Raw genomic sequence first — 56,597 nt, 5'->3', positions numbered from 1 at the left:
TGGACTGGTGCGTGCGGATGCGTTCTGCGGGCTGGCGCATCGTCTACGACGGCCGGGTGTCCGCGACGCACGTCAAGGGAGGCTCGTCCGGCAGCGCGCGACCGCTCCGCCTCAACTTCCACTTCCATCGCAGCATGGCGCTCTTCTACCTCAAGCACCAGAGGGGGAACCCGCTGGTCGACGCGTGCGTCGTGGCGGGGATCTGGCTGCGCTTCGCGCTGTCCAGCGCAGCGAGCGCCCTCACGCGCGCGCTCGCCAGGTGGGGTGTCGCCGGCTCCCGAGCGACGGCGCAGGGCGCATGAGCGCGGCGACGCAGGCCACGACCGGCCGGATCAGCGTCGTCCTGCCGACCTACGACCGCGCAGAGTCCCTCCCGGCGGCCATCGCCAGCGTGCTCGAGCAGACGGTCCCGGTCCACGAGGTGATCGTCGTCGACGACGGATCGACGGACGCCTCCGCCGAGGTCGTGGCCGGGGCGGCCGAACGAGACCCCCGCGTGCGTCTGGTGCACCAGCCCCACCTCGGCGCGACCGCGGCACGAAACCGGGGCATCTCCGAGGCCGAGGGCGAGCTCGTCGCGTTCCAGGACAGCGACGACCTGTGGGTGCCCACCCTCGTCGAGCGGCTGAAGCCGTGGGCCGGACCTGGCGTCGTCGTGTTCGGGACATGCCGGGCGTGGTCCGGGTCGAACCCGAGCCCGAGCCTCGAGCCGCCTCGCCGGATCGCCGACCCCCGTCGCTCCCTCCGCCTGACGAACCGGTTCTCCACCCAGTCGGCGATCCTCGACGCGGCGCTGCTGCAGGACGTGCGGTTCGACGGGGGCCTCCGCCGGTTCCAGGACTGGGACCTGTGGCTGTCGCTCATCGAGAAGACCAACGCCCGGCTCGTGCACGTTCCGGTCGTCGTGGCTGACAAGTTCCTGTCCGAGGACAGCATCACCCGTGGCGATCCGCGGGTCCGGGACGCGAGCATCCGTCGCATCATGAGGCGCCACTGGCGGCTGTTCGCGCGCGACCCCGTCGCGCTCGCGCGGACGACGGTGCGCGGCGTGGTCCGCCCCGCCCTGCAGTCCGCCCGCACCACGGTCGACCGCGGGCGTCCGCGACGCGCGGGAGAACTCGCATGACGGCCCTCGCGGCACCGACGCGGACCACCAGCCCCCGCGAGATCGATCGCGCGGCACGACTCGTCACGGCCTCGACGGTCGTCGTGGTGGTCGGGATGCTCTTCGCGACGAAGATCGCCGACCGTCTCGCCGTCTCCAACGTCGCGCAGGTCATCGGGATCGTCCTTCTGCTCGCGGCCTATCCCCGGCTGGTCCGGACGCGCGACACGGTGCTGATCCTGGTCGGCGTCGCTTCCGTGGCGGTCGCGTCGCTGTCCGTGTCGTTGCAGTACGGCACTCGCATCCTGTTCACCCACTCGATCTACTTCCTGATCGCGACGATCTACCTCGTCGCCGTCTACCGGGCGTGCCGCGACCACGGAGCCACGGACGCCGTATCGGAGGGCGTGCGTCGCGCGATCCCGGTGACCGCGGTGGTGCTCGTGTCCATGCTCGGCTGGGACCTCGTCTCGGGCGCCGAGATCCCAAGCCTCGGGTTCGACGACAACTCGCACGCGGCGATGGCGGCGTGCTTCCTCGCGTTCGCCTCGCTGCGCTTCCTCCGCACTCCGCTCCGGCTGCTCGTCGCCCTCGGGTTCTTCGCCCTCGCGCTCATCACCTACTCGAGGATGCCCTTCTTCTTCGCACCGTTCCTCGTGCTCGCCTTCTGGACCGAGTACCGCCGGGTCCGTGCCCGTGCCGCCGAGGTGTGGCAGGTGTTCGGCGCGCATCTCATCCTGCTCGCTGCCGTCACCATCCCTGCGCTCCTCGCCGCTCGCGCGGCCGACCGCTTCACCGTCTTCGAGAGAGTGCTGGCACCGGGCGAGGCGACCTCGGCCTCGACGACGGCCCACCTCGAGCTGCTCTCCCTCGGTGCAGAGCTCAAGATGGACAGCCTGTGGAACGTGGTACTCGGCGTGACGCCCGGGGGCTTCTCCAACGCGGTGGCCGCGAGCGAGATCGACCTCACGGGCATCGCTGCCAAGGACCCCGCGACCTACCAGCTGATCCTGGAGGGCTCCGCGCCGCTCCACTCGACGCTGGGCTCGATCGTCCTGGAGTTCCCCCTGTGGGTGGCCGTCCTGTACCTCGTCGTCCTGGCGCGCACCACCGTCGCACTCTTGCGCAGGAGGGAGTGGGTGATGGCCATGTTCGTGATCGCCCTGGTCGTCGCCACGTCGCTGTACTCGAGCCACAACGAGCTCTACTTCGTCGTAAGCCTCGCCGTCCCCCTCGCCCTCGCCTACCGCAGCCCGCCCGCAACGCCACGAGCCACCTCGACCGCATGACGGGCGACCCGACCGACGGCGCACGTCGCCTCGGCAGGATCGCCGCGCGAGGCAGCGCCTCGACGCTCGCGGGACAGCTCGCGCGCGCGGGGGTGCAGGCGGTCTCCCTGGTTGTCCTGGCCCGGCTTCTCCTGCCCGAGGACTTCGGGCTCGTGGCGATGGTCGCCGCCGTGGTGCGTATCGGCGACGTCGTGCGGGAGAGCGGCATGGCGAACGCCGCGATCCAGGCCACGACGCTGTCCGACAAGCAGCGCGACAACCTCTTCTGGCTCAACACGGCGCTCGGCTGCGTGACGGGCGCGACGCTGTTCCTCCTCGCACCGCTGGTCGCCGCCTTCTACGGCGAACCCGCGCTGGTGGAGATCACCCGGTGGCTCGCCCTGACGTTCGTCCTGGGCGGCATCACCACGCAGTACGGCGCGAGCCTCGTGCGGGACATGCGGTTCACGGCCGCGGCGACGATCGAGGTCGTCGGCCAGATCGCCGGCCTCGGGACCGCGGTCGTCGTCGCACTGCTCGGTGGCGCCTACTGGGCCCTGGTCGGCCAGAACCTCGCGATCGCCCTGGTCATCTGCGTCGGCTCGGCCGCCGTCGCGGGATGGCTCCCCGGCCTCCCCCACCGACGCGTGAGCATCCGCCCGCTCGTGGGATACGGCCTCCACCTACTCGCGAGCCAGCTCGTCGAGCAGACGTGTCGGGCCGCCGACACGATCGTCGTGGGATTCCGGTTCGGTGCGGTGTCGGCAGGGCTCTACAACCGGGCGTTCCAGCTGATGGCGCTCCCCATGCGGCAGCTCACCTACCCCGCGCAGCGCGTCGCCCTGACGGTCCTGGCGCGGCTGCAGAACGACAAGGACGAGTTCTGGCCGTTCGTCCTGCGGGGTCAGACGATCCTGCTCCACGCGCTCACCCCCGTCTGCGCGTTCGCCGCCGCACTGGCCGCACCCCTCGTCGACATCGTGCTCGGTCCGACCTGGGCGTCGGCCGCACCCGTCCTGTCCCTGCTGCTGGTCGCCGCGATCTTCGAGACCGCGAGCCAACCGACGACCTGGGTCCTGCTGGCGACCGGGCGCACGCGGGCGCTGTTCGTCTTCACCCTCGTGACCCGGCCGCTGCTCCTCGTCGCCATCGTGGCAGGGTCGTTCCTGGGGATGGCGGGGGTGGCAGGCGGAGTGGCAGTGTCCGCTGTCGTCATCTGGCTCGTGGGCCTCGTCTGGATCCGTCGCACGAACGACGCGCCCGCCGGCCGGCTGTTCGGCGCCGCCCTCCGGGCCGTCGTCGCTCACGGGGTCGCCGCGGCGGCGGGAGGAGTCGCCGCGTCGTGGCTCGACCTCCCCGGACCGTGGGCCGAGGTCGGCGTCGGTCTCGGCATCGCCCTCGTGGCCCTCGGTGTCGTGACGTCGGTCTGGCCCGGGCTCCGTCACGACCTCGCGGCAGTCCTTCGCAGCGCACGGCTCCTGCGGCCCCCCGCCGGCTACTGACGAGGCCCGAGCACTCGTCGTCAGTAGGCTCCGCTGCCTCCGACCACGGTTCGGGCGGTCCGGAACAGGATCGCGATGTCCCCCAGGAGCGTCCAGTTCTCCACGTAGTACAAATCGAGCCGGACGCTCTGGTCGAGCGGGAGGTCGTTGCGCCCGCTCACCTGCCACAGCCCGGTGAGGCCGGGCTTGACGAGCAGGCGGCGCCGCAGCGCGTCGTCGTACTGCGCCACCTCGAGCGCCACCTGCGGGCGAGGCCCGACGAGGCTCATGTCGCCGCGCAGCACGTTGAAGAGCTGCGGGAACTCGTCGATCGAGTAGCGGCGCAGGAACCGCCCCAGCGACGTGATGCGGGGGTCAGCCTTGGGCTTGTAGAACACCCCCGCTTCTCCGCCGAGGGCGTGGGAGAGCTGATCCTCGGCGCCGGCCTTCATCGTGCGCAGCTTGTAGAGCGTGAACGGTTCGCCGTTCAACCCGATCCGCTCCTGGCGGAAGAGCGCCGGCCCTCGACTGGTGAGGCACACGAGAGCGGCCGTCAACAGCAGGGGGACGGCGATGACCGCGAGGCCGAGGCCCGCGGCGACCACGTCGAACGCGCGCTTCAGCGCGTGCTGGGCTCCGGTGTAGCCGGGCGGGGTGACCTGGACGACGGGCACGCCGTCGATGGGCGTCATGAGGAGGCGCGGGCTCGCGACGTCGGCCAGTCCGGGCATGACCAGGAGGTCGGCTCCCGTGGGCTCCAGGTCCCAGGCGATCTGCTTGATGCTCTGGGTCGTGGCCGTGTCCGACGCCGTGACGGCGACGGCGTCGACGCACGCCCGCCGCGCGACGTCGGCGGCCTCGCTGACGTCACCGAGCACGGGCACCTCGGGGAGCGGGGACGGCGCAGCGGTACCGCCGGGCAGGCACACGCCGATCACGTCGAACCCGGCCGCGTGCGCCCGGCGCATGCGGATACCGAGGTCCTGGACGGTGTCGAACGCCCCGACGAGCAGGGTACGCCGGCGACACTCGCCCCGTTCCCGGTCGGCGCGCAGCCGCCGCGCGACCCAGCTGCGTCCGGCGAGGATCAGCACCAGCCCGAGGGGCAGCGCGACCGCCACGTAGGAACGCGCGAGGTCGAACTTCAGCAGGTAGCACACCACGGCGGCGAGGCCGAAGAGGGCGAGCGACGAGCGCAGCACCCGCACGGTCTCCTCGCGCCCGGAGCCGAGGACGCGATGGCTCCGCGCCCCGCCGAACCCGAGCGCGAGAACCCACGCCTCGACCAGCACCACCGAGATCAGCAGGTACTGCCCGCCTCTCGGCTCCAGCAGGCCGACGTCGACCTCGAGGTCGAAGCGCAGGACGTACGCGCCCACCACCGCGAGCACGATCGCCACGAGGTCCACGACGAGCACCCGCCCGGTGAGCGAGGCCTGCCAGGCCTCCCCCGACCTGGTGGCCCCCACCGGTCGGGTGGGGGCCACCAGGGACGCGGGCGCCGCCCGCGCCTGGGCATTCGCGCCGATCTCGTCCGGGTGTCGACCTGGAGCGCCAAAACCCTCAGCGACGGACGGGGCGTCCTTCTCGACGGTCATGGAGGTCGTTGCTCCGGTTCACCGGGCGCCGCGCGTCACGGCGTCCCGTCCCCCGGCACGGCACGGTGGCTGCGCCCGCGTACTCGTGCGACCACCAGGGCCGCGCCGCCGAGCAGCAGCAGCGCACCCGCGGTCAGCAGGTACGGCATGCTGGTCGCGCCGGTCACGGGGAGGCCCCCGCCGCCGGAGGTCGTGGACTGGCTGTCGACGACCCCGGCACTCGTGCCGTCGCCATCGCCGGTGCCGGTGCCGGTGCCGGTGCCGTCGCCCGCGGCCACGGCGGTCACGCTCGCGGTGCCGACGACCTGCCCGTCGTCGTTGGTCGCGGTCAGCGGGTACGTGCCCTCCTCGGGCAGCGTCACGGAGAAGTTGGAGACCCCGTCGGTCGTGGCGGCGGTCTGCGCACCTGCGACCTCGATCCCGGAGTCGTCGACGCCCGGGATCTCGAGGGTGAACGAGCTGTTGTCGACGGGGCCGGTCACGGTGGCCGTGAACGGCACTCCCACGGTGGCCGTGGTGACGCTGACCGTCAGCGTGTACTCGTCCGGTGTGTAGGTGTCGTCGGTGTCAGCACTGGCCATGGTTGCCGGAATTGCGACCATGGCGGCCAATGCGGTGGCAAGGGATACAAGACGTCGAAGCATACTCTTTGTCCCTGGTCTCGCGGATTCATGAGGAAAGTGCCGACCGGCACCTGTCTGGCGCCCCCAAGGGCGCACCTCAGCTCTCTCGCTTCCGAGGTCGTGGCCTCAACGCTGAGCGTGAGCGCCCGGCGTCGATCGAATGGCTACGTCGCCGGATTGGTGCTTCCCAGTGATCATCACATAGGTCAGGGTGCTTGTCGCCCCGGGTTCCAGCTCGAGAGTTCGGGCTCCGACAATGAGGCGATGATGCATCTGCGGGAAAAGACCGACATTCCCCTCCGTGTCGTGTGCTGACACAATTCGACCCCCCGCCGGCGCATAGGCCAGCGAGTTCATCCGGAGTTCACCTGGCTTTTCCTCGTCCATACCTGTGACATATGGGGGTAGACCTCGCACCTCGTCCGGTGTCGCGGTATTCGTGTACGACACAGTCACCTCCAGCTCGTGCGAGCCGTCCGGGCGGTCGTCGACCACCTCGACGTCGACGTCCGAGTCCAGGTACCAGCCCATCTTCGCGGCGCTGGTCAGCTGGGTGTACACGCCCACCACGGGGGTGTCGTCGCCCTGCACCCCCCGCAGCGCGCCGTCGAGCACGGTGCCGTCCAGCACCGACTGCTCGTCCTCGTCCGCGGACCAGAGCATCACCCGGCCCTCCCGCGTGCTCTGGGCGAGCGCCTCGACCAGCCGGGACGTGTCCGAGGACCCGCTCATCACGCGCTGGAACGCCGACTGAGCCACCTCCGCAAAGACGTCGTCCTGCTTGCTCGGTCCCGAGTACTTCAGGTAGACGCCGTGCAGCAGGAACTGCGAGAGCTCCTCCCCCTCGAGCTCCCGGCCGTCGGGCACCTCCAAGGGCCCGTCGACGGCGAGGATGTCGGCGAGCGCCACGGGGTCGAGCGAGAGCACGCCGTCGACGGTGACGCCGGTGCGCTCCCGCCACATCTCCCGCGCGAGCTCCGCCGCGCGAGGGAAGTCCGGCGTCATCGTGACGTTCTGGCCGTAGCGCGCGAGCTTGTCGCCGAACAGCGCGGTCTCGGGCTCGTCGAGCGGCAGGACCGGCTCGTCGAACACCCCGAGCGATGACGCCGCGCGCTGGTCCTCGATCGTCACCTCGCCGTCCTCGGCCCGCAGCTGGATCAGGGAACCCGGGATCCCGCCCAGCGCGCGGGGCTCGGCGTTGGTCTGCACCAGCACCAGGTACCGCCGCGCGTCCTGCCCGCCCAGCATGGCGGGGAGCAGCTGGACCGCCCGGGAGGCCGTGGCGGTGGTGGCGCGCACCTCGGTGAGCTGGTCCCCGACCGCGGCGACGGCGTCGTCCACCTGGGGCACCAGCGTCTCCCCGATGCCCGCCACCGTCTGCTGGGCGATCTCGATGTCGCGGTCGGCGTCGACCACGGCCGGCTCGACCTCCTGGAGCGGCCCCAGCGCCACCCTGCCGTCCTGTGGCGCCACCGTGGCAGGGTTGACCACCTGGGCCACGCTGACGAGGTCCTCGAGCGGGCCGTGGGCGAGGGCGTCGCTCACCTCGGCGAGCGTGGCCACCGCGTCCGCGGTGCTCCCGACGAACGGGAGCCGTTCGGTCAGCGTCCAGTGCACACCCGTCGTCGCCCGGACCGCGTCGGAGGTGTCCTCCTGGAGCGCCGTGAGGGTCGTGTCCACCTCGTCGGAGCGACCCGCGGTCGCCGCAGGGGTCAGCGCGGAGATCTGGGCCGCGGCCCGCTCGAGCGAATCACGCGCGCGCATGGCGTCGGTCACGACCCGTGCGAGCAGCAGGGCGAGGACCAGCACGAGGATCACGAGCACCCAGATCGCGATGCGCCACCGGCGGCGGCGGACCGCGCGGCTCGTCGCGGAGAGCCGCGGCCGCTGCGGGCGCGGCGTGTCCGGCGGTCGAGCCGTCGTCGTCCCGACCTTCGGGATCGGGGTGTTCGCCCACTTCTCGCCCCATCCGGGATGCGTCACGGGCTCTCCCGTCGTGTGATGGCGTCGGGTGACGGTGCGGCTGTCACGCTACCCAGGGTTGCGCGTCACGGCATCGCGAGCGGAGGAGGAGCCGGGTTGAGCTATGACGTCCTGCTCGTGTGCACGGGGAACATTTGCCGCTCGCCCGCGGCCCAGCATCTGCTCGCTGCCGCCCTGGACGGGTCGGTCACGCTCACCAGCGCGGGCACGCAGGGCCTGACGGACTGGCCGGTCGACGACCGGATGGCGGCGCTGCTCGCGGCCGACGGCATCGTCGCCTCCGGTTTCCGGTCCAGGCCCCTCACGGGACCGATGATGGCGGACGCGGACCTGGTGCTCACGCTCACGGCAGCCCACCGGGCAGAGGCGCTCGCGCTGCACCCGTCGGCCGTGCGGCGCACGGTCACGCTCGGCGAGCTGTCGCGGCTCGCGGCGGAGCTCCCGCGAGGCACCATGCAGGGCGACACCGACGGCGAGCGCCTCGCCACCCTGGTGCCCGCCGCGCTCGCGCTGCGGCCCCGTTTCCTCGGCCAGGACGGCGACGACGACGTCCCCGACCCGTACGGGCGCCCCGACGACGAGTACTGGCGGGCCTACGCCTGGATCCGCCGGCACGTGGGGCGGCTGGTGACGTCGTTGCGCGGCGAGGCGGGGTCGGTCAGTACGCCCCGCGCCCGGTGACCACGGCCTTGGCCGTGCGGGCGAGGATCAGCAGGTCGCCGAAGACGGTCCAGTTCTCGGCGTAGAAGACGTCGAGCCGCACGCCCTCCTCCCAGGACAGGTCGGACCGCCCGCCCACCTGCCACAGCCCGGTGAGGCCCGGCTTGACGCGCAGCCGACGGCGCACGCGCGCCTCGTACTGCGACACCTCCGCCGGCAGCGGCGGCCGCGGCCCCACCAGGGACATCTGGCCGCCGAGCACGTTGAACAGCTGCGGCAGCTCGTCCAGCGACAGGCGCCGCAGCACGCGTCCGACCGGCGTGACCCGCGGGTCGTCGCGCAGCTTGAACAGCACGCCCGCGCCGTCGCTCGGCCCGGCGAGCACGGCCCGCTCCCGGTCCGCCCCGTGCCGCATGCTGCGGAACTTCAGCATCCGGAACGTGCGCCCGTCCCGGCCCACCCGGTCCTGGCGGAACAGCACCGGGCCCCGGCTGGTCACCTTCACCGCCAGCGCCACGACGCCCAGCAGGGGCAGCAGCAGCAGGGTGATGAGCGCGGCCCCGGTCCAGTCGACCACGGACTTGAGCACGTACCGCGGCCCGCTGAACCGCGGCGCGTCCACGTGCAGCAGGGACACCGACTGCTCAGGGGTGATCGTGATGCGCGGGCCGGCGACGTCGGCGAGCTCCGCGGTGAGCATGAGGTCCACGCCCGCGGGCTCGAGCTCCCACCCGAGCCGGCGCACGACGTCCGCCGTGATCGCGTCGGAGCCGCTCACCGCGACGCAATCGGCGCCCACCTGCGCCGCCATCGCGCCCGCGGTGCGCAGGTCGCCGAGGATCGGCACGCCGAGGATCTCCGCGCCGGGCCGCACGTCGTCCACGGCGGGCACGCACACGCCGATCACCCGGTAGCCCGACGTGCGGTCGTTCAGCTCGTGGACGAGCCGCTCCACCTGGTCGCGCAGCCCGACGGCGAGGACGAGGGTCACGCACCCGCCCACCTCCCGCTGCCGGTGCAGCCAGGTCCGCGACGCCCACCGGCCGGCCAGCAGCGCGACGATGCCGGACGGCACCGCCACGAGCAGGAACGCGCCCGCCCCGGGCCAGGCGACGAGCAGCGCGCTCAGGGCGAGCGGGGCGACGAGCTTCCAGGACGCGTCGAACACCCGCTGGTACTCGGCCGGGCCGGAGGCGAACACCCGCACGTCGTAGGCACGGGCGAGGGCGAGGCTGCCAAGCCACGTCGCCACCAGGACGGCGGCGAGCAGCACCTGGTCGCCGAGCACGGACGGCGTCACGCTGTCGGTCACGGTCGCGCCGCGCACGAGGGCGGCGGCGGTCGCGGCGACCAGGACGACGGCGGCGTCCGTGCGCATCAGCCGGTGACGGTAGGCCGCCTGCCAGGACTCGGCGCGGAACGAGTCGCGCACCTCGCGCAGCCGCACCGCGCGGACGGCGGCGAGGCGCGACCGGGAAGGCCTGCGGGTTTCCGGGACGGTGATCACGACGGGGCCTCCTCTCCGGGTCGGTGCTCTCGCGTACGACGCTTCGGTGCCATCACGTTAAGAGCGTCACCACCGCTTCGGAGAGACCTTTGAGGCCCTTTCACCCCGGCTTTCACCCAGCCAGAAGCGCCCTCCTGACCTGCACTTTCACCCGCGTTTCAGCCACGAGGCCCCGTCATGGGGAAGATGCCTGGAGCGCCTAGACTGAGCGCGTGCCCTCGCTCGTCCGACTTCTGACCCACCCCGAGGAACGCCGGCCCAGCCCGCCGCCCCCGCGCGTGGACCTGCGCCGCGTGCTGCTCGGCGGCATCGCCGCGTGGACGATCGCGCTGATCGTGACGCTGGTGCTGCTCATGTCGGGGCGCGCGACGTCGGAGGTCGTCGTGACCTGCGTCGCCGGCATCCTGCTCGGCGGGGCCGGGCTGCTCTGGGAGCGCAAGCACCGCGGCGAGTACCGCGGCGAGGACTGACCGGTCAGCCCCAGGCGGTCGTGACCCACAGCTCGGCGGCCCGCTCGGGCGCGGCGAGCACGGTGGCCAGCAGTGCGGCGCGGTCGGGGCGACCCAGCAGGTCCGCGAGCGCAGCGGCGAGCCCGGCGCGGTCGGTAGCGTGTGCCCGGCCCTCGGCGTCGACCCACCACGGCACCGGGCTGCCGGCCACGGACAGCCGCCCGTGCTCGAACCAGACGTCGGGCAGCAGCGGGTCGAGGGCCGTGACCCGCTCGTCGAGCGGTCGCTCGCGGCCGGGGCCGTCCGGGGAGGGCAGCCCGTCCTCGCCGACGACGGGCAGGTCGAGCAGGTCGGCCACGGCTCCCACCTCGCCCTGCGGCACGGGCAGCACCGGGCGCAGCACGGCCCAGCGGGCGGTGCCGGACACCTCGACGTCGTCGGCCCGGCGCACGACGACGTCGCTCGCGTCGAGGGCGGGCAGCCGGTCGGGCAGCGGGTCGAGGGCGTCCGCGCGCGCCGCGGGGGCGAGCCGGACCGCGAGGCCCGCCAGGCCCCGCCACACGCCGAGCGCGACGGGCAGCGGCAGCGGCGTGCCGACGTCGGGCAGCCGGTCCAGCGCGGCGGGCCAGTCGGCCGGGTCGAGCCGGCCGAGGCCGTCCACGACGCCGAGCGCGCGCTGTGCCTCGTCGTCCAGCGCGGCGACGGCCGGCGGCGCGGCGGGCAGCAGCGGGACGCCGTCGTGCGCGGCGAACGGGGCGCCGAGGCGGTCCCGCAGCCACCAGGCCGTGTACGACGGACCGCCGGCGACGGGGGTCAGCAGGGCGCGACGGGCGGCGGGGTCGGCCACGATCCGGGCGAGCACTGCGGCCCACGGCCCGGCGCCCCCCGCGCCGTCGCCGTCGTCCTCGTTCCCGTTCTCGCCGTCCTCCACCGCGTCGAGGTCCGCCACCGCGTCGACGTCCCCGACGTCGGTCCCGGGGCCGAACCGGCCGGCCAGGAAGTGCAGGTAGTCCTGCCAGCCGGAGAGCCACCCGGCGGGGTCGTCGGGGCCGTGCTCGGGCTCGGGGTCCTCGGGGTCGGGCGTGAGCACGTCCGCCACCCGGTACACGCCGACGTCGGCGCGCACGCCCAACGCGGCCAGCAGCGGCGCGCCGTAGTAGGCGAGCGCCGCGCGCGTGACGGGCACCAGCGCGGGCATCGCCCCGGCCGCCCACGACCCCGGCAGCACGGCCTCGCGCGCAGGCCGCATCCCGCCCTCGGTCGGCACCGGGAGCTCGCCCAGCCAGAACGGGAACCCGTCGCCCCCGGTCGCCTGCGCGAGCCGGGCCAGCGCGAGAACGTTCTGCACCACCTCGCGCGGGCTCACCTCCACCGGGCCCACGAGCGTCGACGCGCCGGGGGTGCCCGGCATGTCCGGCAGCTCGGCCGCGCCCTCGAGCAGCGCCTCCGACGCGGCCAGCGCCAGCCCGCGCACGCCGGCGTCGTCCAGGAGGGCGCGCGGGCTGGTGGACGTGGCGCCCGCGCGGACCAGCAGCGGGTGCGCCGCGTCCGGGTGCACCACCCGCACGCCGAGCGTGCGCGCGACCGCCGCCAGCGCGGGGTCGTCGTCGTCCTCGGGGAGCACCACCGTGCCGCGCACGCCCGACGCGGTGCGCCCGTCGGCGAGCGGCACGCGCGCGCCGGCCAGCGCCTCGAGCACCCCCGGGTCCGACGCGTACGAGGCGAGCGCCTCGCACAGCGCCCGCCAGCGCGCGGGCGGCAGCCCGCCGGGCAGGTCGGCGACGACGTCGGCGAGGGTGGTCGGCGTGGCCCCGAGCCGGCGGGCCACCCCCTGCTGCGCGGTGGTCAGCGTCACCAGGCCCGGGACGACGCCGGAGAGCACCGCGACGAGCTGCGGATCGTCGCCCGCTGCGCCCACCAGCACCGTCGCGTCGGCGGGCGCGACGGCGCCGCCTACGGGGTCGTCCTCGGTGCCGTCGTCAAGCCCGCGCGGGGCGGGCAGCAGCGGGGCGGAGCGCAGGGCGTCCAGCGCGACGTCGCGGAGGGCGGCGTCGAGGTCCCCGGCGGGCATCCCGCCCGGCACGAGGTCGAGCACGTCGGCGGCATGCTCGTTGGAGCGGTCGGCGGCCAGGTCGGTGAGCAGCTCCGCGAACGCGCGCCCGGCCTCGGCCACGAGCCGGTCGGTCAGCGGGCCCGGCAGCACCCGGCGGCGCCCCGGGTCCACCGGGAACGACGCCATCAGGAGGCCCGGGAACGTCAGGGGCACGTCCGTGGGCGTCGGCGCGTGCAGCACGCCGGCGGTTTCCCCGGACTCGCCCAGGCGATCGTCCGGGCCACCTGCCGGCCCGCGCTCCGCGCGCGGCAGCGCCCAGGTCACGGACCACCGGGCGCGGCGCTGCTCGTGCGGCAGGTCGGCCACGTCGGCGGCGTCGACGTCGCCCGTGCGCCGCAGCACCACCCACCGCTCGCTGAGGTCCGTGAGCACGCGGGACCGCTCCCCGGCGGACACCTCCACCCGCTCGAGGGCGGGCAGGGCCAGCAGCAACGCGTCGTCCACGGCATCGAGCTGCGCGCGCACGGACGCCGCCGCGTCCTCGTCGCGCAGGAACAGCTCCACCACGGTGTCGTAGCCCGCAGGTACCTCGTCGCCGTCGACTACCTCGTCGCCGTCGACATCACCGTCGCCGTCGCCCAGCGCCGGGGCGGGGAACGGCAACCGCAGCACGGGCAGGTCGTCGCCCCGCTCGGCGACGTCGGCGCGCAGCCGGGAACCGTCGGGGGCGACGTCGTCCAACAGCGCGCGCGTCGCGTCGAGCGAGAACCGCACCCCGCCCGTCGTGGACCGCACCGTGATCTCGTCCGCCACGCCGCGCACGGCCGCGAAGCCCACGCCGAAGCGGCCGACCTGCGCCTCCGCTGGTTGAGCCTGTCGGAACCCGGCTGGCTCCCCCGCAGGTTGAGCTTGTCGAAACCCCGTGGTCTCGACAAGCTCGACCGACGAGACGGACTCGACCGAAGAGGCGGACTCGACCGAAGAGGCGGACTCGACCGAAGAGGCGGACTCGACCGAAGAGGGCGTCTTCGCCGAGGCCCGGAGCGACGCGAGGGACGCCACGCCGTCCGCGGTCAGGGGCGCGCCGGTGTTGGCGGCGACCAGCCGCGCGACGCCGCGCGGGTCGTCGCCGAGGTCCTCCAGGCGGAGCTGCAGCCGGCCCGGCTCACTGGCGCGGGCGGCCGCGTCCGCGGCGTTCTGCGCGAGCTCCACCACCACGCGGTCCCGGTAGTAGCCCCGGGCGTGGTCCTCCTCGGCGTTCGCATCCTCACGGAAGCGCGTGCCCGAGCCGAGCCACGCCTCCGTGACCGCGTGCCGCAGCGCCGCGGTCCCGAAGACGTCCCCCGTCACTCGGCGTCGGGGCGCTCGGGAGCGGCGTCCGCCTCCGTCGTCGGCTCCGGGCCGTCCGGCCGGTCGTCCGGCTGGTCGTCCGGCTGGTCATCCGAGGAAGGAGTGCGCTGCACGACGACCGGCTCCACCTTGAGGTCGTCGATGAACGGCGCGTCCGCCGGCCAGTCGTTCGGCGCCTGGGCCGCGTCGGTCTCCGAGTGCGCGCCGCACCCGTGGTCCAGTGACACGACCTTGCCGTCGTCGGGAGACCACGCGTTGGCGCAGACGCCGAAGACCTGGCCGAGCGGGCCCTGCAGCGGCACCAGGAAGCCGCAGGTCATGCACTCCGACGGCGACGCGACCGCGCCGGGTGCCGTCGGCCCGCGCGACCCGCGGTACCAGCGCTCGGCGGCCTCGTCGCGGCCCTGCGGGGACAACACGCGTGCGCGGGCGAGGGCGAGCTCGTCGATCGCGACGGAGTCGAGCTCCTCGTCGCCGGTCGGCGTCCAGCCGGGCTCGAGGCGCGGGTCGTCGGCGCGGAAGGGCAGCGTGTCGCCGGGGCCGACGTCGCCGGGGCGCAGGCGCTCCGACCAGGGCAGCCAGGCCGGGGCGAGCAGCGCGTCCTCGCCGGGCAGCAGCTCCACCTCGCACACGGTGGCGACCCGCCCGCGCGGCACGCGGGCGAGCGTCACCGTCCAGTGCCAGCCGCGGTAGCCGGGCATCGTCGCGGCGAACCGGTGGGACATGAGGCGCTCGCCCTCGGCGACCGTCCCCAGGTGCTCGCCCACGTCCGACGGCGACGACGCGCCCTCCTCCGCGGCGGCGCGCGCCTGGTCGACGGCGCCCAGCAGCACGGCGTCCTTCCGCGCGCGGGAGCTGACCCGCGTCGTACGGGCGGGTGCGTCTGCGGCAGCGGTCACCATGTCCTCGTCGTCCTCTTCGTGCTCGTCATTTGTCTCGGGGTTGCCCTCGTCCCGGCTGCTAGCGCCGGGGTCTGCGGCCCGCGCCGGTCAGGAGTCGAGGTCGTCGGCCACCGCGCGCAGCAGCGTCGCGACGCGCTTGCCCGACGCGGAGTCCGGGTACTTGCCCCGCTTGAGCTGGTCGCCCACGTGGTCGAGCACCTTGATGAGGTCCTCGACGATGCCTCCCAGCTCGGACGGCGCCTTGCGCTTCGCCTTCGCCGTCGTCGGCACCGGGTCGAGCACCTTCACCGAGAGCGCGGACGGACCACGACGGCCGTCGGCGACACCGAACTCCACGCGCGAACCGGGCTTGACGCCCGTCACGTCCGTGGGCAGCGCAGACGCGTGCAGGAAGATCTCGCTGCCGTCCTCGCTGGCGATGAAGCCGAACCCGCGCTCCTCGTCGTACCACTTGACCTTGCCGGTGGGCACCTCGACCTCTTCGTTCTCGTCGGCGACTGACGGCCGCCCGCTGGTGCGGGGCCGCCTCCGGCGCGCGTCGGGCACCTGCCCGGCACGCGGCCAGAGGTTCAGGCTACCGGCCGGTGCGCCCGTGCGCTGCATCGGTCCGGTCACGCGATGCCGAGGTCGGCGGCGAGGCGGAGCGCAACGGCGTCGTACCAGCGCTCGGTGTCCGACACCGAGCCCACGAGGTGGCCGAAGAGCTCGAACGAGACCGTGCCGAAGAGCGTCGTCCAGGCCATGAGCGTGCGCGCCACCGTCTCGGTCGGGGCGTCGGCGAGGATCCCGCGCGCCGCGACGAACTCCCGGGCCGGGCCGACGACGGCGGTCACGTCGGGCGCCCCCGTGGGCGCCTGCCGGGGGCACGCGCCGGCCGCGTGGGCGCGCGCCACGATCGTGACGAGCACGCGGACCACCCGGGTGGCCGGGTCCACCGTATGGCGCGGCGCCGCGTACCCGGGCACGGGCGTGCCGTAGAGCAGCGCGAACTCGCCCGGCTGCGCGACGGCCCACCCGCGCAGCGCGCGGCACGCCGCCAGCCAGCGCGCCGCCGCGTCGTCCTGGTCGGCGACGCCGGCGTCCGCCAGCTCGACCGCCGCGCCCAGCTCGTCGTAGCACTCGACGATGAGCGCCGTGAGGAGGGCGTCCCGGCTGGGGAAGTACCGGTACACGGCCGAGGAGACCATGCCGACGTCGCGGGCCACGGCGCGCAGGGAGAGCGCGGCAGGCCCCTCGGCGGCGAGGCGGACGCGGGCCGCGGCGAGGATCTCGCGCGTGATCGTCTCGCGGGCCAGCGCGCGGGCGGTGCGGGGGGCGCGACTCACGTCGGGCTCGGCGGCGGGCACTGCGTCGGGTACTGCGTCGGGTACTGCGTCGGACATGAGGCACAGGGTGGCACGCGAGAGCGCCGCCCACCAATGAGAGCAGTGCTCTTGTCAGACGCTCGTCACCGTGCCATGCTCGCCACAACAGAGAGCGCTGCTCTCGGAATGGAGCACCCGCCATGACTGATCGCCACCTCGTCGTCGGTGCCGGGCCCGTCGGCCGTCACGTCGCCGCCGACCTCGCCGCCCGCGGCTCCCACGTCACCGTCGTCACCCGCTCGGGCCGCGACACCGGGATCGACGGCGTCACCCACGCCGCCCTCGACGCCTCCGACGCCGACGCGCTCGCCCGCGCCGCCGAGGGCACCGACGTCCTGTACAACTGCGCGAACCCCGGCGACTACACGCTGTGGGAGCGCGCCTGGCCGCCGCTGGCCGCTGCGCTGCTCACCGCGGCCGAGCGGTCCGGCGCCGTCTACGCCATCACCGGAAACCTCTACCCCTACGGGCCCGTCGACGGGCCCATGACCGAGGGCCTCCCCGACGCCGCCACCGACCACAAGGGCCGGCTGCGTGCGCGCCTGTGGGCCGGTGCCCGGGAGGCGTTCGAGGGCGGTCGGCTGCGGGGCGTCGTCGAGGTGCGCGGCTCCGACTACCTGGGCCCCGGTGTCGGCGACAACGGGCACGTCTCCCGCGTGCTGCCCGCCGCGCTCCAGGGCCGGCGCGTGACGATGATGGGCCGCCCCGACGTGCCGCACACGTTCACCGACGTCGGTGACGTCGCCCGCACGCTCGTCACGGCAGCCGAGGACCCCGGGGCACACGGCCGCGTCTGGCACGTGCCGAGCAACGCTCCGCGCACCCAGGCCCAGGCGCTGACCGACGTGCTGGCCACGGCCGGGCGCCCGCCCGTGCGCGTGGGCGCGCTGCGGGGCCCGGCCCTCGCGGCCGCCGCGGCCTTCTCGCCCATGCTGCGCGAGCTCCGCGAGCTCATCTACCAGTGGGAGCGGCCCTACGTGCTTGACGACACGGCCGCCCGGGCGCGCTGGGGCATCGAGCCCACACCGTGGGAGGAGATCTGCCGGCGCACCGCCCAGGGCTGAGTCCCCCGACCCCGAGTGCCGAACAGGCTGTTGACACCGTGATCGCGCCTCCGGGCCGCCCATCACGGTGTCACCCGCCGGTTCGGCACCCGGGTGGCGGCGCGTAGCATCGATCAGATGGCCAACACGTCGCCGGAAGGCATGAAGGAGGCCGACGTCACGGGCGGCGCCGGCTTCCCGGCTGCGCCCCGCACCTTCACGGAGGCGATCCGCAGCCGCAACGACGACGAGCTGCTGGCCCTGCTGCGTGCCCGGCCCGACCTGGCCACGCCGTCGCCGTCCACCCTGCGTTCCCTCGCCGCCCGCGCATCCAGCCGCACCGCCCTCGAGCGGGCTCTGGCCCGGGCCGACGCCCGCACGCTGCAGGTGCTGGAGGCCGTCGTGGTCCTGGCGGACGCCGGACCGGTGGCGCCGCGGGACGTGCTCAAGGCGGTCGGGGCCGAGGACGCGACGGCCGCCGAGGGCGCCTCCTCCGCCGTCGAGCGGGCCCTTGCCGACGTCCTGACCTCCGCCCTCGTGTGGGACGCGGGCGAGCCCGGTCGGCCCGACCTGCGCCCCGCACCCGGGCTGGACGAGCTGCTCGGCCCACACCCCGCCGGCCTGGGCCCGGCCCGGCCGGCCGCCATCCGTCCCGCGGCGTCGCCTTCCCGTGCGCCGTCCGACCAGGGGACGTCGACGGACGGGGACGCAGGCCGCGGCGACCGGGTCGCGCTCGACGACCTGCCGACGGGCGGCCGCGAGGTGCTGGACGCCCTCGCATGGGGCCCGCCGATCGGCGTCGTGCCACCGCCAGGCACTCCGGCCCGCGGCGCGGTCGACGCGCTGGTGGACGCCCGCCTCCTGCTGCGCACGGACGCCCGGCACGTGGCCCTGCCGCGCGACGTCGGGCTGGCGCTGCGCGACGGACGCACGCACCGCTCCCCCGAGCTCACACCTCCGCTCCCCGAGGGGCGGGCGGTGCCGCAGGCGACGGTCGACGCGGAGTCAGCCGGCGCCGCGCTGGAGCTGGTGCGCCGCGTGGACCTCCTCGTGGCCGCCTGGGACGACACGGCCCCTCCGGTGCTGCGCAGCGGGGGCCTGGGCGTGCGCGACCTGCGTCGCACCGCGCAGGCGCTGGGCACCGACGAGACGGAGACGGCGTTCGTCGTCGAGCTGGCCGCGTCCGCCGGGGTGGTCGCCGACGACGGCGAGGCACCGCCGTCGTACCGGTCCACCACCGTCGCGGACGCGTGGGAGGGCATGGACGACGCCGAGCGCTGGGCACTGCTCGCCGCCGCGTGGGCGGCGTCGCGGCGCACGCCGTGGCTGATCGGGTCGCGCGACGAGAAGGGGACGCTGCGCGCGCCGCTCTCCCCCGACCTGCACCGCGCCTGGGTGCCGCGGCTGCGCGGCCAGGTGCTCGACGTCCTGGCCGCCCGGCCCGGCGTCGCCCTCGACCTCGACGCCGTGATGACCGTGCTGCGCTGGCACGCGCCCCGCACCGTGCCGCCGGAGCAGGCCGTGGCGGGGCTGCTGGGCGAGGCAGCACGGCTGGGCGTGACCGGCGCCGGCGCGCTGTCCGGGCCCGGGCGCGCCCTGCTGCCGCACCTGCCGGACGCGCGTCCCGCCGAGGGCGATCCCGCGACCGACCACGCGAGCGGCGGGCTAGCGGAGGCGATGCGGGCAGCGCTTCCTCCCGAGGTGGACGAGGTACTCCTGCAGGGCGACCTCACCGGCATCGTGCCGGGCCGGCCGTCGCAGGCGCTGGCCACGCTGCTGGAACGCTCTGCGGACGTGGAGTCGCGGGCCGCGGCGACGACGGTGCGCTTCTCGGCGGCGTCGGTCACGCGTGCGCTGGACCACGGCACGACGGCGGACGAGCTGCTGGGCGCGCTGGCGGGGCGCTCCCCGGTGCCGGTGCCGCAGCCCCTGGAGTACCTGGTCCGCGACACCGCGCGGCGGCACGAGTCGCTGCGCGTCGGGTCCGCCGGGTCGTACGTCCGCGCGGCCGACCCGAGCGTGCTGGCCGGGCTGGCTCAGGACCCCCGGCTGGCCCACCTGGGCCTCGTCCGCCTCGCCCCGACCGTCCTCGCCGCGGCGGTGCCCGCCGCCGAGCTGCACGACGCGCTGCGCGCGCGGGGGCTCCTGTCCGCCGTCGAGGGCCCCGACGGGCACGTGCTCAGCGTCCGCCTGCGCCGGCCCCCGCGGCTCGAGCGCGGCTCCCGCGGCCCGCGGCGCGGCCCCGCGGCCGAGACCGAGCCGACGTCTGAAGACGCGCGCGCGACGCTCGTGGCGCGGCTGCGCGCAGCGGACTCCGGGGACGAGACGGCCGTGGACCGGCTCGCCCGGAGCACCCGGGCGACCCCCGGCCCCGCCGGGCCGGGCCGGGCCGCCATCCCGCGCCCCGCGCCCGCCGCGCGACGACGCTCTACCGAGCCCGGCGACACCCTCGCCACCCTGCACGACGCGCTCCGCGACGGCCGCCTGGTGTGGATCGAGATGGTGGGTGGCTCCGGCGTCCTGGAGCGTCGCGAGCTCAAGCCGCTGCGGCTCGACGGCGGCCGGCTGCGCGCGCTCGACCCCGTCCGAGAGGCCGAGCTCACCGTCGCCGTGCACCGCATCGCCGCCGTCGAGCCCGTCGACGGCTGAACCCCGCCGCGGGACGAGCAGCCGCGGGCGCTGTCACGGTCGTGCGGCGTCGACCCCGGCGGCGGCCATCCACGGCCCACTCCACCAGCTGCGCCAACCGAGTCGAACCGGGCCGGTCACGGTCAGACCGAGCCGCCGCAGCTCGGCGACGTATTCGCGCGTGCGCTGGATGTCGACGATGAGGACACGGCCACCGGGCGCCAGTACCCGCACCGCCTCCTGGATCGCAGCGCACCGTCCTTCGGCCGTGGAGATGTTGTGGAGCGACAGGCTCGCCGTCACGAGCGCGAAGGAGCCGTCGGGGTAGGGCAGATGCGTCATGTCGCCGGTGTCGAAGCGGACCCGGTCGCCGACGCCGTTCAGCGTCGCGTTGCCCGCTGCCGCGTCGTGTGAGTTGCCGGACTGGTCGCCGGTGCGCCACAGGTCGATGCCGGTCACGGTAGCCCCGGGGAACCTCGCGGCGGCCATGATCGCGACCGAACCACGCCCGCAGCCGAGGTCGAGCACCCGCGCACCGGCCGGTAGTGACCCGCGGCGCAGCAGGCCGTCCCAGATCACGAACTTCCCGCGCCGGGACGCATGCCAGTAGAGGGCCGCGCCGGTCAGGTAGAGAAGCGTGCAGGCGGCGAAGAACCACGCCAGCACGACTGTCCACCATCCCGCGTTCCACAGCCCGAACCCGACAGCGACGCCGGCCGACACGACGGCGACCCCGATCCATAACCACGGCACCCAGGGCGCGTCGACGCCATAGCTCCCGCGCGGCTTGACTGACATGTCCGACCTCCACTACTAAAGTTTGAGTAGACGATAGCGGAGAAGGAGCGGTCATGGCGAAGCAAATCAGTCGACTCATGGTGCTCGGCGTCATCGCCTACCGAGCGCCGGTCAGCGGCTACGGCATCGAGAGAATCTTCGGCGAATGGGCGGTCGCCCGCTGGACGACGATCGCGCCCGCGTCGATCTACCACCAGCTCCGCTCACTGACCACGGCGGGTCTGATCGAGCCGGCCGACGATGGCGCAAGCCGCGCCGTCGACTACTGCTGCACCCCGAGCGGGCGGGCCGAGCTCCACCGACTGCTCCTGTCGCTGCTGAACGAACAGGACTTCCAGCCGCTCAGCCTCGTCCCGCTCCTGCACTTCACACCCTTGCTGACCACCGCTGAGCTGACGGGCGGGCTGCGCCGACGCATCGCGCTCCTCGACCAGATGATCGCCCACGAGGCTGACGTCATCGAACGTGCCGAGGCGTCGGGGCCGTCGCACGTCACCGAGATCTTCCGACTCACCTGGCAGGGCTATCGCGCCGACCACGCCTGGTGCCAGGACTTCCTGAACCGGATCGAGTCGTCCTGATCTCCCGTTCGTCGTGGGGCCGCCGTCGAGCCCGTGGACGGCACGGGGACAGGGCACCTCGTCCTCGACACCCGCCGCCAGACGTCGCACGATGAGAAGGTCATGGCACAGCGTCCGGCTGCCGCACGTCGGCACGCCGCCCCCTCCTCCCCCCGCGGAGGTCGACCTGGTCGCGCGGATCTGTCCCACGTCGGCAACGGGCTGCGCACCACGATCGTCCTGCACGAGGTCGCGCACCAGGCGCGCGGTGTGTCCCCCGAGCCGCTCGTCCGCGTAGGCCCGTCCCGCTAGGCCGCGACCGCTGCTCGGATACGGTCCGCGGCGATCTCCCGCGCCGTGCGCCGGGCGATGCGGCCGGTGTACCCGACCATCCCCGGCCGGTGCACGTAGCCGACGAACCGCGGCCCCGGTGCCGCCTCCGTGCCGTCACGCACCAGGGGCATTCCCTCGTCGTCGAGCACCACCTGGTCCACGACCGCCGGGCCCACTGCCGCTGGACCGGGCACCCACCACCAGCACCGCCCGCCCCCGGAACCGCTCTCCGTTGCCCTGGCCCCGGGCCGGGCCGCCACGCCCCGGCTCTCGGCGTAGTCCCGGAGGTACTGCACGTACTGATCGCGGGTGGGGAACTGACCGAGCTCGCGCAGGAAGGGCGCGCCCGGCAGCGCCGAGTTGCGCCGCGACGTGTTCAACCGCAGCGAGTCGTAGCGCGACGCCCAGGCGGCGCGGACGACGACGGCCTGGGATCGATACTCATGACGGTCTCCTTCCCGACGGACGGGCGCGGCCTGCCGGCCCGTCGCTGCCAGAATGGTGTCTGCCCGCGCGGCGCTCCATCCCCATCTGGGGGATCTGGGGCGTGGGCCCTCCGGACCGCCCGTCGTCCGTCCTCGACGTGTCCGGAACACACGACCCGCATCCGGTGTTGGGATGCTGGATGCCCCCCGGGGAGAGGAGACGCATGACCGACGGCCCCCTGATCGTGCAGAGCGACAAGTCCATCCTGCTGGAGGTGGACCACCCCCGCGGCGATGACGCGCGCCGCGCCATCGCGCCGTTCGCGGAGCTGGAGCGGGCGCCCGAGCACATCCACACCTACCGGCTCACCAGCCTCGGGCTGTGGAACGCGCGCGCCGCCGGTCACGACGCCGAGCAGGTCGTCAACACGCTCATCGACTACTCGCGCTACCCGGTGCCGCACGCGCTGCTGATCGACGTGGCCGAGACCATGGGCCGCTACGGGCGCCTCACCCTCGCCACCCACCCGACGCACGGGCTCGTGCTCCAGGCCACCGACCGCGCCGTGCTCGCCGAGGTGCTCAAGTCCAAGCGCACCTCCGGCCTGGTGGGCGAGCGCGTCGACGACGAGACCGTCGTCGTGCACCCGTCCGAGCGCGGCCACCTCAAGCAGGTGCTGGTGAAGCTCGGCTGGCCGGCGGAGGATCTCGCGGGGTACGTCGACGGCGAGAAGCACGAGATCGCACTCACCTCGCCCACGACGCCGCGCACCCCGACGGAGGAGCCGCACACCTGGGAGCTGCGCCCCTACCAGGCGCAGGCCGTGGACGGGTTCTGGCACGGCGGCTCCGGCGTCGTCGTGCTGCCGTGCGGCGCGGGCAAGACGATCGTCGGCGCGGCCGCGATGGCGAAGTCCGGCACGACCACGCTCATCCTGGTCACCAACACCGTCAGCGCCCGGCAGTGGCGCGACGAGCTGGTGCGTCGCACCACCCTCACCGAGGACGAGATCGGCGAGTACTCCGGCGCCCGCAAGGAGATCAAGCCGGTCACCATCGCCACGTACCAGGTGCTCACCACCAAGCGGAAGGGCGTCTACACGCACCTCGAGCTGCTGGACGCACGCGACTGGGGCCTGGTCCTGTACGACGAGGTGCACCTGCTGCCCGCGCCGATCTTCCGCATGACGGCGGACCTGCAGGCCCGCCGTCGTCTGGGCCTCACCGCCACGCTGGTGCGCGAGGACGGGCGGGAGGACGAGGTGTTCAGCCTCATCGGGCCCAAGCGCTACGACGCCCCGTGGAAGGACATCGAGGCGCAGGGGTACATCGCCCCCGCCGACTGCGTCGAGGTGCGCCTCACGCTGCCCGAGCACGAGCGGATGGTGTACGCGACGGCCGAGCCGGAGGACAAGTACCGGCTGGCCGCGTGCGCGCCGGGCAAGAACCGGGTGGTCGAGCAGATCGTCGAGCAGCACCCCGACGATCAGGTGCTCGTCATCGGGCAGTACCTGGACCAGCTCGAGGAGCTCAGCCAGCACCTGGACGCCCCGCTCATCACGGGCGCGACCACCGTCCGCGAGCGCCAGCGGCTGTTCGAGGCGTTCCGCTCCGGGGAGATATCGCGGCTGGTCGTGTCCAAGGTGGCGAACTTCTCCATCGACCTGCCCGAGGCGTCCGTGGCGATCCAGGTGTCCGGGTCGTTCGGGTCGCGGCAGGAGGAGGCGCAGCGCCTCGGGCGCATCATGCGGCCCAAGGCGGACGGCCGGACGGCGCACTTCTACGCCGTCGTCGCACGCGACACCGTGGACCAGGACTTCGCCGCCCACCGCCAGCGGTTCCTCGCCGAGCAGGGGTACGCGTACCGCATCGTCGACGCGGAGGACCTCGACGCCCCCGCCATCGACTGAGCCTGTCGAAACCCCTCTCCGCCGGTTGAGCCTGTCGAAACCCCTCTCCGCCGGTCGAGCCTGTCGAAACCCCTCTCCGCTGGTTGAGCTTGTCGAAACCCCTCTCCGCCGGTTGAGCTTGTCGAAACCCACCCCGCATGGTTTCGACAGGCTCAACCGACGGGCTGGTTTCGACAGGCTCAACCAGCGGGGCTACAGGCTCGACAAGCGATCGGCGCGATTGCGTCCGTCCGCCCTGCGCGACACGATCAGGACGTGATTCCCCCCGTTCCTGCCGCGCCGCGCCGCGGCGCCGCGGCCGTCGGCGCCTGCGTGCTGGCCGTCCTGCTGGCTCTCGCCGGCGCTGCCCTGCCCGTCGCCACCGCTTCCGCCGTCCCTCCCCTGACCCAGCTCGACACCGAGATCACCGACGAGGCGGGGGTGCTCGGCGGCGACAAGGCCGAGGTGCAGGCGGCGCTCGACCAGCTCGCCGACGAGACCCCGTACCAGCTCTTCGTCGTCTACGTGGACTCCTTCGACGGGGTCGACGGCCGCGACTGGGCCAACGCGACCGCCACCTCCGCGGCGCTGGGCGTGGACGACCTGCTGCTCGCGGTCGCCACCGAGGACCGCGTGTACGGCCTCTCCGTGGACTCCAACGCCGCCATCACCGACGACCAGCTGGACGCGGTCGAAGGGACGGTCGAGGACCACCTGCGCGACGAGGACTGGGCCGGCGCCGCCGTCGCGGCGGCGGACACGGTGCGCACGGGCGGCGGCTCGTCCGGCGGCGCAGTCCCCTGGGGGGCGATCCTCGGGATCGGTCTGCTGATCCTGGTCGTCGTGGGCGTCTGGCTCTGGTTCCGGTCCCGCCGCGCGTCGGAGGCGCGCGCCACCGCCCCGGCCGGTGCCGACGAGGTCGCCGCCCTACCGACCCCGGAGCTCGAGCGCCGGGTCGGCACCGCGCTGGTCGGGATCGACGACGCCGTGCGCACCTCCGAGCAGGAGCTGGGCTTCGCGCAGGCGGAGTTCGGCCTCGAGGCCACCCAGAACTTCTCCGCCGCGCTCGAGGCCGCCAAGGCGGACGTCGCGCAGGCGTTCCACCTACGCCAGGAGCTGGACGACGACGTACCCGAGGACGAGGCGCGCCGCCGGCAGCTGCTCACCGAGATCCTCGAGCTGTGCGAGCACGCCGGCGCGTCGCTGGACGAGCAGACAGACGCGTTCGACGAGCTGCGCTCCCTGCAGCAGCGCGCGCCGGAGCTGCTCGACGAGACCCAGCAGCGCGCGGGCGAGATCGAGGCACGTGTCGCGGTGGCGCGCGAGATGCTCACGGGCCTCGCGGCGACATACCCCGCCTCAGCACTGGCGTCCGTCAGCGGCAACCCGGACCAGGCGGCGGTGCTCGTCGAGCACGCGCGCGAGGCCGTGACCGCCGGGCGCGCCGCGCTGACCGGCCGCACCCGGGCCGCGGCGGTCGCCCACCTGCGCGCGGCGCAGAACGCGCTGGGCCAGGCGGGCACGCTGCTGGACGCCGTCGACCAGGCGGGAACGCAGCTCGCCTCGGCCGGCACCGACCTGGACAAGGGGCTCGCGTCGATCGGGCAGGACGTGGCCGACGCCGCGCGGCTCGTGCCCGCAGACCCGCCCGGGGACGCCGAGCCGGTGGCCGACCGCGCTGCCGTCGCGGCCGCGCGCGCCGAGGCCGAGGCCGCGATGGCGCAGGCCCGCGACGCCCGCTCCGGCGGCGACCCGCTCGCGGCGCTGCACCGCCTCACGGCGGCCGAGGCGGCGCTGGACGCCGCGCTTGCCCCCGCACGGGAGAAGGCGGAGTCGGACGCCCGCGCCCGCGCGCTGCTGCGCGACACGCTCGGCCGGGTCGACTCGCAGGTGCGGGCCACGCAGGACTACATCGCGACCCGCCGCGGCGCCGTCGGCCCCGACGCCCGCACCCGGCTGGCCGAGGCCGCGCGCCTCGTCGCCGAGGCGCAGGCTCTGCAGACCGAGGACCCGACCGCGGCGCTCGAGCGCGCCCAGCGCGCCGAGCAGTACGCGCAGCAGGCGGCGCAGGCCGCCGAGCGGGACACGTCGACCTGGGGGATGAACCAGGGCGGCACGCCTGGCGGGGGTGGCAGCAACATCGGCGGGATGGTGCTCGGCGGGATCCTGCTCGACTCCGTGCTCCGCGGGTCCGGCGGCAGGTACGGGGGTGGCCGACGTCGCGGCAGCTCCGGCGGTTTCGGCGGCGGATTCGGCGGCGGCGGCTTCGGCGGCGGCGGCGCGGGACGTCGCGGCGGCGGCCGCGGCGGGAGGTCGCGCGGCGGACGTTTCTGACGTCGGAACTCGCCCGCGGCCGCGGGCGTTCTGACCAGCACACGACGACGCATCACGGCAGCACACGACGGCACCACCTGGCGACAGGACCGGGCGACGGAAGGAAGCACGACCATGACGCAGAAGCAGAGCATCCTCGGGCGTATCAGCCAGCTCGCGAAGGCGAACATCAACTCGCTGCTGGACCGTGCCGAGGACCCGCAGAAGTTGCTCGACCAGCTGGTGCGCGACTACACGAACAACATCGCCGAGGCCGAGCAGGCGATCGCCCAGACCATCGGCAACCTGCGGCTGGCCGAGCAGGACTTCGAGGAGGACGTCGCCGCCTCCCGCGAGTGGGGCACCAAGGCCCTCGCGGCGTCGCGCAAGGCGGACGAGTACCGGACCGCGGGCAACACCGCCGACGCCGACAAGTTCGACCGGCTCGCGAAGGTGGCGCTGCGCAAGCAGCTCGACGCCGAGTCAGAGGTCAAGACCGCGCAGCCGATGATCGAGCAGCAGCGCGTGACCGTCGAGAAGCTCAAGTCCGGCCTCGCCGCGATGAAGGACAAGCTGGTCGACCTGAAGTCGCGGCGCGACCAGCTCGTGGCCCGGCAGAAGGCGGCGCAGGCCCAGCAGACCGTGCAGGGCGCGATCAGCTCCATCAACGTGCTCGACCCGACGAGCGAGATCTCCCGCTTCGAGGAGACCGTGCGCCGCGAGGAGGCCATGGCCATGGGCCAGGCGGAGATCGCCGCGACCTCGCTGGACGCCCAGTTCGCCGAGCTCGAGGCCTCCGACGAGGAGATCGAGCTCGAGGCCCGGCTCGCCGCCCTGAAGGCCGGCAGCCCCTCGACCCCGCAGATCTCCCCCACGACCGACCAGCCCTGACCGACACCCGCCGGTTGAGCCTGTCGAAACCTCCCCGCCGGTTGAGCCTGTCGAAACCCGGGGACATGGTTTCGACAGGCTCAACCAGCGGGGAACTCGGAGCGGGCGGATACGCTGTCAGGCATGTCCCCCTCCTTCGCCGGCACTTCGCCGGTGGTCGCGCCCACCCCCACGCCGTCGACGGCCGGTACGCCCGAGGGCGAGGCGCCCCGACGGACGTATCTGCTGGTGGACGGCGAGAACATCGACGCCACCCTCGGCATGAACGTCCTCAACCGACGGCCGAACCCCGAGGAGCGCCCCCGCTGGGACCGCATCTCGGCGTTCGCGCAGAAGCTGTGGGAGCAGGACGTCGTCCCGCTGTTCTTCCTCAACGCCAGCAGCGGGCAGATGCCGATGGCGTTCGTGCAGGCGCTGCTCGCGATGGGCTACCGGCCCATCCCGCTGTCGTCGACGGGCACGGAGAAGGTCGTCGACGTCGGCATCCAGCGCACGCTGGAGGCCCTGGCCGGCCGGGACGGCGACGTCCTGCTCGCCAGCCACGACGGCGACTTCCTGCCGCAGATCGAGGCACTGCTCGGCGGGGACCGCCGCGTGGGGCTCCTCGCGTTCCGCGAGTTCGTCAACGGGCAGTTCAGCCAGCTCACCGAGCAGGGCCTGGAGATGTTCGACCTCGAGGGCGACGCCGACGCGTTCACCGCGCCTCTGCCCCGCGTGCGGATCATCCCGCTCGACGAGTTCGACCCGCTGCGCTACCTCTGAGCCCTCGCCGGCCGCGCACCGTGTCGCCCACGGTGAGCACCTGCGCGACGCCGGTGACGCCCGTGCGCTCCATGGCGCGGTGCACCATGTACGGCGCCGGGCGGCCCGCCGGCACGTCGTCGGTGCACACCACGGTGTCCACCACGGTGTCCACCACGGCGTGCCAGCCGAGGCTGTCCATCAGCAGGCCGGTGACGTCGGGGAGAACCCGTCGTCAGGGCGAGAGCCCGCCCGCCCGGCGTCAGGCGAGCAGCTCGCGGTACAGCGGCGTCACGTACCCGGGCGTGAAGCCGGCGCCGCCCAGCAGTGCGCCGAGCCGAGCCGCCTCGGCAGCGACGGCCGCCTCGCCGTCGGCGCCGACGTCCTCGAGCAGCCGCCACCGGATCTCGCCGTCGGGTCGGGCCACCCACGCGCCCACGATCCGCCCCTGCCACCAGACCGTCGCGCCCGCGTTGCCGGCGCTGTCGAAGAGCTGCGGACGGTGCGGGCCCAGGTACCAGTCCCGGGCGGCCCACCCCATCGTCGTCGGGTCGAGCGTGGGCAGCAGCGCCGCCTGCGGGTCCAGGGGCGGGACGTCGTCGTCGAGGTCGAGGTCGAGGTCGAGGTCGAGGTCGGTCGAGCGCAGCATCACGCCGTCGGCGACCTCGACGTCGGCACCGGGCGCGCCGACCTCGACCTCCACCTCGCGCACGCCGAGGGCCGCGACCGCGCGGCGCGCCTGACCGAGGTTCCAGCCGGTCCACCACTTCAGGTCCGCCACAGTGGCGGGCCCGAACGCCTCCAGCCACGCCCGGGCGAGCTCCACGCGCGCCGCGTCCTCGTCCATCGGCGGGATCCCGCCGGGGAACCAGTCGGTCATCGGCGACCACACGTGCCGCGGCGACGACCAGGCCCCGCGCGGCTCGCCGCGCACGACGGTGCCCTCGGCCGAGAGCACCGACAGCAGCGGCGACGTCATGGTGCGACGCACGTCCCACGGCTTGTCGGTGGTGGGCAGGAACGCCGTGCGCAGCAGTGGCGCGGCGCGCGAGAGCTGCGCCCCGTCGAGCGGGCCCTGCTCCACGAGCGCGGCGTGCACCTGCGCCTCCGCCGCGGCCAGCAGCGCCTTCGGGTCGGCGACGGGCGGGTCGGTGGGCAGGGTCTCGAGCTCCTTGAGGAGCCGGGTCCGCAGGCGGCCCGCCACCGCGGCCGACGCCGCCGCGTGCACCACGGGCACCCTCGCGCGCGGCACCACGAACATCGTGCGCCGCATCCCCAGCACCTTGACGAGGCTGTGCCGGTCGAAGAGCGCGGCGCGCACGTCGTCGAGCGTGAGGCCCGGCACCCGGGCGAGCACCGCCAGGTGCACGCTCGGCGCGTCGGTCGCGTGCAGCGCGACGAGCCGCTCCGTGACCTCCTCCGGCGTCGTCGCCGCGGGCCTTCCCGGCTGGTCGGCACCGAGCGCGAGCTGGTGCGCCACGACCCGGCGCCGACGCTGTTCCCCTGTGATCCGCACCCGCCCATCATGGAGCCCGGCACCCACGCCGCGAGCACCAGGACCGTCCAAGGGTCTTCCCAGGCAACCCCCAGTCCCCGGTCGCACACTGGAGCCATGAGCGCACCCGAGGCACGCCTCGTCGTCGTGGACGACGAGCCCAACATCCGCGAGCTGCTGTCCACCTCCCTGCGTTTCGCCGGGTTCGAGGTGCACGCGGCCGGTGACGGGAACGGTGCGCTGCAGCTCGTCCGGGACGTCGAGCCCGACCTGGTCGTGCTCGACGTGATGCTGCCCGACATGGACGGCTTCACCGTGACGCGCCGCATGCGCTCCACCGGCCGGCACACGCCCGTGCTCTTCCTCACCGCCCGCGACGACACGCAGGACAAGGTGCAGGGCCTGACCGTGGGCGGCGACGACTACGTCACCAAGCCGTTCAGCCTGGAGGAGGTCGTGGCCCGCATCCGCGCCGTCCTGCGACGCACCCACACGGGCGAGCCCGACAACGACGACGCCGTCGTGCGCGTCGGCGACCTCGAGCTCGACGAGGACTCGCACGAGGTCCGTCGCGCCGGCGTCGAGGTGGACCTCTCCCCCACCGAGTTCAAGCTGCTGCGCTACCTCATGCTCAACGCCGGCCGCGTGCTGTCCAAGGCGCAGATCCTCGACCACGTGTGGCAGTACGACTGGGGCGGCGACGCCAACATCGTCGAGTCCTACATCTCCTACCTGCGCCGCAAGATCGACAACCTCACCATCACCGGCCCGGACGGTAAGGACGTCGACCTGCCGCCGCTGATCCACACCAAGCGCGGCGTGGGCTACCTGCTGCGCGAGCCCCAGGCGCCGCGATGAGCACGTCGTCGCCGGGTGCACCGGGGAGGACGGCCGACCCGACGAGCGTGGGCACGACGGCGGACGGCCCGGCGCTGCCCGCCGACCCGCGGTCCGCCCCGGCGGCGCCCGTCGCGGACTCGGACGCGTCGTCCCCCCGCTGGACGTGGATGGAGCGGCTGCCCCTGCGCACCCGGCTCGTCGCGATCACTGTGCTCGTGCTCGCGGCGGGGCTGGTCCTCGCGGCCGTCGTGACGCGGGTCGTCGTGTCGGGGTACCTCGTCGACCAGACGGACGACCAGCTCCAGCAGTCCGCCACTGGGGTCGCGAAGATGACCCTCAACACGTCCGGCGACATGGTGCAGCGCGCGCCCAGCGAGTATGTCGTCATCCTGCGCGACATCGACGGGGCCACGTCGGAACCGATGGTGTGGCCTGCGACAAGGGAGAGGTTCGGCACCCCCGAGATTCCTGACGAGCCGGTCTCCGCCGTGGTCGAGCGCGGCCCCGACCCCTTCACCGTCGGGTCGACGGGCGGGAGGGAGCCGGGAGACTGGCGAATCGTCGCCCTCCCGTACACGTCGTCGGGCAGCGTCCAGGGCGCCGCGTACGTCGCGCTTCCCCTCGCCGGCGTGCAGCAGACGGTCGCGTACCTCACCCGGTCCCTGCTCTTCTCGGCCCTCGGCATCGTCATCGTGGGCGGCGCGATCTCGTTCCTCCTCGTGCACCGGTCGCTGCGGCCGCTGCGGCGGATCGAGGCGACGGCCGCGAAGATCGCCGACGGCGACCTCTCGCAGCGCATCCCGGAGCGCCCGCCGTCCACCGAGGTGGGCTCGCTCTCCCTGTCGCTGAACACGATGCTCGCGCAGATCGAGCGCGCGTTCTCCGCCCAGGAGGAGTCGGAGCGCCGCATGCGCCGCTTCGTCTCGGACGCGAGCCACGAGCTGCGCACGCCACTGGCCACGGTCAAGGGCTACGGCGAGCTGTACCGCATGGGCGCGCTCGACACCCCCGAGAAGATCGACGACACGATGGCCCGCATCGAGGACTCCGCGCGACGCATGAGCACGCTCGTCACCGACCTGCTCGTGCTCGCGCGGCTCGACGAGGGACGCCCGATGCGACGCGAGGACGTGGACCTGGTGCCGATGGCCCGCGACGCCGCGCAGGACCTGCACGCGCTGGACCCCACGCGCGAGGTCGTCGTGACGGGCCTGCGCGACGGCGAGGAGCCGCCGGGCGACGCCCGGGTCACGGGCGACCGCGACCGGCTGCGGCAGGTGCTGACCAACCTGGTCGGGAATGTGGCGCGGCACACGCCGGCCGGGTCGCCGGCCGAGATCGCCGTGGGCCCAGGACCCGACGGCGGCGCCGTGATGGAGGTGCGCGACCACGGCGCGGGCATCGCGCCGGAGCAGGCCGAGCGCGTCTTCGAGCGGTTCTACCGGGCCGACTCGTCGCGCAACCGCGAGTCGGGCGGGTCCGGGCTGGGCATGGCGATCGTCGCCGCGATCGTGGGCGCCCACCACGGGCACGTGTCGGTGAGCGAGACGCCGGGCGGCGGCCTGACGGTGCGTGTTCAGCTGCCCCCGCCGGACGGCTACGATGGCGCGTCGTCTTCGTCCGCCTGACCGGCGTGGTCGGGCTGCGGTACGTTGCCGCCGCTCGGTCGTACTCTGACGGAGAGGGCAGTCCCAGTCCGTCGACCGAAGGTCTGATCGCGATGGGCGTCATGAGCGCCGACGCACCCCAGTGGTTCCTCTCCGCGTTCGTCCGCACCTGCCACGGTGCCAAGGCGACCGCCGACGAGGCCGAGATCCGGGCGGTCGGGGAGGATCTCATCGAGCGGTGGTCCGGGGCCGACCGGCGCTTCCACAACCTGCGGCACCTCGCCGACGTGCTGCACCGCGTCGACGAGCTGTCCCAGGAGACGCACGAACCCGACCTGGTGCGCCTCGCCGCCTGGTACCACGGCGCCGTGTTCGACGCGACGAGGAAGGTCGCGGCCGCCAACCAGGGCGGCGAGCAGACCACTGTCAGCGCGGAGCTGGCGCGCACGCAGCTCACGGAGCTGGGCGTCCCGGCGGCCTCGGTGGAGCGCACCGCACGCCTGGTGGACTCGATCGCCCGCCACAAGCCACTGCCCGACGACGTCGACTCGGCCGTGCTCAACGACGCCGACCTCGCGATGCTCGCGACGGAGCCGCAACGTTACAAGGCGTACATGACGGACGTGCGGGCCGAGTACTCGCACATCCCCCTGCCCGACTATCTCGACGCCCGCATCCGGGTGCTCACCAAGCTGCTGCAGCGCTCCTACCTGTACTTCAGCCCGATGGGTGCCGCGTGGGAGGAGCCGGCGAGGCAGAACGTCGACGCCGAGCTGCACCGCCTGCTCAAGGAACGGCGCCTGCTTGCGGAGAAGGCCGAGCCGTCCGCCTCCTGATCCCGGCAGTGCTCCACAGCCCTGTGGACAACCGTCGCGGTGGAGCGCCCGCTTCCCTAGCGTCGTCCTCGGTATCCCCGGAGCACGGGGCACGGCGACGAAGGAGGACACGTGCGGTACGAGGTCGACAGCGAGCGGGTCGCGCAGGCGGGCGCGGCGGTGAACGGTTCCGTGGTGGCGATCCGCTCCGAGGTGGGGGCGATGATGCGGCACCTGCAGGACCTGCAGTCGAACTGGCACGGCGGCGCGGCGACACAGTTCGCCGGGGTCATGGGCCAGTGGCAGGCGACGCAGACGCAGGTCGAGGCCGCGCTGGACGCGGTGACGGCGGCCCTGTCGTCGGCGTCGCGCACCTACGCGGACGCCGAGGCCCAGGCCACCCGGCTCTTCGCGGCCCGCTGATCTGCTGCCCGTCGGTTGAGCCTGTCGAAACCGAGGTCGCTGGTTTCGACAGGCTCGACCAGCGAGAGAACGACGGCGGTTGAGCCTGTCGAAACCGAGGTCGCTGGTTTCGACAGGCTCGACCAGCGAGAGAACGACGGCGGCCGGCCACCCCTCGCGGGGTGACCGGCCGTCGTCGTGCGTCAGTCAGCGCGTGGCTGACGACTCAGGGCTGCTGGATCAGAAGTCCATGCCGCCCATGCCACCGTCACCGGCCGGCGCGGCAGAAGCCGGCTCCGGCTTGTCGGCCACGACGGCCTCGGTGGTGAGGAACAGCGCGGCGATCGACGCGGCGTTCTGCAGCGCGGAGCGCGTGACCTTGACCGGGTCGTTGACGCCCGCGGCGAGCAGGTCCTCGTACACGCCGGTCGCGGCGTTGAGGCCCTGGCCGGCGGGGAGGTCCTTGACCTTCTCCGCCACGACGCCGCCCTCGAGGCCGGCGTTGATCGCGATCTGCTTGAGCGGGGCCGAGACCGACGCGGCGACGATCTGCGCGCCGACCGCCTCGTCGCCCTCGAGCTCGAGCTTCGGGAACGCGACGGCACCGGCCTGGATCAGCGCGACGCCGCCACCGGCGACGATGCCCTCCTCGACCGCAGCCTTGGCGTTGCGGACGGCGTCCTCGATGCGGTGCTTGCGCTCCTTGAGCTCCACCTCGGTGGCCGCGCCGGCCTTGATGACGGCGACGCCGCCGGCCAGCTTGGCGAGGCGCTCCTGCAGCTTCTCGCGGTCGTAGTCGGAGTCCGACTTCTCGATCTCGGAGCGGATCTGGTTGACGCGACCCGAGATGAGCTCGGCGTCGCCCGACCCCTCGACGATCGTGGTCTCGTCCTTGGTCACGACGACCTTGCGCGCCTGGCCCAGCAGGTCGAGGGTCGCGTTCTCCAGCTTGAGGCCGACCGTCTCGGTGATGACCTGGCCACCGGTGAGGATCGCGATGTCCTGCAGCATGGCCTTGCGGCGGTCGCCGAAGCCCGGGGCCTTGACGGCGACGGACTTGAAGGTGCCGCGGATCTTGTTGAGCACCAGGGTGGCCAGGGCCTCGCCCTCGACGTCCTCGGCGATGATCAGCAGCGAGCGACCGGCCTTCATGACCTGGTCGAGCACCGGCAGCATGTCCTTCACGTTCGAGATCTTCGACTCGACGATCAGGACGTACGGGTCCTCGAGGACGGCCTCCTGACGCTCCGGGTCCGTCTCGAAGTAGCGGGCGAGGAAGCCCTTGTCGAAGCGCATGCCCTCGGTGAGCTCGAGCTCGAGGCCGAAGGTGTTCGACTCCTCGACGGTGATGACGCCTTCCTTGCCCACCTTGTCGAGGGCCTCGGCGATGAGCTCGCCGATCGCGGGGTCACCGGCGGAGATCGCGGCGGTGGCGGCGATCTGCTCCTTGGTCTCGATGTCGACCGCGTCGTTCAGCAGCTGCGCGGTGACCGCCTCGACGGCCTTCTCGATGCCGCGCTTGATGGCGATCGGGTTGGCACCGGCGGCAACGACGCGCAGGCCCTCCTTGACGAGCGCCTGGGCGAGCACGGTGGCGGTGGTGGTGCCGTCACCCGCGACGTCGTCCGTCTTCTTGGCGACCTCCTTGACGAGCTCCGCACCGATCTTCTCGTACGGGTCGTCGAGCTCGATCTCCTTGGCGATGGAGACACCGTCGTTGGTGATCGTGGGGGCGCCCCACTTCTTGTCCAGGACGACGTTGCGACCCTTGGGGCCGAGCGTGACCTTCACGGTGTCGGCGAGCTGGTTGAGCCCGCGCTCCATGCTTCGACGAGCTACCTCGTCGAACGCGATGATCTTGGCCATGGGGACTGATCCTCCGCTGGTGGCTGAGTTGGCCGGCCGGCGCCCGCGACGGACGACCCACCCCGCGGCGTTCAGGTCACGCACGCGCGGAGGGTCTCACCGAACGACCCGAATGCTTCACCCGCGGCCTGCGAGGACGCCGTCCCAGGGGGGCGGCTGTCACTCGACGACCGAGAGTGCTAACCCATTATTGGCACTCTCGGGTGGTGAGTGCAAGACGTTCGCCCAGGGCGTGCACGTCCGTCCGGACACGACGAAGGCCGGCGCCCGGACGCTTCCCTGCGTCCTGGACACCGGCCTTCTGTGGCGTGTCAGCCTGCTGCCGAGGTCAGAGCGGGCGAACCTGCTCGGCCTGCGGCCCCTTCTGCCCCTGCCCCATCTCGAACTCGACGCCCTGGCCCTCGTCCAGGGTGCGGTAGCCGTCGGACTGGATGGCGCTGTAATGGACGAACAGGTCCTGCCCGCCCGCGGTCGGGGTGATGAACCCGAACCCCTTCTCCGCGTTGAACCACTTGACGGTGCCCTGGGCCATGAACTTCTCCTTGTGCTGCTCGGCCGCAGGGCAGGCACCCCACGGTGTGGGTGAGCCTATAAGCGGCGATCGCGGCAAGGGAAGCATCGCTGTCCGGAATGTCGGCATCCAAGACGGCGTCGCGCAGCGCCGGTCGTCAGCCGACGGGCGTCTTGAGCACGACCCACACGGCCTCGGGGCTGGCGGAGACGTCGTCCGACTCCTGCACGTTCGCCGGGTCGACGCCGAGGGCCTCGGCGACGGCGCTGGCCGTGTCTCCCCGGTCGGCCCCGTACAGCACCGTGCTGTCCTCGTACGCACCGACCAGCGAGTCCGGCGCGTTCGCGGCGGTGACCGCGGTGAACCCGGCCCCCGCGACGACGCCCTGACCGGCGGCAGCCTGGCCCGCACCGGCGCCGTCGTTGAAGACCAGGACCGCCGCCTCGAGGTTCGCCGCCGTCGGGTCGCCCGGCAGCTCTGTCGTCGCGTCGCCGGACTCCTCCGACGTCTCGTCGGACGGCTCCTCCTCCGGGGCGTCCTCGCCATCGGCCGACTCCGAGGCCTCGGGCTCCTCGCCGGCGGTCTCGTCGCCTGCGCCCGCCGGCTGCTCGGCGGCGGGGGGCGTGCTGGGTCCGTCGTCGGACAGGAAGGTGACGACGCCGACCGCAATGCCCGCGAACACGACGGCGACCAGGAGGAACGGCCACACCGAGCTCCACCCGCTGCGCGGCTCACGATGCACACCCACCGGAGTGCCCTCGGGGCCGCGGACGTCGAACTCGTCGGGCGGGTAGGAGTAATGGCTCTTGCTCACGGCGGACAGGGTAGCCGCTCCCGGTGTCCGAAAGTCCAGACCCCTTCAGGAACGCCACGACCTGCGTGATCGCGCCGACCCGTCGGGACGGCTGCCGGACGAGGTCCCGCGACGACCGGACCTCAGCCCTCGCCGTCGGAGAGGCGCCGCGCGGAGCGGGCCCGTTGCCGCGTCGAGCGCATGCGCCGGAGCCGCTTGACGAGCATCGGGTCCTGCGCCAGAGCGGCCGGCGAGTCGATGAGGGCGTTCAGCACCTGGTAGTAACGGGTGGCCGACAGGCCGAACAGCTCGCGCACCGCCTGCTCCTTCGCGCCGGCGTACTTCCACCACTGCCGCTCGAAGGCGAGGATCTCGCGGTCCCGGTCGGAGAGCTCACCCTCGGCCGGCGCTGTGGTCTGCTCGGCGGTCGTCGCGCCCGACGTCGCCTCGGGGTCCGGTTGGACCTCCTGGACCAGGATCTCGCTCATGGCGTCCCAGTATGGCGTCTCAGCGCACCGTTCCCGACGACTTGGCCCCGCGCGCCGCGATCCCGCGAATTGTCAGGGCCACGCGCACGTTTCCTTGCACCTGGTCCTGACAACTCGCGGCGCGCGGGAGTTGTCAGGGCCACGCGCACGTTTCCTTGCGCGTGGGCCTGACAACTCGATTGCGCTAGCGTCGCGGGGTGGAGACGACGACGAGCACCCGCCCGCCCCTCGACCAGGTCATGGCCCCGGACTGGGCCGCAGCGCTGGCCGACGTCGAGCCGCAGATCCACGCGATAGGCGACTTCCTGCGCGCCGAAGTCGCCGCGGACCGCACCTACCTGCCGGACGGCGAGCACATCTTCGCGGCGTTCTCCCGGCCGCTGGCCGACGTCCGCGTGCTCGTCGTCGGGCAGGACCCCTACCCGACGCCCGGGCACCCGATGGGCCTCTCGTTCTCCGTGCAGCCGCAGGTGCGGCCCGTGCCCAAGTCCCTGGCGAACATCTACACCGAGCTCACCGAGGACGTCGGCGCCCCGACACCGTCCGACGGCGACCTGCGCCCGTGGGCCGAACAGGGCGTGATGCTGCTCAACCGCGTGCTGACCGTGCGGCCCGGCACCCCTGCGTCGCACCGCGGCAAGGGTTGGGAGCAGGTCACCGAGGCCGCGATCAAGGCCCTCGTGGCCCGCGGCGGCCCGCTCGTCGCCATCCTGTGGGGCCGCGACGCCGCGTCGCTCAAGCCGTGGCTCGGCGACGTGCCCTCCGTCGAGAGCGCGCACCCGAGCCCGCTGTCGGCCTACCGCGGATTCTTCGGCTCGCGCCCGTTCTCCCGCGTCAACGCGCTGCTCGAGGCCCAGGGCGGGGCGCCGATCGACTGGCGCCTCCCCTGAGCGTCGGTACGAGACCGTCGTAGCCGGGGCCTGCCGCAGCTCGTCCTCGGCCGATCGGCGTCGCACCGAGCACCCGGCCGTGACGAGGAGCACAATGGCGGGCGTGACGACGCAGGACCCGACCGCGACCCCCGACAGCACGCCCTCCGACCCGACCGCACCCGGCTGGGCTCGGTACGTCGCGGTCGGCGATTCGTTCTCGGAGGGGCTGTGGGACCCCTACCCGCTCGACGACGGCTCCCCGGCCCCCGGCGGCACCGAGTCGGCGGCCACGCAGCGCGGCTGGGCGGACCGTCTCGCCGACGCGCTCTCGGCCCGCCGGACGGCGGCCGGCGAGGCGCCGCTCGAGTACGCGAACCTCGCGATCCGCGGCCGGCTGCTGCGACACATCCTCGACGAGCAGGTCGACGTCGCCCTCGCGGCGTCCCCCGACCTCGTCTCCCTCGTGGGCGGCGGCAACGACATCCTGCGGCCCCAGGCCGACGTCGACGTGCTCTCCGCGCGCCTCGAGGAGGGCGTGTCGAAGATCCGTGCGACCGGCGCCGACGTGCTGCTCGGCACGGGCTTCAAGGCCGGTGCCGGCCTGAGCTGGACGCGCGGGCGGGTCGGTCAGTACAACGCGAACCTCTGGTCCATCGCGCGCCGGCACGGCACCCACGTGCTGGACCTGTGGGGCTTCAACCCCCTCTTCGACCTACGCATGTGGTCCGACGACCGCATCCACCTGACCCCCGAGGGCCACCGGCGCGTCGCCGACGCCGCCCTCGTCGGCCTCGGGCAGGAGCCGGACGACGCCGAGTTCGCGGTCCCGCTCGACCCGCTGCCGCCGCAGGCCTTCGTCGAGCGCGCACGCACGAACACCCAGTGGGCGCGCACGCACGTGGTGCCGTGGGTGCAGCGGCGCATCAAGCACACGTCCAGCGGCGACGGCCGCGAGCCCAAGTGGCCGACGCCGGCCGAGACCTGGCCGCCCGCTGGTTGAGCCTGTCGCAACCCACCGTGGGTTTCGACAGGCTCAACCAGCGATCAGGGTTTCGACAGGCTCAACCAGCGATCAGGGTTTCGACAGGCTCAACCAGCGGGGGTTTCGCCAGGCTCAACCAGCGGTGGGGGACGTGGAGCCGCCTGTCGGATTCGAACCGACGACCTTCCGTTTACAAGACGGGAGCTCTACCAGCTGAGCTAAGGCGGCGGAGCGCGGCACAGCCTACCGGCGTGTTGGGCTGTGCCGCGCAACAGAGTTGATCAGCCGCCAGCGGCGGCGGTGACGGCTTCCGCCAATGCGCCTGGCTGGCTCCACGTCTGAATGTCGATCACCTCGTCATCAACCAAGACATACGGCGTTCCGAAGCTCTCCACCGACTGGCCGATCTGGTTCGTGGCCGAGAAGACGTACTGCCCGAAGGCCTCGTGCGCCGTGCCGTCGGAGATCGCTGAGACCACCTCCGCGGGCGCCCCAGCTTCCTCCGCGTACGACCCGAGCTGCTCGTCCGAGAGGCCCTCGGTGTTCTCCCCCGGCTGGTTCGTGAACAGCGCGGCGTGGAACGCCGGGAACGACTCGGGGGCCTTGTCGGCGACGTAGGCCGCCGCCGCGCCCGCACGCGTCGAGTACTCGGTGCCCTGCGACAGACGGTCCAGGATCGAGACCGGGTGGTAGACGACCGTCGCGTCGCCGGCACCGACCATCTCGTCGATGCTGGCGGCGTTGACCTGCTCGAACTGGCCGCACACGGGGCACATGTAGTCGAGGTAGACGTCGATCACGGGTGCGCCCTCGTTGGTGGTGCCGGCCACACCGTCCGCGCCGACCGGGATGCCGCCGTCGTCCTGCGCCGTCGAGGGCATCGTGACGTCCGCCAGGGGGACGTCGTCGACGTTCTTCTTCTCGCCCTGCTGCAGGATCATCCACACGACGACGCCCAGGGCGACCAGCGCGACGGCCAGCACCGACAGGGTGATGACCCGGTTGCGCTTGTCGCGCTGCTGCTCCTTCTCGCGCAGGGCGAGCGCCTCGGCACGCGCCGCGTCACGGCGCTGCGACTTGGACATGTTCGGGTTGTTCGTCGGCATCGTGTCCTCGAGGTCTTCGGGAGGGCGGGACGGCGCGTCAGCGCCGGACGGGCAGAGCCTACCTGCGCCACCTGGACGCCGTCCGAGCGCGGGGCGGGTCGGTGACGGGTCTCGACAGGCTCGACCGGCGACGCACGCTCAGAGCACGGAGGGCGGCCCACTCATGGGCCACCAGTCGATCGTCGGGTGGCCCAGCACGGGCGCGACGAGGAACACGGTGAGCGCGAGGCAGACCACGACGGCCACGGCGGCCCCGATCCGGCCCGGCGCCACCCGCCCCAGGATGATGCGCCCGCCCTCCCGCGCGCTGCTCCCGGCCGGGCCGAACCACGTGGCCAGCAGCGCGACGACCATCACGCCGGCGAGGACGACGTTGAACACGACGTCCTCGTTCATCCCGCCCACCGACCGGGCCTCCATGTCGTCGCGCGGCAGCACGACGAGGTGTCCGGCGCCGAACAGCCACCACCCCGCCAGCAGCGTGAGCAGCCCGGCGCAGGCACCCACCAGCACCGCGGGGATAGCGCCGAGCGTCCCCATGACCGCGTGCCACGGGAACAGCAGGGTGCCGATCGCACCGTCCGAGCGCCGCGCGCCGCGGTGCTCCCGGCGGCGGTGCACCGCGTCGGCGGACGTCGCGACCATCCGGCACAGCAGCGTGACGACCACGAGGACGGCGAAGCCGATCAGCGGCCGCGTCGCCGCGAGTGCCACCAGCGGGAGCGCCACGGCGAACGCCGTGCCCGTGCGGCGCGGGTGCACCGGGCGCGCGTAGGGCCCGGGTGGCTCCGGCGCGAGGGGCAGCTCCTCGACCAGCTCGTCGTACCCCTTGTACCGCGCGTCCCCGATCGGGATCGCCCGGGTGGCGCCGTCCTGCGACTGGCGCCGGTCACGCTCGAGGGCGGTCATCGTCTGGGTCGGGTCGCCGGGATCGGCGGCCGGGCCGGCGCCGACCGGGTCGATGGAGGCAGGGTCGATCGAGGCCGGGTCGATGGAGGCCGGGGGCGGGGGCGGGGGCGGGCCGACGGGGACGGCGCCCGTCGTCGCCGGGGCGAACGAGGCGGGGGCGGGGACGGCGGGCGCGACGATCTGCGTGGGCAGCGCGACCCGCTCCGTCTCGGTCGCCTGCACGATGCGCTGGGTCGCGTCCGGCTCCGTCCAGGGATCGGCGGCGCCGGCGAGCGCGTCGTCGAGGTCGCGGCGCAGGGCGCGGGCCACCTCCGTGGGCCCCCACCGGCGCGAGGGGTCGGCCAGCAGGGCTCCCGCGAGCGCCCGGGCGGTCCGCGCCGGCAGGCCCATCAGGTCGGGCCGGCCCTCGCGCGAGCGACGCAGCACCAGCTCGGTGGGCCGCACCCCGAAGGGCGAGCGCCCGGTCGCGGCGAACGCCAGCAGCGCGGCCCAGCTCCACCAGTCCGTCTCGGCCTCGGGTGCGCCGCCGTCGAGCAGCTCGGGGGCGATGTAGCCGGGCGTACCCATGACGAACCCGGCCGACGTGGTCCGGGCGTCGCCCGGGCCCTGCGCGATCCCGAAGTCGATGAGCACAGGGCCCTGGGCGGTGATCATGACGTTGGAGGGCTTGAGGTCGCGGTGCACCACGCCGGCGTCGTGCACGGCCTCGAGCGCGGCGGCGAGCTGGTCGGCGAGGGAGAAGACGTCGGCGGCGTCGAGCGGGCCGCGCTCGTCGACCTCCTCCTCGAGCGTGACGCCGTCGACCAGGTCGGTCACGACGAACGCGTACGGCCCCTCCAGCTCGGCGTCGAGCACCTGCGCGACGGCGGGGTGTCGCAGCCGCTGCAGGGCCGCGGCCTCGCGCCGTAGCCGCTCCCGGCCGGCCGGGTCGGCGTCGACGTGCGCGTGCAGCACCTTGAGCGCGACGGCGTGGCCCCCGCCGTCGACCGCCTCGTAGACGGCGCCCATCGCGCCGCGGCCGAGCGGCCGCACCACGATGTACCCGCCGATCTCGGCACCCTCGGCGAGTCCGCCGTCGCGGCGGCGACGGCCGCCCCGCAGGCTCGGTCCGGGGCCGTCGCCGGCCTCCGGCGACACACCCCTCCCCGGGACCTGCATCGCGTCGACCTCGCTCATGGGCCACACCGTAGTCGTCCGCGCACGCCAGGGCGCGTCGTGCGGGGGGTGGAGTCCGCCCCCGCCAGGGCGAGCCCGGTACCTCATCGGTACCCTGTCTGGAGGGACGACGTCCCAAGAACGACGGAGTCTCAAGAAAATCAGGAGAGAGGTCCGTTGACAGGTCAAGGATCGTCAAGCAAGCACCGTCGGAAGGGTGGTTACGACCTCGTCGTGGTCGCCAACCGGCTCCCGGTCGACTTCACGGTCGACGACGACGGCGCTGTCGACTGGCAGCGCTCCCCCGGCGGGCTGGTCACCGCCCTCGAACCCGTGATGCGGGAGGCGGACGGCGCCTGGGTCGGCTGGTCCGGCGCCCCCGGCCTCGAGCACGAGCCGTTCGAGGCCGACGGCGTGCTCCTGGTGCCGGTGACGCTCAGCCAGACCGACATCGAGCGGTACTACGAGGGCTTCGCCAACGACACCCTCTGGCCGCTCTACCACGACGTGATCTCCCCACCCACCTACCACCGGCAGTGGTGGGACGCGTACCGGAGGGTCAACCAGCGCTTCGCCGAGGCGGCCGCGCAGCAGGCCGCCCAGGGCGCCATCGTGTGGGTGCACGACTACCAGCTGCAGCTGGTGCCGAAGATGCTGCGCGACCTGCGGCCCGACCTACGGATCGGCTTCTTCGACCACATCCCGTTCCCGGCCGTGGAGCTGTTCCAGCAGCTCCCGTGGCGCCGGCAGATCGTCGAGGGCCTCCTGGGCGCCGACCTCATCGGCTTCCAGCGCGGCGGCGACGCGTCGAACTTCGTGCGGTCCGTGCGACGCCTCACCAAGCACACCACCCGCGGCCCGATCGTCACGGTCACCGACCAGAACGGCCGCCCGGGCCGGCACGTGCGCGCGGCGGCCTTCCCCATCTCGATCGACTCGCACCACTTCGACGCGCTCGCGCGCGAGCCGGAGGTGCAGGCCCGCGCCAAGGAGATCCGCGCCGACCTGGGCGATCCGGCGATCATGATGCTGGGCGTCGACCGGCTGGACTACACCAAGGGCATCCGGCACCGGATCAAGGCGTACGGCGAGCTGCTGCAGGACGGCCGGCTCGACGTCGAGCACGCGACGCTGGTGCAGGTCGCGAGCCCGAGCCGGGAGAACGTGGGCGCCTACCAGGAGCTGCGCGAGCACGTCGAGGGCCTCGTGGGGCGGATCAACGGCGAGTTCGGCGAGCTCGGGCACTCCGCCATCCACTACCTGCACCACTCCTACCCGCCCGCGGAGATGGCCGCGCTGTACCTCGCGGCGGACGTGATGCTCGTGACCTCGCTGCGCGACGGCATGAACCTCGTGGCCAAGGAGTACATCGCGGCACGCTCCGACGAGCGGGGCGTGCTGGTGCTGTCCGAGTTCACGGGCGCCGCGGACGAGCTCGCGCCGGGCCCGCTGCTGGTCAACCCGCACGACATCGACGAGATGAAGGACATCATCGTCACCGCCGCGCACCTGGAGCCCAAGGAACAACGCCGGCGCATGCGCCGCCTGCGCCGCAAGGTGATGGCCGACGACGTCGCCAAGTGGTCGCAGACGTTCCTCGGCGTGCTGACCGCGATGCCCTCACGAACGAGCCGCGTGTGACGGGCCTGACCGGCCCGGGGGACGCGACGGCGGCGCAGGAGGCGGTGGACCGCTTCGCCGGCCCTCCCAACATGGTCGGGGGCGCGCGCGCACGACTGGTGGCGCTCGACTTCGACGGCACGCTCGCGCCGCTCGTCGACGACCCGACCGCCTCGGCCATGACCCCTGCCGCCCGCGCCGCGGTCGACCGGCTCGCCGGGCTCGCGGCCCAGGGCGGCCGGGACGAGCTGCAGCTCGCGCTCGTCTCCGGCCGGCACCTCACCGACCTCGTCGAGCGTTCGGGCGCCCCGCCGGGCACGTTCCTGGTCGGGAGCCACGGCGCGGAGACCGGCAGGGTGAGCGCCCACGGCGTCGACGCGGTCCCGCTGCGCCTGACCCCGGAGCAGGCGGAGACCCTCGAGCGCCTGCGCGAGGGGATGCAGGACGCCGTCGACGGGCGTCGGGGCGCGTGGGTGCAGGACAAGCCGAGCGCGGCGGTGCTGCACACCCGGCTGGCGCAGCCGGCGGACGTGCGGGCCGCCGTCGCCGCGGCGGACGCCCTCGCCGGGCGGCTCGGACTCGGCGCCATGCACGGGAAGGACGTCGTGGAGGTCGCGGTCGTGCCCACGTCCAAGGGCGTCGCCGTCGAGCGGCTGCGCGAGGAGCTGGAGGAGGGCACCGACCTCGAGGCGCTGGTGCTCTACGCCGGCGACGACACCACGGACGAGGCCGCCTTCGCCGTGCTCGGGCCCGACGACCTCGGCATCAAGGTGGGGCCGGGCCCCACGGTCGCCGCGCATCGCGTCCCGGACGCGGACGCGCTGGCGGCCCTGCTGCAGCGCCTTGCCGACGTGCTGGAGCGCTGACGCAGGGGCCGGAACGATCGTCCTCGACCCGTGACCTGCGGCGTGTCATGACCTATGTCACAGGCATGTACGATCGTCCCGGCGCACCGAGCCAGGCCTTCCGGCCCGAGCCGCGGTGCGCGCGACAACAGAATGTGTCACCGCAGACACGCCAGTCGTGAACGCGCAACGGCACCCACCCACAACGGATCGTCCGGCACGTACCTGCCGGTGGAGGGAAGCACCATGGCTACGGTCACTTTCGACCACGCGACGCGCATCTACCCCGGGACCGAGCGTCCCGCGGTCGACCAGCTCAACCTGCATGTCGAGGACGGCGAGTTCCTCGTCCTCGTCGGCCCCTCGGGCTGCGGCAAGTCCACCTCGCTGCGCATGCTCGCGGGCCTGGAGGACGTCAACGGCGGCAGCATCCTGATCGGCGACCGCGACGTCACGGACGTCCAGCCGAAGGACCGCGACATCGCGATGGTGTTCCAGAACTACGCGCTCTACCCGCACATGTCGGTGGCGGACAACATGGGCTTCGCCCTGAAGATCGCGGGCAAGCCGAAGGCCGAGATCCGCGAGCGCGTCGAAGAGGCCGCCAAGATCCTCGACCTCACCGAGTACCTCGACCGCAAGCCGAAGGCGCTCTCCGGCGGTCAGCGTCAGCGTGTCGCCATGGGCCGCGCCATCGTGCGTCAGCCGCAGGTGTTCCTCATGGACGAGCCGCTGTCGAACCTCGACGCCAAGCTCCGCGTCCAGACCCGTACCCAGATCGCGTCGCTGCAGCGCCGCCTGGGCGTCACCACGGTCTACGTGACGCACGACCAGACCGAGGCGCTCACCATGGGCGACCGCATCGCGGTGCTCAAGGACGGGCTGCTCCAGCAGGTCGGCACCCCGCGCGAGATGTACGACACCCCGCAGAACGTGTTCGTCGCCGGCTTCATCGGCTCGCCGGCGATGAACCTCGGCACGTTCGAGATCAAGGACGGCGCCGCCGTCCTCGGCGCCGCGACCGTCCCGATCGAGCGCTCCATCGTGGACCAGCTCACGGACGCCGACGGCGGCAAGATCACGGTCGGCTTCCGCCCCGAGTCGCTCGACGTCGTGGGCACGGGCGCGGAGGGTGCGTTCGACGTCAAGGTGAACCTCGTCGAGGAGCTCGGCTCGGACGCCTACGTCTACGGCGACCTGCAGAGCAGCGCCGCGGACCTGTCCTCCGGTTCCTCGGACCAGGTCATCGTGCGCATCGACCCGCGTGAGGTCCCGATGAAGGGCGACACCATCCGCGTGGCGATCAAGACGGGCCAGGCGCACCTGTTCTCAGCCGCGACGGGCAACCGCCTCAGCTGAGTCGCACCACCGTCCGAGGGGCGGACCCGGCTGCTGCCGGGTCCGCCCCTCGTCGCGTACCCTGACGATCGCGCCACGCCATCGCTGTGAGCGCGTCTGGCCCACTTCACGGGTCACGAGTGGGCCATTCTCACGCTCACACCGACAGGAGGGCCGTGGAACAGCTGCAGATCACCTCGGCGACGCCGGACTCCGCGCTGCTCGACCTGCCGTGGCGGACTCCGCTGGTCGACTGGCCGGCGGACGTGCTCGCCGCCCTCCCCCGCGGGATCTCCCGGCACGTCGTGCGGTTCGTCCGGCTCGAGGGCCGCGTGCTCGCGGTCAAGGAGATCAGCGAGTCCGTCGCCTTCCGCGAGTACGAGCTGCTGCGCCAGCTGCGCAAGCTCGAGATCCCGGCGGTCCGGCCGGTCGGCGTCGTGACCGGTCGGCTCGACGACGACGGCCAGCCGCTCGAGGCCGCCCTCGTCACCGAGCACCTCGCCTTCTCGCTCCCCTACCGCGCCGTCTTCAGCCAGGCGCTGCGCCCCGACACGGCCACCCGCCTCATCGACGCGCTCGCGGTCCTGCTGGTGCGGGTGCATCTCGTGGGCTTCTACTGGGGCGACGTCTCGCTGTCCAACACCCTGTTCCGGCGCGACGCCCACCAGTTCGCCGCGTACCTGGTCGACGCCGAAACCGGCGACCTGCACCGCGAGCTCTCGCGCGGGCAGCGCGAGTACGACGTCGACCTCGCGCGGACCAACATCATCGGCGAGCTGATGGACCTCTCGGCGGGCGAGCTGCTCGACGAGGAGGTGGACGAGATCGGCATCGGCGACGCGCTCGTCTCCCGGTACGCCGAGCTGTGGGAGGCGCTCACCGGCGTGGAGTCGTTCGACGCCGGCGACCGCTGGCGCGTGGCCGCGCGCATCGACCGGCTCAACGACCTGGGCTTCGACGTCGGCGAGCTGTCGATCACCACCGACATCGACGGCACCACGGTGCGCATCCAGCCACAGGTGGTCGACGCCGGCCACCACTCCCGCCGGCTGTTCCGCCTCACGGGCCTCGACGTGCAGGACAACCAGGCCCGCCGGCTGCTCAACGACCTCGACTCCTACACGGCCGCCACGGACCGGCAGGAGGACGACCCGCAGATGGTCGCGCACGACTGGTCGCAGAACGTGTTCCAGCCGACCATCCGCGCCGTGCCGCGGGACCTGCGCCGCAAGCTCGAGCCGGCCCAGCTGTTTCACGAGATCCTCGACCACCGGTGGTTCATCTCCGAGCAGGCGGGACGCGACGTCCCCATGCCGGAGGCCACGGCGTCCTACGTCGAGAACGTGCTGCGCCACCGCCCTGACGAGAAGGCCCTCCTCGGCCTCCCGCCCGGCGAGCAGGACCCGGGGGCCGACGCCTCCACCTCCTCCGCCGAGCCTGACGCCGCCCCCGAGGACGACCACTTCCACCTCTCCACCTGACCCTCGAGCTGGAGAACCCCGAGCCGCGAGATAGAGAAGCTCGGACGGGTCCGCAACCGGTTGCGGACCCGTCCGAGCTTCTCTATCTCGNCAAAGCGAAAAAACCCCACCCGAAGAGAGAGAGAATCTCTTCCGGCCCCCCCCCTTTCCGCCCCCCCTCCCCCGCTTCTCTATCTCGTGGCTCGGGGTTCTCTATCTCGAGGCGGCCTGGCGGGCCTGGGCCACCTCGTAGAGGGTGATCCCCGCGGCGACGCCGGCGTTGAGGGACTCGACGTCCGACGAGATGGGGATGGAGGCGACGGCGTCACAGGTCTCGCGGACCAGGCGGGACAGCCCATGGCCCTCGGACCCGACGACGAGCACGAGTGGGTCGGTCGCGAAGGCGAGGTCGCGCACCTCGGTGTCGCCGCCCGCGTCCAGGCCGACGACGAACGCGCCGGTCTTCTTCAGGTCGGCCAGGGCGCGCGACAGGTTGGTCACCTTGGCCACGGGCACGCGCGCCGCCGCGCCGGCGGACACCTTCCACGCGGACGCAGTCACGCCGGCGGACCGCCGCGACGGCACGACGACGCCGTGGGCGCCGAAGGCACCGGCCGAGCGCAGGACGGCGCCGAGGTTGCGGGGGTCGGTCACGCCGTCGAGCGCGATGATCAGCGGCGGCTCGCCCGCCTCGGCCGCGGCGTCGAGCAGGTCCTCGACGTCCGCGTAGTCGTACGGCGGCACCTGCGCGGCGACGCCCTGGTGCACGGACCCCTCGGTGAGGTGGTCGAGCTCGGTGCGGCTGACCTCGAGCAGCTGCACGCTGCGCACGGAGGCCAGCTCGAGGATCTCGCGCGTGCGGTCGTCGTGGTCGATGCGCGACGCCAGGTGCACCGCCGTCACCGGGACGTCGGTGCGCAGCGCCTCGAGCACCGCGTTGCGCCCGGCGACCACCTCGGCACCGCCCGTCGGCCGGCGCGTGCCGCGCACGACGCCCTTGCTTGCGCCCTTCTGCGCTTGGACGGTCTCGCGCTTCTCGGTCGCGACCTTGCGCTGGTGCGCCGGGTGGTAGGTGCGGTCCTCGGCCTTCGGCGTCGGGCCCCTGCCCTCCAGCCCCTTGCGGCTGTGGCCGCCGGTACCGACATGCGCGCCCTTCTTGCTGCCGGGCTTGCGGGTGGCGCCGGGGCGCCGGGTGTTGCCTGCCATGGTGTCTCTCTTCTCTCTCCGTAGGTCGAGCCTGTCGAGACCTGGTTTCGACAGGCTCAACCAGCGGGGGTCAGTCGGTGAGCGTCCAGCGAGCGCCGTCCGCCGAGTCCTGCACGACGACCCCTGCAGCCGCGAGCCGGTCCCGGATGGCGTCGCTCGTCGCCCAGTCCTTGTCGGCGCGTGCGACGATCCGGGCGTCGAGCTCCGCGGCGACCAGCGCGTCGAGCGCACCGCGGGCCTTCGAGTCGTCGGCGCCGACCGCCCACTGCGGGTCGGCCGGGTCCAGACCGAGGACGTCGAGCATGCCCCGCAGCACCACGAGGGCGGCACGCGCCGCGGCGTCGTCGCGCGAGGCGAGGGCACTGTTCCCGGCGCGCAGGTGCTCGTGCACGACGGCGAGGCCGGCGGGCACGTTGAGGTCGTCGTCCATCGCCTCGACGAACGCCGCGGGCAGCTCGGCCTTCGCGACCTCCTCGGTAGGGACGACGCCGACCCGCTCCGTCGCCCGCTCCACGAAGCCGGAGAGCCGCTCCCACGTGGCGTGCGCCTCGTCGAGGGTGTCGGGCGACCACTCGAGCATCGACCGGTAATGCACGGCCGCGAGCGCGTACCGGATCACGGGCGCGGACGCCTGCGCGAGCAGCTCCGAGACGAGCAGTCCGTTGCCGAGCGATTTGCTCATCTTCACGCCCTGCTGGGTCACCCACGCGCAGTGCATCCAGCGCTGCGCGAACGCGTAGCCCGCGGCGCGGGACTGCGCCTGCTCGTTCTCGTGGTGCGGGAACCGCAGGTCCAGGCCGCCGCCGTGGATGTCGAACGCGTCGCCCAGGAAGCGGCGCGCCATCGCGGAGCACTCGAGGTGCCAGCCCGGGCGGCCGCGGCCGAACGGGGTGTCCCACGACGCGGTGGCGGGCTCGCCCGGCTTGGGAGCCTTCCACAGCGCGAAGTCGTGCGGGTCGTGCTTGGCGGCGGCCGCCACGTCACCGTCGCCCGGCTCCGGGTTGAGGTCCTTGAGGCGCTGTTTCGTGAGCTCGCCGTAGGCAGGCCACGACCGCACGTCGAACCACACGTCGCCGGGGCCGGTCGAGTACGCGTGACCGCGCTCCACGAGCCGCTCCATGAGCTCGACCATGTCGGGCACCTGCCCGGTGGCACGCGGCTCGTAGGTGGGGGGCAGGACGCCGAGCGCGTCGTAGGCGCGCGTGAACATCCGCTCGTGCGAGGCCGCGAGCGCCCACCAGTCGACGCCGGCCGCGGCAGCCTTCGCGAGGATCTTGTCCTCGATGTCGGTGACGTTGCGAATCAGCGTGACACGCAGGCCCGAGCGCTCCAGCCAGCGGCGCAGCACGTCGAAGGCGATCGCGGGGCGGAGGTGACCGATGTGGGGCGGGGCCTGGACCGTGGCGCCACACAGGTAGATACCGACCTCACCCGGATTCAGGGGGACGAAGTCGCGCACGTCGCGCGTCGCGGTGTCGTACAGGCGCAGGGTCACCGGCCCAGCGTACCGGCCGGGCCCTCAGCCGAAGGTGCGCCCCTCGCCCCGGTACGTCGGCACGACGTCCACCACCTCGTCGCCGCGCACCAGGTGCACGACGTCGAACCGCTCCATGAGCTCGCCGGCCTTGGCGTGGCGCAGCCACACGCGGTCGCCGACGGCGAGCGGCCGGGCGCCCGGGCGGCGGCGCAGCGGCGTCATCACCTCGCCGGCGCCCTCGGCGCCGGTCAGCGCCCACCCCGGCGTCGCCACGCGCGGCAGCCGCGAACGGCCGGCGGGGCCCGAGGCGATGTACCCGCCGCCGAACGCCGTCGCCCAGCCGGGCCCGGGCACCCGCGCCACGTCGAGCCCGAAGAAGGCGGCCGGGCGCGGGTCGAAGGACCGGTACCCGTCGAAGAGCCCCGGCACGAACAGGCCGGACCCGGCCGTGACCTCGGTGACGGCCGGGCCGGCCGACGACGTCTCGAGCGAGCCGGTGCCGCCCGAGTTCACCAGCGGGACCTCGTGCCCGACGGCCGTGCGCACCGCGACGAGCACCTCGCCGCGGCGCCGATCGAGGTCGGGCACGGAGAGCCGCTTCACCAGCCGGACGGCGGGGCTGGTGTCGGGCAGGCCGGCGACCTGCGCCTCGTAGAACATCAGGCCGCGCAGCCGCGCCCCGGGCACGCCCTCGACATGCCGGGCGAGCGCCGCGACGTCGGCCGGGCTCCGCAGCGGGGACCGGCGGGTGCCGAGGTGCACCTGCAGCGGCCCGGCCGTGAGCCGCAGCGAGGCATCCACGTCCAGGCAGACGGCGACGTCGGGCAGCCCGTCCGCGCTCGTGCCGGCCGGCCGTGGCGCGTCGCGCAGCGCCGCGCGCAGCAGGACGAGCTGCGCGACGTCGTCCACCATGAGCGTGATCTCGCGCCGGCCGCGCACGTCGGCGGCGAGCCGGGCGAGGGCGTCCCGGTCCACGGTCGGGTACCCGACGAGCACGTCGCGCACCCCCTCCTGGACGAGCCACAACGCCTCGGCCAGCGAGAACGCCATGACACCCGAGAACCCGGCGTCGAGGGCCCTGCCCACCAGAGACCGCACGCGCACCGACTTGCTCGCCACCCGCACGGGCACCCCGCGGGCGCGGCGCCGCAGGTCCGCCGCGTTGGCGTCGAAGGCGTCGAGGTCGACCACGGCCAGGGGCGCCGTCACCTGCGCCGTCGCACGGGTCAACCGCTCCGTCGGGGTCATGACCGCACGCTACACCGGCGGGTGCCGAGCGCAGGATCTCCGCCCCCCGGGGGATCCGCCGGGGCGGCCCACCGTGGCAGAGTGTGCGCCGTGAGCCCGAGCAACGTCGCCCGCACACGTGTCCCCACCGACCGCACCGCGGCCGCCGCGCCGCTGCGCACCTGGGGCCGCACCCATACCTGGCAGCCCGCGCACCGCACCACGCCGCGCGACGAGGGCGAGCTCGCCGTCGCCGTCGCGCACGCCGCAGCCGGCGGGTTGCGGGTGCGGGCGATCGGCGCCGGCCACTCGTTCACGGGCGCCGCCGTCACCGACGGCCTGCACCTCGACCTCGACCTCCTGCGCGGCATCGAGGCCGTGGTGCCGCAGCCCGCCGGCACCTCCCTGGTCACGGTGCGGGCCGGGACCCGGCTGCACGACCTCAACCGGCTGCTGTCCGTGCTCGGCCTCGCGATGCGCAACCTCGGCGACATCGACCGACAGTCGGTCGCCGGCGCGATCTCCACCGGCACGCACGGCACGGGGGCGCGCCTCGGTGGGCTCGCGACGCAGGTGCGCGGGGTGCGCGTCGTGGGCGCGGACGGCGTCGTCCGGACCGCGACGGCCGACGACGAGCCCGGCGGCGCGGAGCGCGAGCTCTTCGAGCTGGCCCGGCTCGGCCTCGGGACAGCGGGCGTGCTCTCCGCCGTGACGCTCGAGGTGGTGCCGGCGTTCTGGCTGCGCGCCGAGGAGGAGCCGTGGCCGCTGGACCGCGTGCTCGAGCAGCTCGACGACTACGTCGACGACAACGACCACGCGGAGTTCTACTGGTTCCCCGGCACCCGGCGGGCGCTGACGAAGCGGAACAACCGCGCCACGCCCGCGGAGATCGACGCCTGGGCGACGGCGCGGGCCGGCGTCGGCGGCGCGCTGCGCACCGCGGGGGCCCGCGCCCGCGCGCTGCTGGACGAGGAGCTGCTGTCCAACGGCGCGTTCGAGGTGGTGAACCGGCTCGCCCTCGCCGCTCCCGGCCTGGTGCCCCGGCTCAACGCGGTCAGCGCGCGTGCCCTCGGCGCCAAGACATATGTGGCGCCGTCGGTCGACGTGTTCATCACCCGCCGGCGGGTGCGCTTCGTCGAGATGGAGTACGCCCTGCCGCGCGCCGCGCTGCCCGCCGTCCTCGACGAGCTCGACTCCTGGCTGCGCGCCTCCGGCGAGCCCGTGCCCTTCCCCGTCGAGGTGCGCTTCGCCGCCGCCGACGACGTCTGGCTGTCCACCGCGCACGGCCGCGACACCGCGTACGTGGCAGTGCACCAGTACGCGGCGATGCCGCACCAGCGCTACTTCAGCGCCGCCGAGCAGATCTTCGTCGCCGGCGGCGGACGCCCGCACTGGGGCAAGCTGCACACCCGCACCGCCGCCGACCTGGCCGCTCACTACCCCCTGGACGACGTGGCCCGCGTCCGCGCCGCCGTCGACCCCGACGGCGTGTTCCGCAACGACTACACCGACGCGGCCCTCGGTTCCTTGCCGAGATAGAGAGGGCAGACCCGCGAGATAGAGAGGCTCGGACGGGTCCGCCACCGGTGGCGGACCCGTCCGAGCCTCTCTATCTCGCGGGTCTGCCCTCTCTATCTCGGCAAAGCGGGACGACGAGCGCCGTGGCGATCGCGGCGACGCCCTCGCCGCGGCCGGTGAGCCCGAGGCCGTCGGTCGTGGTGGCGCTGAGGGACACCGGCGCCCCGGCGGCCTCGGTGAGCATGGCCTCGGCCTCGGCCCGGCGGGGGCCGACCTTGGGCCGGTTGCCGACCACCTGGACGGCGACGTTGCCGATCTCGAAGCCCGCCTCCCGCACGCGACGGGCGGCCTCCGCGAGCAGGACTGTGCCGGCCGCGCCCGTCCACCGGGGCTCGCTGGTGCCGAAGTGACTGCCCAGGTCGCCGATGCCGGCGGCGGAGAACAGGGCGTCGGCGGCGGCGTGGGCCGCGACGTCCGCGTCCGAGTGCCCGGCCAGCGGCCGCTCGCCGGGCCAGCGCAGGCCTCCCAGCCACAGCTCGCGGTCGGAGCCCTCCGGGGCGTAGGCGTGCACGTCGACGCCGAGGCCGGTGCGCGGCAGGGGCGGCGTCGGCGGCGTGGTGGGTGCCGGCACGGTCACGACTCCTCCTCGAGGAGCAGACCCGCCACCAGCAGGTCCCGCTCCGTGGTGATCTTCATGGCGGCCTCGTCGCCCGCGACGACGTGCACGAGCTCCCCGAGCGCCTCGACGAGGCCCGCGTCGTCCGTCGCGGCCCGACCCGCTGCCTCCGCGCGGGCCCCGAGCTCGTGCGCGCGGTCCAGCAGGGCCCGGTCGAAGCCCTGCGGGGTCTGCACGGCGCGGAGCAGTGCCCGGTCGGGCGTCTCCTCGACTCGCTCGACGGCTGGGCCCGGGCCCGGGCCCGTCGCGCCCGACGGGGCGACTCGCTTGACCGTGTCTGTGACGGGCAGGCCGGGCACCACGGCGCCGTGACCGGCCCGGACGGCGTCGACGACCCGGCGCACCAGGTCGGGCGGGGCGAGGGGGCGGGCTGCGTCGTGGACGAGCACCACGTCGTCGTCCGGACCGGCGAGGGCGAGCCCGGCGGCGACGGACGCCTGACGGGTCGAGCCGCCCACGACCACCCGGACCGGGAGCCGCACCCGGGGGTCCTGCGTGATGACGTCCCGTACGGCCGCGTCGAGCCCGGACGGGCAGGTGACGACCAGCGCGTCGACGACCCCGGACGCGGCGAGGCGGCGGGCGGCGTGGAGCACGAGGGGGAAGCCGGCCAGGTCGACCCACGCCTTGGGCAGGTCGCGGCCGAGCCGGGTCCCCGATCCCGCGGCGGTCAGGATCGCGAGCGTCGTCACGGCGTCACGGTACCGGAACGACGACGGCGACCCCCGGCCGATGCCGGGGGTCGCCGTCGTCGAGCGCTCGTGGCTCGGAGTCTCAGGAGGCAAGCACCTCGTCGATGATGGCGCCGGCCTTCTCCTCGTCGACGCCCTCGGCGAGCGCGACCTCTGACTCGAGGATCTGTCGAGCCTTGGCGAGCATGCGCTTCTCGCCGGCGGAGAGGCCGCGGTCGGCGTCGCGGCGCGACAGGTCGCGCACGACCTCGCCGACCTTGATCACGTCGCCGGACGCGAGCTTCTCGAGGTTCGCCTTGTACCGGCGGGACCAGTTGGTCGGCTCCTCCGTGTACGGCGCGCGCAGCACCTCGAAGACGCGGTCCAGCCCCTGCTGGTCCACCACGTCGCGTACGCCGACGAGGTCGACGTTCTCCGCCGGGACCTCGATCGTCAGGTCGCCCTGGGCAACCTTGAGCTTGAGGTACATCTTTTCCTCGCCACGGATCTTGCGCGTCTTGATCTCCTCGATCAGCGCGGCGCCGTGATGCGGGTAGACAACCGTCTCGCCTACTGTGAACGTCATCTGCAGATGTCCCCTTTCCCAGTCGCCGATTCTATCACGCGGGTCCTGACACCCGGGCCGCCCGCGGGGGCACGTGTGGCGCCATGCGACTACATATCCGCAGGTCAGAGGCCTGCTAACGGCATTGGACACGCACCACCCGTCCCGCATCGTTAGGATGTCCCCGGGCTCTCTGCAGGCCCGCCCCCGAACCGCGCACGGCGCGGGTCGACCCCTGATGCCCCGTGCCCGTGAGGCCTCCCGAGCCCCGCGAGCCGACGCCTTCGAAGGAGAGCACGTGTCTCGCTCCGCCCGCCCCGCACGCATCGCCGCCGCCGCCAGCGTCATGGCGGGCGCCCTGCTGCTGGCCGCCTGCTCCCCCACGATCACGACCTTGCCGTACGCCCCGTCGGACGGCGCGCTCGTCAACCTCACCACCCAGGTCCGCGGCATCAACCTCCTGGTCGTCACCCCGGCCGAGGGCGAGCCGGGCGCCGTGCTGGGTGCGCTGGCGAACGACTCTGCCGAGGAGGTGAGCTTCGTGCTCGCGGTCGAGGGCACCGAGCCGCTGAGCATCGACGTCCCCGCCGGCCAGACGATCTATCTGAACGCCGACCAGGACAGCGACCGCGTCGTGGACGTGTTCGTCGACCCGGTCCTCGCGCCCCCGGGCGGCGACGTCGAGGCGCTGCTGTCGGGCGCCGGCGAGGACCAGGAATTCGACCTGCCGGTCCTGGACGGCACCCTGCCGGAGTACGAGCCCTACGTGCTCGAGCTCGAGGACCTCTGACCCGTCGGCCTCACCCGAAGCGGCCGGACACGTAGTCCTCGGTGGCCTGCTCCGCGGGCGAGGAGAAGATCGTCGACGTCTCGTTCATCTCGATGAGCCGGCCGGGCTTGCCGGTGCCGGCGATGTTGAAGAACCCCGTCCGGTCGCTGACGCGGGCCGCCTGCTGCATGTTGTGCGTGACGATGACGATCGTGTAGTCCTGCTTGAGGTCGCCGATGAGGTCCTCGATCGCGAGGGTCGAGATCGGGTCGAGCGCCGAGCACGGCTCGTCCATCAGGAGCACCTGCGGCTTCACCGCGATGGCGCGGGCGATGCACAGGCGCTGCTGCTGGCCGCCGGAGAGACTCGACCCCGGGCGCTCCAGCCGGTCCTTGACCTCGTTCCACAGGTTCGCGCCGCGCAGCGAGCTCTCCACCATCTCGTCGGCGTCCGACCGGCTGATCCGCCGGTTGTTGAGCTTCACGCCCGCCAGCACGTTGTCGCGGATCGACATCGTCGGGAACGGGTTGGGCCGCTGGAAGACCATCCCCACGCTGCGACGCACGGCCACCGGGTCGATGCCGTCCCCATAGAGGTCGACACCCTCCATCTCGACCGTGCCGTCGACGCGGGCGCCCGGGATCACCTCGTGCATCCGGTTGAGAGTGCGCAGGAACGTCGACTTGCCGCACCCGGACGGGCCGATGAGCGCCGTCACGGACTTCGGGTCGATCGTCATCGACACGTCCTGCACGGCGAGGAAGTCGCCGTAGTAGATGTTCAGGTCCAACACGTCGATGCGCTGTGCCATCGTCTGTCTCTTTCTGGTGGGCTGCGGCGGGCGGCGGCTGCGCGTCAGCGCAGCTTCGGGGAGAACCAGCGGTTCACCAGCCGGCCGATGAGGTTGAGCGCGAGCACCAGGACGATGAGCACGAGCGCCGCGCCCCACGCGTTCTGGATCGCGATGTCGGCCACGCACGAGGCCGACTCGCCGCCGGGGCAGGTGGCCAGGCCCTGGCTGTACTGGCGGTAGGCGAAGACCGGCAGCGTCATCATCCGGCCCTCGAAGGGGTCGAAGTTGATCGAGTCGGTGACCCCGACGGTCACGAGCAGGGGCGCCGTCTCGCCGATGACGCGGGCCACGGCGAGCAGGATGCCGGTGGTCAGGCCGGCGAGGGAGGTGCGCAGCACGACCTTGACGATCGTGAGCCACTTGGGCACGCCCAGGGCGTACGACGCCTCCCGCAGCTCGTTCGGCACCAGCTTGAGCATCTCCTCGCAAGAGCGCACCACCACCGGGATCATCAGCACGGACAGCGCGACGGCGCCGATGACCCCCATGCGCACGCCCGGCCCGAGCACGAGCGTGAACAGGGAGACGGCGAACAGGCCGGCCACGATCGACGGGATGCCCGTCATG

Annotated in this window: 51 protein-coding genes and 1 tRNA gene (2 of these 52 only partly in view); 25 read left to right on the top strand and 27 right to left on the bottom strand. The window is 73.5% G+C overall.

Going from position 1 to position 56,597, the window contains the following annotated elements:
- The 4 genes in view from AC1C2W_RS01105 to AC1C2W_RS01090 are tightly spaced (each overlapping or abutting the next) and all read left to right on the top strand, a layout consistent with a single transcriptional unit that may run on beyond the window.
- Window positions 1-302, top strand: partial view of a glycosyltransferase family 2 protein gene (locus tag AC1C2W_RS01105; protein WP_495412119.1) — the end only. Its footprint begins 619 nt before the window's first position; the window shows 302 of its 921 coding nt (coding positions 620-921); its start codon lies off the left edge, out of view; its stop codon occupies window positions 300-302.
- A complete protein-coding gene (locus tag AC1C2W_RS01100; protein WP_495388206.1) occupies window positions 299-1,126 on the top strand; it encodes a glycosyltransferase family 2 protein in 828 nt (275 codons plus the stop codon). The genes AC1C2W_RS01105 and AC1C2W_RS01100 overlap by 4 nt, the downstream gene beginning before the upstream one ends.
- Window positions 1,123-2,394 (top strand): hypothetical protein, encoded by a 1,272-nt coding sequence (locus AC1C2W_RS01095; protein WP_495388207.1) that lies wholly within the window; start codon window positions 1,123-1,125, stop codon window positions 2,392-2,394. The genes AC1C2W_RS01100 and AC1C2W_RS01095 overlap by 4 nt, the downstream gene beginning before the upstream one ends.
- On the top strand, window positions 2,391-3,875 hold the full coding sequence (locus AC1C2W_RS01090; protein ID WP_495388208.1) for a lipopolysaccharide biosynthesis protein: 1,485 nt from the start codon (window positions 2,391-2,393) through the stop codon (window positions 3,873-3,875). The genes AC1C2W_RS01095 and AC1C2W_RS01090 overlap by 4 nt, the downstream gene beginning before the upstream one ends.
- A gap of 20 nt (window positions 3,876-3,895) precedes the next feature.
- Here the strand turns inward: AC1C2W_RS01090 and AC1C2W_RS01085 are convergent, their stop codons facing one another.
- From AC1C2W_RS01085 to AC1C2W_RS01075, 3 genes are all read right to left on the bottom strand, one after another.
- The gene (locus AC1C2W_RS01085; RefSeq protein ID WP_495412118.1) at window positions 3,896-5,452 is read right to left on the bottom strand and encodes a sugar transferase; all 1,557 of its coding nucleotides are present in this window, start codon (window positions 5,450-5,452) and stop codon (window positions 3,896-3,898) included.
- A gap of 35 nt (window positions 5,453-5,487) precedes the next feature.
- Window positions 5,488-6,033 carry an LPXTG cell wall anchor domain-containing protein gene (locus tag AC1C2W_RS01080; protein WP_495412117.1) on the bottom strand — a complete coding sequence of 182 codons (546 nt, stop codon included), beginning with the start codon at window positions 6,031-6,033 and terminating at the stop codon, window positions 5,488-5,490.
- A gap of 168 nt (window positions 6,034-6,201) precedes the next feature.
- Window positions 6,202-8,058 (bottom strand): DUF4012 domain-containing protein, encoded by a 1,857-nt coding sequence (locus AC1C2W_RS01075; RefSeq protein WP_495412116.1) that lies wholly within the window; start codon window positions 8,056-8,058, stop codon window positions 6,202-6,204.
- A gap of 96 nt (window positions 8,059-8,154) precedes the next feature.
- Here AC1C2W_RS01075 and AC1C2W_RS01070 point away from each other — a divergent pair, with 96 nt between their 5' ends.
- Window positions 8,155-8,739, top strand: a complete 585-nt coding sequence (locus AC1C2W_RS01070; RefSeq protein ID WP_495388212.1) for an arsenate-mycothiol transferase ArsC — start codon at window positions 8,155-8,157, stop codon at window positions 8,737-8,739.
- Here AC1C2W_RS01070 and AC1C2W_RS01065 read toward each other — a convergent pair.
- Window positions 8,717-10,225, bottom strand: a complete 1,509-nt coding sequence (locus AC1C2W_RS01065) for a sugar transferase (RefSeq protein ID WP_495412115.1) — start codon at window positions 10,223-10,225, stop codon at window positions 8,717-8,719. The genes AC1C2W_RS01070 and AC1C2W_RS01065 overlap by 23 nt on opposite strands.
- A gap of 212 nt (window positions 10,226-10,437) precedes the next feature.
- Between AC1C2W_RS01065 and AC1C2W_RS01060 the strand changes: the two genes are divergently transcribed.
- Entirely contained in the window at window positions 10,438-10,695 is a 258-nt protein-coding gene (locus AC1C2W_RS01060; RefSeq protein ID WP_495388214.1) for a DUF2530 domain-containing protein, read from the top strand.
- 4 nt (window positions 10,696-10,699) lie between these two features.
- Here the strand turns inward: AC1C2W_RS01060 and AC1C2W_RS01055 are convergent, their stop codons facing one another.
- From AC1C2W_RS01055 to AC1C2W_RS01040, 4 genes are all read right to left on the bottom strand, one after another.
- A complete protein-coding gene (locus AC1C2W_RS01055; protein WP_495412114.1) occupies window positions 10,700-14,077 on the bottom strand; it encodes a sacsin N-terminal ATP-binding-like domain-containing protein in 3,378 nt (1,125 codons plus the stop codon).
- Complete coding sequence (locus tag AC1C2W_RS01050; RefSeq protein ID WP_495388216.1) at window positions 14,074-14,979, bottom strand: DUF3027 domain-containing protein; 906 nt, start codon at window positions 14,977-14,979, stop codon at window positions 14,074-14,076. Before AC1C2W_RS01050 ends, AC1C2W_RS01055 begins: the two co-directional genes overlap by 4 nt.
- 87 nt (window positions 14,980-15,066) lie before the next feature.
- Window positions 15,067-15,450, bottom strand: a complete 384-nt coding sequence (locus AC1C2W_RS01045) for a cold-shock protein (protein ID WP_495388444.1) — start codon at window positions 15,448-15,450, stop codon at window positions 15,067-15,069.
- A gap of 140 nt (window positions 15,451-15,590) precedes the next feature.
- Window positions 15,591-16,361 (bottom strand): TetR/AcrR family transcriptional regulator, encoded by a 771-nt coding sequence (locus AC1C2W_RS01040; RefSeq protein WP_495412113.1) that lies wholly within the window; start codon window positions 16,359-16,361, stop codon window positions 15,591-15,593.
- 122 nt (window positions 16,362-16,483) lie between these two features.
- On the opposite strand from AC1C2W_RS01040, the gene AC1C2W_RS01035 reads away from it, so the two are divergent.
- Both AC1C2W_RS01035 and AC1C2W_RS01030 read left to right on the top strand, forming a co-directional pair.
- Window positions 16,484-17,407: an NAD-dependent epimerase/dehydratase family protein gene (locus AC1C2W_RS01035; RefSeq protein WP_495412112.1), complete on the top strand. Its 924-nt coding sequence runs from the start codon at window positions 16,484-16,486 to the stop codon at window positions 17,405-17,407.
- Between the two features lie 117 nt (window positions 17,408-17,524).
- Entirely contained in the window at window positions 17,525-20,035 is a 2,511-nt protein-coding gene (locus AC1C2W_RS01030) for a helicase-associated domain-containing protein (protein ID WP_495412111.1), read from the top strand.
- 33 nt (window positions 20,036-20,068) lie between these two features.
- Here AC1C2W_RS01030 and AC1C2W_RS01025 read toward each other — a convergent pair whose 3' ends face one another.
- The gene (locus tag AC1C2W_RS01025; RefSeq protein ID WP_495412110.1) at window positions 20,069-20,812 is read right to left on the bottom strand and encodes a class I SAM-dependent methyltransferase; all 744 of its coding nucleotides are present in this window, start codon (window positions 20,810-20,812) and stop codon (window positions 20,069-20,071) included.
- A 77-nt stretch (window positions 20,813-20,889) separates the two neighbouring features.
- On the opposite strand from AC1C2W_RS01025, the gene AC1C2W_RS01020 reads away from it, so the two are divergent.
- Complete coding sequence (locus tag AC1C2W_RS01020; RefSeq protein WP_495388221.1) at window positions 20,890-21,393, top strand: PadR family transcriptional regulator; 504 nt, start codon at window positions 20,890-20,892, stop codon at window positions 21,391-21,393.
- A 287-nt stretch (window positions 21,394-21,680) separates the two neighbouring features.
- Here AC1C2W_RS01020 and AC1C2W_RS01015 read toward each other — a convergent pair whose 3' ends face one another.
- A complete protein-coding gene (locus AC1C2W_RS01015; RefSeq protein WP_495412109.1) occupies window positions 21,681-22,085 on the bottom strand; it encodes a hypothetical protein in 405 nt (134 codons plus the stop codon).
- Window positions 22,086-22,354: 269 nt separating this feature from the next.
- On the opposite strand from AC1C2W_RS01015, the gene AC1C2W_RS01010 reads away from it, so the two are divergent.
- The 4 genes from AC1C2W_RS01010 to AC1C2W_RS00995 all read left to right on the top strand — a co-directional run bounded on the left by AC1C2W_RS01010 (window position 22,355) and on the right by AC1C2W_RS00995 (window position 27,985).
- The gene (locus AC1C2W_RS01010; protein ID WP_495388222.1) at window positions 22,355-24,040 is read left to right on the top strand and encodes a DNA repair helicase XPB; all 1,686 of its coding nucleotides are present in this window, start codon (window positions 22,355-22,357) and stop codon (window positions 24,038-24,040) included.
- Window positions 24,041-24,295: 255 nt separating this feature from the next.
- Window positions 24,296-26,353: a TPM domain-containing protein gene (locus AC1C2W_RS01005; protein ID WP_495412108.1), complete on the top strand. Its 2,058-nt coding sequence runs from the start codon at window positions 24,296-24,298 to the stop codon at window positions 26,351-26,353.
- Window positions 26,354-26,467: 114 nt separating this feature from the next.
- Entirely contained in the window at window positions 26,468-27,223 is a 756-nt protein-coding gene (locus AC1C2W_RS01000) for a PspA/IM30 family protein (RefSeq protein WP_495388224.1), read from the top strand.
- 123 nt (window positions 27,224-27,346) lie between these two features.
- A complete protein-coding gene (locus AC1C2W_RS00995; protein WP_495388225.1) occupies window positions 27,347-27,985 on the top strand; it encodes an NYN domain-containing protein in 639 nt (212 codons plus the stop codon).
- Here the strand turns inward: AC1C2W_RS00995 and AC1C2W_RS00990 are convergent.
- Window positions 27,945-28,166, bottom strand: coding sequence for a hypothetical protein (locus tag AC1C2W_RS00990; protein WP_495412107.1), 222 nt, complete (start codon window positions 28,164-28,166; stop codon window positions 27,945-27,947). The genes AC1C2W_RS00995 and AC1C2W_RS00990 overlap by 41 nt on opposite strands.
- Window positions 28,167-28,226: 60 nt before the next feature.
- Complete coding sequence (locus AC1C2W_RS00985; protein ID WP_495412106.1) at window positions 28,227-29,480, bottom strand: winged helix DNA-binding domain-containing protein; 1,254 nt, start codon at window positions 29,478-29,480, stop codon at window positions 28,227-28,229.
- 96 nt (window positions 29,481-29,576) lie between these two features.
- Here AC1C2W_RS00985 and AC1C2W_RS00980 point away from each other — a divergent pair, with 96 nt between their 5' ends.
- The 4 genes from AC1C2W_RS00980 to AC1C2W_RS00965 all read left to right on the top strand — a co-directional run bounded on the left by AC1C2W_RS00980 (window position 29,577) and on the right by AC1C2W_RS00965 (window position 33,144).
- Window positions 29,577-30,317 carry a response regulator transcription factor gene (locus AC1C2W_RS00980; RefSeq protein WP_495412105.1) on the top strand — a complete coding sequence of 247 codons (741 nt, stop codon included), beginning with the start codon at window positions 29,577-29,579 and terminating at the stop codon, window positions 30,315-30,317.
- On the top strand, window positions 30,314-31,927 hold the full coding sequence (locus tag AC1C2W_RS00975; protein WP_495412104.1) for a sensor histidine kinase: 1,614 nt from the start codon (window positions 30,314-30,316) through the stop codon (window positions 31,925-31,927). Before AC1C2W_RS00980 ends, AC1C2W_RS00975 begins: the two co-directional genes overlap by 4 nt.
- A gap of 92 nt (window positions 31,928-32,019) precedes the next feature.
- Entirely contained in the window at window positions 32,020-32,742 is a 723-nt protein-coding gene (locus AC1C2W_RS00970) for an HD domain-containing protein (protein ID WP_495388229.1), read from the top strand.
- 111 nt (window positions 32,743-32,853) lie between these two features.
- The gene (locus tag AC1C2W_RS00965; RefSeq protein ID WP_495388230.1) at window positions 32,854-33,144 is read left to right on the top strand and encodes a WXG100 family type VII secretion target; all 291 of its coding nucleotides are present in this window, start codon (window positions 32,854-32,856) and stop codon (window positions 33,142-33,144) included.
- A gap of 219 nt (window positions 33,145-33,363) precedes the next feature.
- Here AC1C2W_RS00965 and groL read toward each other — a convergent pair whose 3' ends face one another.
- The 4 genes from groL to AC1C2W_RS00945 form a co-directional block, all read right to left on the bottom strand.
- Window positions 33,364-34,989: a chaperonin GroEL gene (groL, locus tag AC1C2W_RS00960; protein WP_495388231.1), complete on the bottom strand. Its 1,626-nt coding sequence runs from the start codon at window positions 34,987-34,989 to the stop codon at window positions 33,364-33,366.
- 328 nt (window positions 34,990-35,317) lie between these two features.
- A complete protein-coding gene (locus AC1C2W_RS00955) occupies window positions 35,318-35,521 on the bottom strand; it encodes a cold-shock protein (protein ID WP_495388232.1) in 204 nt (67 codons plus the stop codon).
- Between the two features lie 136 nt (window positions 35,522-35,657).
- Window positions 35,658-36,314 carry a LytR C-terminal domain-containing protein gene (locus tag AC1C2W_RS00950; RefSeq protein WP_495388233.1) on the bottom strand — a complete coding sequence of 219 codons (657 nt, stop codon included), beginning with the start codon at window positions 36,312-36,314 and terminating at the stop codon, window positions 35,658-35,660.
- Between the two features lie 122 nt (window positions 36,315-36,436).
- Window positions 36,437-36,781, bottom strand: a complete 345-nt coding sequence (locus tag AC1C2W_RS00945; RefSeq protein WP_495388234.1) for a DUF3263 domain-containing protein — start codon at window positions 36,779-36,781, stop codon at window positions 36,437-36,439.
- A gap of 197 nt (window positions 36,782-36,978) precedes the next feature.
- Between AC1C2W_RS00945 and AC1C2W_RS00940 the strand changes: the two genes are divergently transcribed.
- The gene (locus tag AC1C2W_RS00940) at window positions 36,979-37,671 is read left to right on the top strand and encodes a uracil-DNA glycosylase (RefSeq protein WP_495388235.1); all 693 of its coding nucleotides are present in this window, start codon (window positions 36,979-36,981) and stop codon (window positions 37,669-37,671) included.
- Window positions 37,672-37,774: 103 nt separating this feature from the next.
- The gene (locus AC1C2W_RS00935) at window positions 37,775-38,653 is read left to right on the top strand and encodes an SGNH/GDSL hydrolase family protein (RefSeq protein ID WP_495388236.1); all 879 of its coding nucleotides are present in this window, start codon (window positions 37,775-37,777) and stop codon (window positions 38,651-38,653) included.
- 134 nt (window positions 38,654-38,787) lie between these two features.
- Here the strand turns inward: AC1C2W_RS00935 and AC1C2W_RS00930 are convergent.
- The 3 genes from AC1C2W_RS00930 to AC1C2W_RS00920 all read right to left on the bottom strand — a co-directional run bounded on the left by AC1C2W_RS00930 (window position 38,788) and on the right by AC1C2W_RS00920 (window position 41,826).
- A tRNA-Thr gene (locus AC1C2W_RS00930) sits at window positions 38,788-38,863 on the bottom strand.
- 53 nt (window positions 38,864-38,916) lie between these two features.
- Window positions 38,917-39,741 carry a DsbA family protein gene (locus AC1C2W_RS00925; RefSeq protein WP_495412103.1) on the bottom strand — a complete coding sequence of 275 codons (825 nt, stop codon included), beginning with the start codon at window positions 39,739-39,741 and terminating at the stop codon, window positions 38,917-38,919.
- A 138-nt stretch (window positions 39,742-39,879) separates the two neighbouring features.
- Window positions 39,880-41,826, bottom strand: coding sequence for a protein kinase domain-containing protein (locus tag AC1C2W_RS00920; RefSeq protein WP_495412102.1), 1,947 nt, complete (start codon window positions 41,824-41,826; stop codon window positions 39,880-39,882).
- 156 nt (window positions 41,827-41,982) lie between these two features.
- Here AC1C2W_RS00920 and AC1C2W_RS00915 point away from each other — a divergent pair, with 156 nt between their 5' ends.
- From AC1C2W_RS00915 to AC1C2W_RS00900, 4 genes are all read left to right on the top strand, one after another.
- On the top strand, window positions 41,983-43,446 hold the full coding sequence (locus AC1C2W_RS00915) for an alpha,alpha-trehalose-phosphate synthase (UDP-forming) (protein WP_495412101.1): 1,464 nt from the start codon (window positions 41,983-41,985) through the stop codon (window positions 43,444-43,446).
- On the top strand, window positions 43,443-44,291 hold the full coding sequence (gene otsB, locus AC1C2W_RS00910) for a trehalose-phosphatase (RefSeq protein ID WP_495388240.1): 849 nt from the start codon (window positions 43,443-43,445) through the stop codon (window positions 44,289-44,291). The genes AC1C2W_RS00915 and otsB overlap by 4 nt, the downstream gene beginning before the upstream one ends.
- Window positions 44,292-44,516: 225 nt before the next feature.
- Window positions 44,517-45,629 carry an ABC transporter ATP-binding protein gene (locus AC1C2W_RS00905; protein WP_495388241.1) on the top strand — a complete coding sequence of 371 codons (1,113 nt, stop codon included), beginning with the start codon at window positions 44,517-44,519 and terminating at the stop codon, window positions 45,627-45,629.
- 155 nt (window positions 45,630-45,784) lie between these two features.
- Complete coding sequence (locus tag AC1C2W_RS00900) at window positions 45,785-47,089, top strand: DUF4032 domain-containing protein (RefSeq protein WP_495388242.1); 1,305 nt, start codon at window positions 45,785-45,787, stop codon at window positions 47,087-47,089.
- A 192-nt stretch (window positions 47,090-47,281) separates the two neighbouring features.
- Here AC1C2W_RS00900 and rlmB read toward each other — a convergent pair whose 3' ends face one another.
- From rlmB to AC1C2W_RS00885, 3 genes are all read right to left on the bottom strand, one after another.
- Window positions 47,282-48,274, bottom strand: coding sequence for a 23S rRNA (guanosine(2251)-2'-O)-methyltransferase RlmB (gene rlmB / locus AC1C2W_RS00895; protein ID WP_495388243.1), 993 nt, complete (start codon window positions 48,272-48,274; stop codon window positions 47,282-47,284).
- Between the two features lie 70 nt (window positions 48,275-48,344).
- Window positions 48,345-49,769 (bottom strand): cysteine--tRNA ligase, encoded by a 1,425-nt coding sequence (gene cysS, locus AC1C2W_RS00890; RefSeq protein WP_495412100.1) that lies wholly within the window; start codon window positions 49,767-49,769, stop codon window positions 48,345-48,347.
- A gap of 24 nt (window positions 49,770-49,793) precedes the next feature.
- Window positions 49,794-50,999: an alanine racemase gene (locus AC1C2W_RS00885; protein WP_495412099.1), complete on the bottom strand. Its 1,206-nt coding sequence runs from the start codon at window positions 50,997-50,999 to the stop codon at window positions 49,794-49,796.
- Window positions 51,000-51,152: 153 nt separating this feature from the next.
- Between AC1C2W_RS00885 and AC1C2W_RS00880 the strand changes: the two genes are divergently transcribed.
- Complete coding sequence (locus AC1C2W_RS00880; protein WP_495412338.1) at window positions 51,153-52,517, top strand: D-arabinono-1,4-lactone oxidase; 1,365 nt, start codon at window positions 51,153-51,155, stop codon at window positions 52,515-52,517.
- 70 nt (window positions 52,518-52,587) lie between these two features.
- Here the strand turns inward: AC1C2W_RS00880 and ispF are convergent, their stop codons facing one another.
- From ispF to AC1C2W_RS00865, 3 genes are all read right to left on the bottom strand, one after another.
- Window positions 52,588-53,133: a 2-C-methyl-D-erythritol 2,4-cyclodiphosphate synthase gene (ispF, locus tag AC1C2W_RS00875; RefSeq protein WP_495412098.1), complete on the bottom strand. Its 546-nt coding sequence runs from the start codon at window positions 53,131-53,133 to the stop codon at window positions 52,588-52,590.
- Window positions 53,130-53,864 (bottom strand): 2-C-methyl-D-erythritol 4-phosphate cytidylyltransferase, encoded by a 735-nt coding sequence (ispD, locus tag AC1C2W_RS00870; RefSeq protein WP_495412097.1) that lies wholly within the window; start codon window positions 53,862-53,864, stop codon window positions 53,130-53,132. Before ispD ends, ispF begins: the two co-directional genes overlap by 4 nt.
- Before the next feature lie 82 nt (window positions 53,865-53,946).
- Entirely contained in the window at window positions 53,947-54,429 is a 483-nt protein-coding gene (locus AC1C2W_RS00865; RefSeq protein WP_079570762.1) for a CarD family transcriptional regulator, read from the bottom strand.
- 277 nt (window positions 54,430-54,706) lie between these two features.
- On the opposite strand from AC1C2W_RS00865, the gene AC1C2W_RS00860 reads away from it, so the two are divergent.
- The gene (locus tag AC1C2W_RS00860; RefSeq protein ID WP_495388248.1) at window positions 54,707-55,198 is read left to right on the top strand and encodes a hypothetical protein; all 492 of its coding nucleotides are present in this window, start codon (window positions 54,707-54,709) and stop codon (window positions 55,196-55,198) included.
- Window positions 55,199-55,208: 10 nt separating this feature from the next.
- Here the strand turns inward: AC1C2W_RS00860 and pstB are convergent, their stop codons facing one another.
- Entirely contained in the window at window positions 55,209-55,988 is a 780-nt protein-coding gene (gene pstB / locus AC1C2W_RS00855) for a phosphate ABC transporter ATP-binding protein PstB (protein WP_495388249.1), read from the bottom strand.
- Between the two features lie 44 nt (window positions 55,989-56,032).
- Window positions 56,033-56,597, bottom strand: partial view of a phosphate ABC transporter permease PstA gene (gene pstA, locus AC1C2W_RS00850; protein ID WP_495412096.1) — the 3' portion only. 404 nt of this gene lie beyond the right edge of the window; only the last 565 of its 969 coding nucleotides appear in the window; its start codon lies off the right edge, out of view — the gene reads right to left on this strand; the stop codon is at window positions 56,033-56,035.

The sequence above is a fragment of the Isoptericola sp. Y581 genome (genome assembly GCF_059445475.1).
This window is presented reverse-complemented; position numbering and strand designations above follow the sequence as displayed.

What these genes read in the sequence shown, in the direction of transcription:
- AC1C2W_RS00905 (WP_495388241.1), top strand. Translation starts at nt 44,517, where the DNA reads ATGGCTACGGTCACTTTCGACCACGCGACGCGCATCTACCCCGGGACC.
- AC1C2W_RS01035 (WP_495412112.1), top strand. Translation starts at nt 16,484, where the DNA reads ATGACTGATCGCCACCTCGTCGTCGGTGCCGGGCCCGTCGGCCGTCAC.
- AC1C2W_RS01095 (WP_495388207.1), top strand. Translation starts at nt 1,123, where the DNA reads ATGACGGCCCTCGCGGCACCGACGCGGACCACCAGCCCCCGCGAGATC.
- AC1C2W_RS01000 (WP_495388224.1), top strand. Translation starts at nt 26,468, where the DNA reads ATGACGCAGAAGCAGAGCATCCTCGGGCGTATCAGCCAGCTCGCGAAG.
- AC1C2W_RS01080 (WP_495412117.1), bottom strand. Translation starts at nt 6,033, where the DNA reads ATGGCCAGTGCTGACACCGACGACACCTACACACCGGACGAGTACACG.
- AC1C2W_RS00885 (WP_495412099.1), bottom strand. Translation starts at nt 50,999, where the DNA reads ATGACCCCGACGGAGCGGTTGACCCGTGCGACGGCGCAGGTGACGGCG.
- AC1C2W_RS00970 (WP_495388229.1), top strand. Translation starts at nt 32,020, where the DNA reads ATGGGCGTCATGAGCGCCGACGCACCCCAGTGGTTCCTCTCCGCGTTC.
- AC1C2W_RS01040 (WP_495412113.1), bottom strand. Translation starts at nt 16,361, where the DNA reads ATGTCCGACGCAGTACCCGACGCAGTACCCGACGCAGTGCCCGCCGCC.
- AC1C2W_RS01030 (WP_495412111.1), top strand. Translation starts at nt 17,525, where the DNA reads ATGGCCAACACGTCGCCGGAAGGCATGAAGGAGGCCGACGTCACGGGC.
- AC1C2W_RS01085 (WP_495412118.1), bottom strand. Translation starts at nt 5,452, where the DNA reads ATGACCGTCGAGAAGGACGCCCCGTCCGTCGCTGAGGGTTTTGGCGCT.
- pstB (WP_495388249.1), bottom strand. Translation starts at nt 55,988, where the DNA reads ATGGCACAGCGCATCGACGTGTTGGACCTGAACATCTACTACGGCGAC.
- AC1C2W_RS00990 (WP_495412107.1), bottom strand. Translation starts at nt 28,166, where the DNA reads ATGGACAGCCTCGGCTGGCACGCCGTGGTGGACACCGTGGTGGACACC.
- AC1C2W_RS00920 (WP_495412102.1), bottom strand. Translation starts at nt 41,826, where the DNA reads ATGAGCGAGGTCGACGCGATGCAGGTCCCGGGGAGGGGTGTGTCGCCG.
- AC1C2W_RS01020 (WP_495388221.1), top strand. Translation starts at nt 20,890, where the DNA reads ATGGTGCTCGGCGTCATCGCCTACCGAGCGCCGGTCAGCGGCTACGGC.
- AC1C2W_RS01100 (WP_495388206.1), top strand. Translation starts at nt 299, where the DNA reads ATGAGCGCGGCGACGCAGGCCACGACCGGCCGGATCAGCGTCGTCCTG.
- AC1C2W_RS01025 (WP_495412110.1), bottom strand. Translation starts at nt 20,812, where the DNA reads ATGTCAGTCAAGCCGCGCGGGAGCTATGGCGTCGACGCGCCCTGGGTG.
- AC1C2W_RS00945 (WP_495388234.1), bottom strand. Translation starts at nt 36,781, where the DNA reads ATGAGCGAGATCCTGGTCCAGGAGGTCCAACCGGACCCCGAGGCGACG.
- AC1C2W_RS00925 (WP_495412103.1), bottom strand. Translation starts at nt 39,741, where the DNA reads ATGCCGACGAACAACCCGAACATGTCCAAGTCGCAGCGCCGTGACGCG.
- AC1C2W_RS01050 (WP_495388216.1), bottom strand. Translation starts at nt 14,979, where the DNA reads ATGGTGACCGCTGCCGCAGACGCACCCGCCCGTACGACGCGGGTCAGC.
- AC1C2W_RS00980 (WP_495412105.1), top strand. Translation starts at nt 29,577, where the DNA reads ATGAGCGCACCCGAGGCACGCCTCGTCGTCGTGGACGACGAGCCCAAC.
- AC1C2W_RS01090 (WP_495388208.1), top strand. Translation starts at nt 2,391, where the DNA reads ATGACGGGCGACCCGACCGACGGCGCACGTCGCCTCGGCAGGATCGCC.
- AC1C2W_RS00955 (WP_495388232.1), bottom strand. Translation starts at nt 35,521, where the DNA reads ATGGCCCAGGGCACCGTCAAGTGGTTCAACGCGGAGAAGGGGTTCGGG.
- AC1C2W_RS00975 (WP_495412104.1), top strand. Translation starts at nt 30,314, where the DNA reads ATGAGCACGTCGTCGCCGGGTGCACCGGGGAGGACGGCCGACCCGACG.
- AC1C2W_RS00865 (WP_079570762.1), bottom strand. Translation starts at nt 54,429, where the DNA reads ATGACGTTCACAGTAGGCGAGACGGTTGTCTACCCGCATCACGGCGCC.
- groL (WP_495388231.1), bottom strand. Translation starts at nt 34,989, where the DNA reads ATGGCCAAGATCATCGCGTTCGACGAGGTAGCTCGTCGAAGCATGGAG.
- rlmB (WP_495388243.1), bottom strand. Translation starts at nt 48,274, where the DNA reads ATGGCAGGCAACACCCGGCGCCCCGGCGCCACCCGCAAGCCCGGCAGC.
- AC1C2W_RS00995 (WP_495388225.1), top strand. Translation starts at nt 27,347, where the DNA reads ATGTCCCCCTCCTTCGCCGGCACTTCGCCGGTGGTCGCGCCCACCCCC.
- AC1C2W_RS01010 (WP_495388222.1), top strand. Translation starts at nt 22,355, where the DNA reads ATGACCGACGGCCCCCTGATCGTGCAGAGCGACAAGTCCATCCTGCTG.